This is a genomic window from Brevundimonas sp. C43, assembly GCF_030732185.1.
Classification (GTDB): Bacteria; Pseudomonadota; Alphaproteobacteria; order Caulobacterales; family Caulobacteraceae; genus Brevundimonas; species Brevundimonas diminuta_C.
In genome coordinates, this window is the sequence record NZ_CP132231.1 from 3175332 (window position 1) to 3227608 (window position 52277).

General features: G+C 67.2%; 60 protein-coding genes and 1 other annotated feature (1 of these 61 only partly in view). Of the genes, 24 read left to right on the forward strand and 36 right to left on the reverse strand.

Features of this window, described 5'->3' with window-relative positions; all coding sequences use genetic code 11:
- Positions 1 to 88: 88 nt before the first annotated feature.
- Positions 89 to 301, reverse strand: coding sequence for a cold-shock protein (locus Q9R14_RS15935; protein ID WP_017505731.1), 213 nt, complete (start codon positions 299 to 301; stop codon positions 89 to 91).
- A 238-nt stretch (positions 302 to 539) separates the two neighbouring features.
- Here Q9R14_RS15935 and Q9R14_RS15940 point away from each other — a divergent pair, with 238 nt between their 5' ends.
- The gene (locus Q9R14_RS15940) at positions 540 to 731 is read left to right on the forward strand and encodes a hypothetical protein (protein WP_017505732.1); all 192 of its coding nucleotides are present in this window, start codon (positions 540 to 542) and stop codon (positions 729 to 731) included.
- A 3-nt stretch (positions 732 to 734) separates the two neighbouring features.
- Here Q9R14_RS15940 and Q9R14_RS15945 read toward each other — a convergent pair whose 3' ends face one another.
- The 4 genes from Q9R14_RS15945 to Q9R14_RS15960 form a co-directional block, all read right to left on the reverse strand.
- Complete coding sequence (locus Q9R14_RS15945; RefSeq protein WP_371929798.1) at positions 735 to 2213, reverse strand: SulP family inorganic anion transporter; 1479 nt, start codon at positions 2211 to 2213, stop codon at positions 735 to 737.
- A 58-nt stretch (positions 2214 to 2271) separates the two neighbouring features.
- Positions 2272 to 2335: a sequence feature (sul1 is cis-regulatory element that is thought to sense ions involved in sulfur or methionine metabolism; They are found in Alphaproteobacteria), on the reverse strand.
- A 49-nt stretch (positions 2336 to 2384) separates the two neighbouring features.
- Positions 2385 to 3566 (reverse strand): DUF1501 domain-containing protein, encoded by a 1182-nt coding sequence (locus tag Q9R14_RS15950; protein ID WP_306003019.1) that lies wholly within the window; start codon positions 3564 to 3566, stop codon positions 2385 to 2387.
- Positions 3563 to 5059 (reverse strand): DUF1800 domain-containing protein, encoded by a 1497-nt coding sequence (locus Q9R14_RS15955; RefSeq protein ID WP_306003020.1) that lies wholly within the window; start codon positions 5057 to 5059, stop codon positions 3563 to 3565. The genes Q9R14_RS15950 and Q9R14_RS15955 overlap by 4 nt, the downstream gene beginning before the upstream one ends.
- A 76-nt stretch (positions 5060 to 5135) precedes the next feature.
- On the reverse strand, positions 5136 to 5972 hold the full coding sequence (locus Q9R14_RS15960) for a metal-dependent hydrolase (RefSeq protein WP_306003021.1): 837 nt from the start codon (positions 5970 to 5972) through the stop codon (positions 5136 to 5138).
- A gap of 47 nt (positions 5973 to 6019) precedes the next feature.
- Between Q9R14_RS15960 and Q9R14_RS15965 the strand changes: the two genes are divergently transcribed.
- The 3 genes from Q9R14_RS15965 to Q9R14_RS15975 are packed head-to-tail and all read left to right on the forward strand — an operon-like array spanning position 6020 to position 8940.
- Positions 6020 to 6625 (forward strand): helix-turn-helix domain-containing protein, encoded by a 606-nt coding sequence (locus tag Q9R14_RS15965; RefSeq protein WP_306003022.1) that lies wholly within the window; start codon positions 6020 to 6022, stop codon positions 6623 to 6625.
- A gap of 37 nt (positions 6626 to 6662) precedes the next feature.
- Positions 6663 to 7241 (forward strand): GNAT family N-acetyltransferase, encoded by a 579-nt coding sequence (locus Q9R14_RS15970; RefSeq protein WP_039244861.1) that lies wholly within the window; start codon positions 6663 to 6665, stop codon positions 7239 to 7241.
- A 31-nt stretch (positions 7242 to 7272) separates the two neighbouring features.
- Positions 7273 to 8940, forward strand: coding sequence for a bifunctional diguanylate cyclase/phosphodiesterase (locus Q9R14_RS15975; RefSeq protein WP_045809768.1), 1668 nt, complete (start codon positions 7273 to 7275; stop codon positions 8938 to 8940).
- A 3-nt stretch (positions 8941 to 8943) separates the two neighbouring features.
- On the opposite strand, the gene Q9R14_RS15980 is transcribed toward Q9R14_RS15975, so the two are convergent.
- Positions 8944 to 9810 (reverse strand): MBL fold metallo-hydrolase, encoded by an 867-nt coding sequence (locus Q9R14_RS15980; RefSeq protein WP_306003023.1) that lies wholly within the window; start codon positions 9808 to 9810, stop codon positions 8944 to 8946.
- A 71-nt stretch (positions 9811 to 9881) separates the two neighbouring features.
- Between Q9R14_RS15980 and Q9R14_RS15985 the strand changes: the two genes are divergently transcribed.
- The 5 genes from Q9R14_RS15985 to Q9R14_RS16005 all read left to right on the forward strand — a co-directional run bounded on the left by Q9R14_RS15985 (position 9882) and on the right by Q9R14_RS16005 (position 14274).
- The gene (locus Q9R14_RS15985) at positions 9882 to 10214 is read left to right on the forward strand and encodes a helix-turn-helix transcriptional regulator (RefSeq protein ID WP_017505741.1); all 333 of its coding nucleotides are present in this window, start codon (positions 9882 to 9884) and stop codon (positions 10212 to 10214) included.
- A 5-nt stretch (positions 10215 to 10219) separates the two neighbouring features.
- Positions 10220 to 10768, forward strand: a complete 549-nt coding sequence (locus Q9R14_RS15990; RefSeq protein ID WP_306003024.1) for a rhodanese family protein — start codon at positions 10220 to 10222, stop codon at positions 10766 to 10768.
- Positions 10769 to 10772: 4 nt separating this feature from the next.
- Positions 10773 to 11555: a sulfite exporter TauE/SafE family protein gene (locus Q9R14_RS15995; RefSeq protein WP_306003025.1), complete on the forward strand. Its 783-nt coding sequence runs from the start codon at positions 10773 to 10775 to the stop codon at positions 11553 to 11555.
- Between the two features lie 42 nt (positions 11556 to 11597).
- Positions 11598 to 13298 carry a bifunctional protein-serine/threonine kinase/phosphatase gene (locus tag Q9R14_RS16000; protein ID WP_306003026.1) on the forward strand — a complete coding sequence of 567 codons (1701 nt, stop codon included), beginning with the start codon at positions 11598 to 11600 and terminating at the stop codon, positions 13296 to 13298.
- Between the two features lie 142 nt (positions 13299 to 13440).
- Positions 13441 to 14274, forward strand: a complete 834-nt coding sequence (locus Q9R14_RS16005; protein ID WP_306003027.1) for an outer membrane protein — start codon at positions 13441 to 13443, stop codon at positions 14272 to 14274.
- 22 nt (positions 14275 to 14296) lie between these two features.
- Here Q9R14_RS16005 and Q9R14_RS16010 read toward each other — a convergent pair whose 3' ends face one another.
- Positions 14297 to 14866, reverse strand: a complete 570-nt coding sequence (locus tag Q9R14_RS16010) for a YqgE/AlgH family protein (RefSeq protein ID WP_161639543.1) — start codon at positions 14864 to 14866, stop codon at positions 14297 to 14299.
- A gap of 129 nt (positions 14867 to 14995) precedes the next feature.
- On the opposite strand from Q9R14_RS16010, the gene Q9R14_RS16015 reads away from it, so the two are divergent.
- Positions 14996 to 15481, forward strand: a complete 486-nt coding sequence (locus Q9R14_RS16015) for a peroxiredoxin (protein WP_039244844.1) — start codon at positions 14996 to 14998, stop codon at positions 15479 to 15481.
- 48 nt (positions 15482 to 15529) lie between these two features.
- A complete protein-coding gene (locus tag Q9R14_RS16020) occupies positions 15530 to 15961 on the forward strand; it encodes a very short patch repair endonuclease (protein ID WP_306004166.1) in 432 nt (143 codons plus the stop codon).
- Here Q9R14_RS16020 and Q9R14_RS16025 read toward each other — a convergent pair.
- The 5 genes from Q9R14_RS16025 to Q9R14_RS16045 form a co-directional block, all read right to left on the reverse strand.
- Entirely contained in the window at positions 15937 to 17823 is a 1887-nt protein-coding gene (locus tag Q9R14_RS16025) for an ATP-binding protein (protein ID WP_306003028.1), read from the reverse strand. The genes Q9R14_RS16020 and Q9R14_RS16025 overlap by 25 nt on opposite strands.
- 70 nt (positions 17824 to 17893) lie before the next feature.
- Positions 17894 to 18940 (reverse strand): quinone-dependent dihydroorotate dehydrogenase, encoded by a 1047-nt coding sequence (locus Q9R14_RS16030; RefSeq protein ID WP_306003029.1) that lies wholly within the window; start codon positions 18938 to 18940, stop codon positions 17894 to 17896.
- The gene (locus Q9R14_RS16035; protein WP_306003030.1) at positions 18937 to 19281 is read right to left on the reverse strand and encodes a DUF952 domain-containing protein; all 345 of its coding nucleotides are present in this window, start codon (positions 19279 to 19281) and stop codon (positions 18937 to 18939) included. The genes Q9R14_RS16030 and Q9R14_RS16035 overlap by 4 nt, the downstream gene beginning before the upstream one ends.
- Entirely contained in the window at positions 19278 to 19787 is a 510-nt protein-coding gene (locus Q9R14_RS16040) for a histidine phosphatase family protein (protein ID WP_306003031.1), read from the reverse strand. Before Q9R14_RS16040 ends, Q9R14_RS16035 begins: the two co-directional genes overlap by 4 nt.
- Positions 19788 to 19847: 60 nt before the next feature.
- On the reverse strand, positions 19848 to 20591 hold the full coding sequence (locus tag Q9R14_RS16045) for a methyltransferase domain-containing protein (RefSeq protein WP_306003032.1): 744 nt from the start codon (positions 20589 to 20591) through the stop codon (positions 19848 to 19850).
- 46 nt (positions 20592 to 20637) lie between these two features.
- Here Q9R14_RS16045 and gloB point away from each other — a divergent pair, with 46 nt between their 5' ends.
- Positions 20638 to 21360: a hydroxyacylglutathione hydrolase gene (gene gloB, locus Q9R14_RS16050; protein WP_306003033.1), complete on the forward strand. Its 723-nt coding sequence runs from the start codon at positions 20638 to 20640 to the stop codon at positions 21358 to 21360.
- Positions 21361 to 21363: 3 nt separating this feature from the next.
- Here the strand turns inward: gloB and Q9R14_RS16055 are convergent, their stop codons facing one another.
- The 7 genes from Q9R14_RS16055 to Q9R14_RS16085 all read right to left on the reverse strand — a co-directional run bounded on the left by Q9R14_RS16055 (position 21364) and on the right by Q9R14_RS16085 (position 27127).
- On the reverse strand, positions 21364 to 22080 hold the full coding sequence (locus tag Q9R14_RS16055; RefSeq protein ID WP_306004167.1) for a DUF4908 domain-containing protein: 717 nt from the start codon (positions 22078 to 22080) through the stop codon (positions 21364 to 21366).
- A gap of 100 nt (positions 22081 to 22180) precedes the next feature.
- Positions 22181 to 22906 (reverse strand): acetoacetyl-CoA reductase, encoded by a 726-nt coding sequence (phbB, locus tag Q9R14_RS16060; RefSeq protein ID WP_306003034.1) that lies wholly within the window; start codon positions 22904 to 22906, stop codon positions 22181 to 22183.
- Positions 22907 to 23051: 145 nt separating this feature from the next.
- Entirely contained in the window at positions 23052 to 24113 is a 1062-nt protein-coding gene (locus tag Q9R14_RS16065; protein WP_066549790.1) for an NAD(P)-dependent alcohol dehydrogenase, read from the reverse strand.
- Between the two features lie 76 nt (positions 24114 to 24189).
- A complete protein-coding gene (locus Q9R14_RS16070; protein WP_306003035.1) occupies positions 24190 to 24939 on the reverse strand; it encodes a DUF72 domain-containing protein in 750 nt (249 codons plus the stop codon).
- Positions 24936 to 25256, reverse strand: a complete 321-nt coding sequence (locus tag Q9R14_RS16075; RefSeq protein ID WP_371929736.1) for a type II toxin-antitoxin system RelE/ParE family toxin — start codon at positions 25254 to 25256, stop codon at positions 24936 to 24938. The genes Q9R14_RS16070 and Q9R14_RS16075 overlap by 4 nt, the downstream gene beginning before the upstream one ends.
- Complete coding sequence (locus tag Q9R14_RS16080) at positions 25256 to 25501, reverse strand: type II toxin-antitoxin system ParD family antitoxin (protein WP_306003037.1); 246 nt, start codon at positions 25499 to 25501, stop codon at positions 25256 to 25258. Before Q9R14_RS16080 ends, Q9R14_RS16075 begins: the two co-directional genes overlap by 1 nt.
- Positions 25502 to 25555: 54 nt before the next feature.
- Complete coding sequence (locus Q9R14_RS16085; protein ID WP_306003038.1) at positions 25556 to 27127, reverse strand: ATP-binding protein; 1572 nt, start codon at positions 27125 to 27127, stop codon at positions 25556 to 25558.
- A gap of 112 nt (positions 27128 to 27239) precedes the next feature.
- On the opposite strand from Q9R14_RS16085, the gene Q9R14_RS16090 reads away from it, so the two are divergent.
- Complete coding sequence (locus Q9R14_RS16090) at positions 27240 to 27977, forward strand: hypothetical protein (RefSeq protein ID WP_306003039.1); 738 nt, start codon at positions 27240 to 27242, stop codon at positions 27975 to 27977.
- Here Q9R14_RS16090 and Q9R14_RS16095 read toward each other — a convergent pair.
- The 10 genes from Q9R14_RS16095 to Q9R14_RS16140 form a co-directional block, all read right to left on the reverse strand.
- On the reverse strand, positions 27974 to 29335 hold the full coding sequence (locus Q9R14_RS16095; RefSeq protein WP_306003040.1) for a glutamate--cysteine ligase: 1362 nt from the start codon (positions 29333 to 29335) through the stop codon (positions 27974 to 27976). The genes Q9R14_RS16090 and Q9R14_RS16095 overlap by 4 nt on opposite strands.
- A gap of 69 nt (positions 29336 to 29404) precedes the next feature.
- Entirely contained in the window at positions 29405 to 30124 is a 720-nt protein-coding gene (locus Q9R14_RS16100) for a 16S rRNA (uracil(1498)-N(3))-methyltransferase (RefSeq protein WP_306003041.1), read from the reverse strand.
- 86 nt (positions 30125 to 30210) lie between these two features.
- The gene (locus Q9R14_RS16105) at positions 30211 to 31374 is read right to left on the reverse strand and encodes an acyl-CoA dehydrogenase family protein (protein WP_055806174.1); all 1164 of its coding nucleotides are present in this window, start codon (positions 31372 to 31374) and stop codon (positions 30211 to 30213) included.
- Between the two features lie 95 nt (positions 31375 to 31469).
- A complete protein-coding gene (locus Q9R14_RS16110) occupies positions 31470 to 33254 on the reverse strand; it encodes an acyl-CoA dehydrogenase C-terminal domain-containing protein (protein ID WP_306003042.1) in 1785 nt (594 codons plus the stop codon).
- 3 nt (positions 33255 to 33257) lie between these two features.
- Positions 33258 to 33740 (reverse strand): MerR family DNA-binding transcriptional regulator, encoded by a 483-nt coding sequence (locus tag Q9R14_RS16115; RefSeq protein WP_039244783.1) that lies wholly within the window; start codon positions 33738 to 33740, stop codon positions 33258 to 33260.
- A 174-nt stretch (positions 33741 to 33914) separates the two neighbouring features.
- Positions 33915 to 34331 (reverse strand): DoxX family protein, encoded by a 417-nt coding sequence (locus Q9R14_RS16120; RefSeq protein ID WP_306003043.1) that lies wholly within the window; start codon positions 34329 to 34331, stop codon positions 33915 to 33917.
- 211 nt (positions 34332 to 34542) lie between these two features.
- Positions 34543 to 34761, reverse strand: a complete 219-nt coding sequence (locus tag Q9R14_RS16125; protein WP_184279353.1) for a helix-turn-helix transcriptional regulator — start codon at positions 34759 to 34761, stop codon at positions 34543 to 34545.
- A 12-nt stretch (positions 34762 to 34773) separates the two neighbouring features.
- Entirely contained in the window at positions 34774 to 35301 is a 528-nt protein-coding gene (locus Q9R14_RS16130) for a DUF2975 domain-containing protein (protein ID WP_306003044.1), read from the reverse strand.
- Between the two features lie 123 nt (positions 35302 to 35424).
- Entirely contained in the window at positions 35425 to 36870 is a 1446-nt protein-coding gene (locus Q9R14_RS16135; RefSeq protein WP_306003045.1) for a protein adenylyltransferase SelO family protein, read from the reverse strand.
- A gap of 315 nt (positions 36871 to 37185) precedes the next feature.
- Positions 37186 to 38022, reverse strand: a complete 837-nt coding sequence (locus Q9R14_RS16140) for a hypothetical protein (RefSeq protein WP_306003046.1) — start codon at positions 38020 to 38022, stop codon at positions 37186 to 37188.
- 376 nt (positions 38023 to 38398) lie between these two features.
- Between Q9R14_RS16140 and Q9R14_RS16145 the strand changes: the two genes are divergently transcribed.
- Positions 38399 to 38950 (forward strand): OmpA family protein, encoded by a 552-nt coding sequence (locus tag Q9R14_RS16145; protein ID WP_039244254.1) that lies wholly within the window; start codon positions 38399 to 38401, stop codon positions 38948 to 38950.
- A 61-nt stretch (positions 38951 to 39011) separates the two neighbouring features.
- Here the strand turns inward: Q9R14_RS16145 and Q9R14_RS16150 are convergent, their stop codons facing one another.
- Both Q9R14_RS16150 and Q9R14_RS16155 read right to left on the reverse strand, forming a co-directional pair.
- On the reverse strand, positions 39012 to 39713 hold the full coding sequence (locus tag Q9R14_RS16150) for an NAD-dependent deacylase (RefSeq protein ID WP_306003047.1): 702 nt from the start codon (positions 39711 to 39713) through the stop codon (positions 39012 to 39014).
- A complete protein-coding gene (locus Q9R14_RS16155; RefSeq protein WP_242077208.1) occupies positions 39710 to 40594 on the reverse strand; it encodes a LysR family transcriptional regulator in 885 nt (294 codons plus the stop codon). Before Q9R14_RS16155 ends, Q9R14_RS16150 begins: the two co-directional genes overlap by 4 nt.
- Positions 40595 to 40750: 156 nt before the next feature.
- On the opposite strand from Q9R14_RS16155, the gene Q9R14_RS16160 reads away from it, so the two are divergent.
- Together Q9R14_RS16160 and Q9R14_RS16165 are read left to right on the forward strand one after the other, a co-directional pair.
- Positions 40751 to 41857, forward strand: a complete 1107-nt coding sequence (locus Q9R14_RS16160; protein ID WP_306003048.1) for an S-(hydroxymethyl)glutathione dehydrogenase/class III alcohol dehydrogenase — start codon at positions 40751 to 40753, stop codon at positions 41855 to 41857.
- Between the two features lie 61 nt (positions 41858 to 41918).
- Complete coding sequence (locus tag Q9R14_RS16165) at positions 41919 to 42302, forward strand: VOC family protein (protein ID WP_306003049.1); 384 nt, start codon at positions 41919 to 41921, stop codon at positions 42300 to 42302.
- 6 nt (positions 42303 to 42308) lie between these two features.
- Here the strand turns inward: Q9R14_RS16165 and Q9R14_RS16170 are convergent, their stop codons facing one another.
- Positions 42309 to 42995, reverse strand: coding sequence for a glutathione S-transferase family protein (locus Q9R14_RS16170; protein ID WP_306003050.1), 687 nt, complete (start codon positions 42993 to 42995; stop codon positions 42309 to 42311).
- 87 nt (positions 42996 to 43082) lie between these two features.
- Between Q9R14_RS16170 and fghA the strand changes: the two genes are divergently transcribed.
- The gene (fghA, locus tag Q9R14_RS16175; protein WP_306003051.1) at positions 43083 to 43922 is read left to right on the forward strand and encodes an S-formylglutathione hydrolase; all 840 of its coding nucleotides are present in this window, start codon (positions 43083 to 43085) and stop codon (positions 43920 to 43922) included.
- Positions 43923 to 43948: 26 nt separating this feature from the next.
- A complete protein-coding gene (locus Q9R14_RS16180) occupies positions 43949 to 44176 on the forward strand; it encodes a hypothetical protein (protein WP_184279343.1) in 228 nt (75 codons plus the stop codon).
- Positions 44177 to 44186: 10 nt separating this feature from the next.
- On the opposite strand, the gene Q9R14_RS16185 is transcribed toward Q9R14_RS16180, so the two are convergent.
- Positions 44187 to 44477, reverse strand: a complete 291-nt coding sequence (locus Q9R14_RS16185) for a hypothetical protein (RefSeq protein WP_306003052.1) — start codon at positions 44475 to 44477, stop codon at positions 44187 to 44189.
- 149 nt (positions 44478 to 44626) lie between these two features.
- On the opposite strand from Q9R14_RS16185, the gene Q9R14_RS16190 reads away from it, so the two are divergent.
- Together Q9R14_RS16190 and Q9R14_RS16195 are read left to right on the forward strand one after the other, a co-directional pair.
- Positions 44627 to 45238, forward strand: coding sequence for a superoxide dismutase (locus Q9R14_RS16190; RefSeq protein WP_017504687.1), 612 nt, complete (start codon positions 44627 to 44629; stop codon positions 45236 to 45238).
- Positions 45239 to 45332: 94 nt separating this feature from the next.
- Positions 45333 to 46271, forward strand: a complete 939-nt coding sequence (locus Q9R14_RS16195; protein WP_306003053.1) for an MBL fold metallo-hydrolase — start codon at positions 45333 to 45335, stop codon at positions 46269 to 46271.
- Here Q9R14_RS16195 and Q9R14_RS16200 read toward each other — a convergent pair.
- Positions 46268 to 46489: a hypothetical protein gene (locus tag Q9R14_RS16200; RefSeq protein WP_039244262.1), complete on the reverse strand. Its 222-nt coding sequence runs from the start codon at positions 46487 to 46489 to the stop codon at positions 46268 to 46270. The two genes, Q9R14_RS16195 and Q9R14_RS16200, sit on opposite strands and share 4 nt — an antisense overlap.
- Before the next feature lie 250 nt (positions 46490 to 46739).
- Between Q9R14_RS16200 and rpsD the strand changes: the two genes are divergently transcribed.
- The 3 genes from rpsD to Q9R14_RS16215 all read left to right on the forward strand — a co-directional run bounded on the left by rpsD (position 46740) and on the right by Q9R14_RS16215 (position 50381).
- Entirely contained in the window at positions 46740 to 47357 is a 618-nt protein-coding gene (rpsD, locus tag Q9R14_RS16205) for a 30S ribosomal protein S4 (protein ID WP_017504690.1), read from the forward strand.
- A 211-nt stretch (positions 47358 to 47568) separates the two neighbouring features.
- A complete protein-coding gene (locus Q9R14_RS16210; protein ID WP_055753328.1) occupies positions 47569 to 47934 on the forward strand; it encodes a hypothetical protein in 366 nt (121 codons plus the stop codon).
- A gap of 95 nt (positions 47935 to 48029) precedes the next feature.
- On the forward strand, positions 48030 to 50381 hold the full coding sequence (locus tag Q9R14_RS16215) for a bifunctional diguanylate cyclase/phosphodiesterase (RefSeq protein ID WP_306003054.1): 2352 nt from the start codon (positions 48030 to 48032) through the stop codon (positions 50379 to 50381).
- A 7-nt stretch (positions 50382 to 50388) separates the two neighbouring features.
- Here the strand turns inward: Q9R14_RS16215 and Q9R14_RS16220 are convergent, their stop codons facing one another.
- The gene (locus Q9R14_RS16220; protein WP_306003055.1) at positions 50389 to 51495 is read right to left on the reverse strand and encodes an NADH:flavin oxidoreductase/NADH oxidase; all 1107 of its coding nucleotides are present in this window, start codon (positions 51493 to 51495) and stop codon (positions 50389 to 50391) included.
- A 283-nt stretch (positions 51496 to 51778) separates the two neighbouring features.
- Here Q9R14_RS16220 and Q9R14_RS16225 point away from each other — a divergent pair, with 283 nt between their 5' ends.
- Positions 51779 to 52159, forward strand: a complete 381-nt coding sequence (locus tag Q9R14_RS16225; protein WP_306003056.1) for a hypothetical protein — start codon at positions 51779 to 51781, stop codon at positions 52157 to 52159.
- Here Q9R14_RS16225 and Q9R14_RS16230 read toward each other — a convergent pair.
- Positions 52143 to 52277, reverse strand: partial view of a thioesterase family protein gene (locus Q9R14_RS16230; RefSeq protein ID WP_242077199.1) — the 3' portion only. 306 nt of this gene lie beyond the right edge of the window; only the last 135 of its 441 coding nucleotides appear in the window; its start codon lies off the right edge, out of view; it ends in the stop codon at positions 52143 to 52145. The two genes, Q9R14_RS16225 and Q9R14_RS16230, sit on opposite strands and share 17 nt — an antisense overlap.

The following is a 52277-nucleotide window of genomic DNA, read 5'->3' on the forward strand; positions in this document are numbered from 1 at the left end:
CAGCGTTTCCGCTATCTAACCGAGCCCGGAATTGAAAACGGCGGCTCCGTGAGGAGCCGCCGTCGCCAGTTCAGCCGTGAGGCTGAAATCAGCCGATGGTTTGCAGCTGGCCAGCCGATTCCTTGCCCGAACGCTTGTCGCGTTCCAGCTCGTAGGAAACCTTCTGGTTTTCGTCCAGGCCGCGCAGGCCGGCGGCTTCGACAGCCGAGATGTGAACGAAGACGTCCTTGCCGCCATCTTCAGGCTGGATGAAGCCGTAGCCCTTGGTGGCGTTGAACCATTTGACAGTGCCGGTAGCCATTTTGAGACCTCCGTTAGAAATTGACCGAGGGAACGTCCCTGCGGCCTGTCGGGTCTGAATGGGAGCGGCCTTGACTCGTGCGTTCGCAGAGAGAGTGGGCGTTACGCAGAGAGATCGACGAGCCCTATGTGCGCAGATATTGGCTGTGGATGCAAGCTTGGGGCGACGGGTCCGAAAATCCAATGATCGGAACGGTTTAGCTTGGGGTGCGTTACCGAACAGCACGAAAGGCCATCCCATGAACCGCACCCACGTCGTCGAGCGCGCCTATCAGCTCGCCCGCACCAACGATTGTCTGAACACCGGCGACGTCGTCAAGGCGCTGTCGGGCGAGGGCTATTCGGGCGCCGAAATCTCGCATTTCCAGGGCAGCTCGATCCGCGCCGACCTGAACCGCATCTGCAAGATGCCAAAGCCCGAAGCCGCCTGATCCCTAATGCGCGCCGGCGCCCTCCGGCAAATGCATCTTCTCGAACCGCCCCACCCGCGTGACCAGGGTGCGGGCGGCGTCGTTCATGCCCGTGACCTGCACGTCCGCGCCCTGACGGCGGTAGCGGAAGACGACCTTGTCCACGGCGGCGACCCCGGTCAGGTCCCACAGATGGGCGTCGCCGAGATCGATCTCGACGCGCGTGGGTTGGCCGTGATGCTCGAAGCTGGCGGCGAACAGATCGGCGGAGGCGAAGAACAGCTGGCCTGAGACGCGGTAGCGCAGCACGCCCGGTTCCGGCGTCGGAACCTCGGTCACGGCGATGGTCTTGCCGACCTTGCGCATGAAGAAGATCGCCGACAGCAGCACGCCCAGGATGACGCCCTTTGAAAGGTCGTGAGTGGCGACGACCGTCACGGTGGTGGCGATCATGACGATGGACGACTGAAGCGGGGTGGAGCGCAGCTTCATCACCGAGGACCAGTCGAAGGTGCCGATCGAGACCATGATCATGACGGCGACCAGGGCGGCCATCGGGATCCGGGCGACCCAGGTCTGAAGCGCCAGCATCAAAAACAGCAGGAACAGCCCGGCCCACAGGGTGGACAGACGCCCGCGCGCGCCCGAGGTGACGTTGATCATCGACTGGCCGATCATGGCGCAGCCCGCCATGCCGCCGAACAGGGGCGACAGGATGTTGGCGATCCCCTGGCCGCGCGTCTCGCGATCCTTGTCCGACGGGGTGTCGGTGATGTCGTCGATCAGGTTCGCGGTCAGCAGGCTTTCCAGCAGGCCGACGAAGGCCAGGGTCGCCGAGATGGGCGCGATGATGACCAGCATCTCCCACGTCAGCGGGACGGCGGGCAGGTGGAACATCGGCAGGCTGGTCGGCATCTGGCCCATGTCGCCGACGGTGCGCACGTCCAGCTTCAGCACGATCACAAGGGCGCTGATGGCGACGATGGCGACCAGGGGCGAAGGCACGGCCTTGGTGATGCGCGGAAAGCCGTAGATGACGACCAGGGCCGCCGCGACCAGGGCGTAGGTGATCCAGCCCCGACCGATCAGCTCGGGCATCTGGGCCAGGAAGATCAGGATGGCCAGGGAGTTGACGAAGCCGGTCATGACGCTGCGGCTGACGAACTTGATGTAGCGGCCCAGCTTCAGCAGGCCGATGACGATCTGGAACACGCCGCACAGGATCGAGGCGGCGAACAGATATTCCAGCCCGTGGTCGCGCACGAGCGTGACCATCAGCAGGGCCATGGCGCCGGTCGCGGCCGAGATCATGGCCGGCCGCCCGCCGACGAAGGCGATGGTCACGGCGATGACCACGCTGGCGTAGAGGCCGACGGCGGGATCGACGCCGGCGATGATGGAAAAGGCGATGGCTTCGGGGATCAGGGCCAGGGCCACGACGGTCCCCGCCAGAAGATCGCGGCGAGGATTGGCGAGCCATTGCTGGCGCGCGGAGGCGATGATGGACATTTCAGGATTTCATCTGGATGAGCCTGACCGACGTTTCGGTTTCCGGCGGCTCGGTTTCCCAGCGGATCGGCGGCGGGGATAGCCACCCGTCGCCTGCGAACAGGGCCGGGTCCAAGGTGATGGTGTCCTGATGCGATGTTGCGCCGCAAAAAGCAAGCGTGGCGGCTAGACCAGACCGTTCATCGCCGGCGCCTCGGCGGCGCTGCCGGGGAAGACGCGGGCGTCCAGCGCGGCGCGGTCGAGGCCCATGTGATCGCGCAGCACGCCCTTGAACACCGAACGGATGTCCAGGGTCGGGGCCAGGTCGCGGTTCTCGAACAGGCGGTTGTCGGCCAGGGTTGGCCAGTCGCCGATGGGGCCGCCGCGCTTGACCGCACCGCCCGCCAGCAGAAGCGACGAGCCGGTGCCATGGTCAGTGCCTTGCGTGCCGTTGGCGCGGGCGGTGCGGCCGAACTCGGTGGCGACGATGACCGCCGTGCGCGACCAGGTCTCGCCCAGGCCGTCCTTCAGGCCCGTGACCAGTTGATCCAGGCCCGTCAGCCGCGTCTGAAGCTGGGCGCGCTGGCCCGCATGGGTGTCCCAGCCGTCCAGCGAGACGGCGACGATGTCGGCGCCCTGCGGTCCTGTCATCAGCCTGGCGACGGCCTGGCCCAGGCCCTGGACGTCGTTGCGACGCAGGCGTTGGTCGCCGCTCTCCATGCCGACCAGCTGCTCGGTCGCGAGACCCCGCGCCAGGTTCTGGCCCAGCATCGGATCCTCGACATAGAGGTCCTGAAGCAAGGAGGCGATGCGGTCGCCGTCGCGCACCAAACCGCCGGGCGCCCAGCTGGACACCGGCGCGTCGCCGCGCAGGATCAGCGGGGTCTGGGCGCCGATCGACAGGCCCTTCAGCGACGTTCCGCCAGCCGCGACGATGGCGCGGTTCAGCCAGCCGTCGGACTGTTGGCGCAGACCTTCGCCGCCGTTCTCCAGCACGTCCTGGGCGTCGAAGTGCGAGCGGATGCGCACGGGCAGGGCGACGGCGGGGGCGAACCGCATCTGACCCTGACCATAGAGGGCGTGCAGGCCGGCCAGCGCCGGATGCAGGCCGAAGCCTTCGCTCAGGGCCAGGGCGCCGTTCGCCTCGCCGGGCGCGGCGATGGCCAGACCACCGCGCAAGGGGACGTAGTTCGGATCGGCGTAAGGCGCGGTGACGGACAGGCCGTCCATGGCGCCGCGCGCGATGACGACGACCATCTTGTTGGCCGGGCCGCCGGTCTGGGCGGCGACGCGGCCGGCGAAGGCCAGGCCGACCCCGGCGGAGGCGGCGGCCAGCAGATGGCGGCGGTTCAAGTTGGGGGCGGTCATCGGCGTTGGAACTCCGGCGACATGAACAGAAGGGTGAGGGCCTCGGGCCGGCTTTCGGCGCGGGCGACGGCGAGGCGGGTGCGTTCGCCGAGGCACGGTCCGAGGGCGGCTGCGGCGACCGCGTTTGGATCGCTCGCGTGCGCCAGATCGGCGGCGGTGCGCGACCAATTCAGCCGTTTGACCAGGGCGTCAGGACCTGCCCAGTCGGCGGCCGTATCGGGCCAGCCCTCGGGCGACGGGGGCGAGAAAGGCGGCTGACCCATGTCGAGCAGGGGCTGGCGCAGCGGCTGGATCCGCTGCGGTCGCGTGCCCAGCGCGCGGTTGGCCGAGACGATGAAATCGTAGGGCGTCTTGATCTTGGCGGACTGGGGCGTCCAGGTCTCGGGCGCCTCGACCAAGGCGCGGGCGACCTGGGCCAGGTCGCCGCCGGAGCCGGTCCAGGCCGCTTCCAGCCGTGCGACCAGAGCGGGCGGCGGATCGTCGGCGACGAAATGAGCGGCGAGACGGCGCGACAGGCGTTTGCCGGTCGCCGGATGCCGGGCCAGGTCGCGCAGGATGGCCTGGCCCTGGGCCAGGCCCGCCGCCGGATAGGTCTTGCCCATCACCGTGCGGGCGCCGGGTTCGTGGACATTGGCGCGGAATACGAAGCCGTCGGGACCGGGCTCGGCCTGGGCGGCCATGTTGCGCGCGCGGCGGGGACGGTTGGGCTGACGCTGGTCGCGAGCGGCGGGAATGGACCAGCCGGTCAAGGCCCGCGCCAGTTCGGTCACGTCGCCCTGCGTATAGCCCCCGTCGGCGCCGAGCGTGTGCAACTCCATCATCTCGCGGGCCAGGTTCTCGTTCAGCCCGGCGTTGCGGCGCGCGCCGGCCATGCTGTCGGGACCGACCGAGCGGGCCTGATCCAGATACAGAAGCATGGCGGGATGCTGTTCGGCGGCCAGGACCAGATCCTCGAACCGGCCGAAGACGTGGGGGCGGATGGCCTCGCGCTCGTATTGGCCGACGAAGGCGCCGCTGGCGAACTTGGCGGCCGAGACGGTAAGGGCGTTCGACCAGAACAGGGCCCAGCGCTCGGCAAAGCCGTCGTCGGTGGTCACGCCGAGCTGGGCGCGGGCCAGGAACTCCTGCGCCGTGTCCTGGGTGATGTCGCGGCGGGCGGCCTGACGGGCTTCGCGCCGGGCGACGGCCTGCGGATCGGCGGCGTCCGGCATACCGGAAGCGGGGGCAGGGGAGGGTGCGGCATCGGCCGTCGCCGGAGCCGCGGCGCGTCGGTCGCGGCGGACCAGGCCGGCGTCGCTCTGGTAGTCGATGTATTGGGCGACGCGTTCGGTGGTGTCGGCGAACTGGCCCGACGGCTGTGGCGCGCCCTGGGAACGAATCTGGGCCGTGGCCCAGCCGCGCGGATCGGCGGCGACGCGGTCGATCTCGCCAGGCCGGGCGCCCAGACCCAGGCGGGTCAGGGCGACGGCGGCGTCGGTCGGTGATGAAGCCATGGCCTTCTCCTCGTCCGTCCCCCGCACACTGTAACGCCTTTGGGCGAAAACTCCGTCGCGGGGTCGGATTTGAGAGTCAGGCCGGTTGGGCCAGGCCGGCCTCCGCGTTCGCGATCAGGTCGCGGTCGTCGACCTGCCACGGGTGGAAGTCGGGTTTGTAGAAAGCCAGGTAGTCGCCGATCATCCGGCGATATAGGCCCGGCTTCAGCCACAGCCAGCGGAACAGGCCCAGACGCGCGCGCCAGCCGACGATGCCGTCCTGTTTCAGCAGCATGAAGGTCGTCTCGCGCACCGTGCGGGTGAACAGCAGCGTCGTCAGGAACATGGCCCAGCGCCGGATGCGCCAGCGCTTCAGCGGACTGAGGTCCCGGGTCGCGTGCAGGAAGACGTCATAGGCCACGCCCTTGTGCTCGATCTCCTCGATGGAGTGCCAGCGCCACAGGCGGGCCAGGTCGTGGGGCGAGCCCTTCAGCAGCTCCGGATCGGCCAGCAGCCGATGGGCGAAGGCGGCGGTGAAATGCTCCAGCGCCATGGTCGCCGCCAACTGGGCCAGGGCCGGACGGGCGCGGGCGATGTCGAGACGGGCGGTGACATAGGCCTCGATCTCGGCGGTGTCGTAGCCGGCGCGTTCGGTGATGGCGTTGAAGGCCATGTGCTCGCGGGTGTGGGCGCCCTCCTGGACCGTGAAGGCGCGGATATCGGCGGCCAGGGCCGGGGGCGCGTCCTTGGCGAACCGCTTGACCGACTGGATGAAGAACCGCTCGCCGTCGGGGAAGGTCAGGCTGAGGGCGTTCATCACGGCGGTGCCGAACGGGTCGCCGTTCAGCCACCAGCGTGGCGTCGGAGCCTCGCGGTCGATATGCAGGTCGCGCGGCTTGATCTGGAGGTCGGCGGGGGTGGCGGATTTCGCCATGGTTCTGCTCCTCGATTTCGAGCGGAGGATGGAGTTAACTGACATCAATGTCAACTAATGGTCTGGTAAAGCGACGGCGCGGGGCGGTGGCGCGCGAAGAGGCGCTGGAGGCGGCGCGCGACCTGCTGCTGACCGGCGGGCCGGCGGCGGTGACGCTGAAAGCGGTGGGCGAACGGATGGGCGTGGGGCACGCCAATCTGATCCATCATTTCGGCTCGGCGGCCGGGCTTCAGGGTGCGCTGATGGATGCGATGGTGCGCGATCTGGCGCAGCGGATCGAGGCCGGCCTGAACGAGGGCTCGGGAGAGGGCCGCGACGGCGTCGAGCCGGGGCGGCTGATGAGCGTCGTGTTCGACGCCTTCGGACCGGGTGGCGCCTCGCAGATGGCGGCCTGGCTGGCGCTGGCGCGCGAGCAGGGCCGGGCGGAGAGCTTCGCCGAGGTGGTGCGCGATCTGGCCGAACGGCTGGCGGCCATGGCGCCAGATGATCCCAGGGCGGCCGAGCGGGCCAAGGCCCTGGTGGTGACGGCGGCCTATATGGCCTTCGCCGAGGGGCTGATCGGGGACATCCTGACGCCGATGCTGGGCGCGCCCGAGGGGCTGGGCCGTGACCTGGCGCTGAAGCTGACCGCGACACTTTTGGCCGAACCGTAAGGTTCAGAGCCGAATCTTGATGCTATAGTCCCCATCAATGGCGCTTCTGGACTGGATGAGCGATGTGGCCGGGCCCGTGATCCGGGGGGACGGCGTGCTGCTGCGCCCGCCGCGCGCCGCCGATTACGCCGCCTGGTCCACGCTTCGCGACGGCTCGCGCGACTATCTGCAGCCGTGGGAGCCGGCCTGGCCCGAGGACGACCTGACCAAGGCGGCCTTCCGGCGCCGGCTGTCGATCTATGCGCGCGAGATGGAGCTGGGCAACGCCTGGCCCTTCTTCGTTTTCGTGCAGGACGGCAAGACCCTGGCGGGGGCGGTGACCCTGTCGAACGTGCGGCGCGGCGTCGCCGAGACGGGGACGCTGGGCTACTGGATCGGTCAGCCGTTTTCCGGTCAGGGCGTGGCGACGGCCGGCGTTCGGGCCGTCGTCGGCTATGCGTTCGACAAGCTGAAGCTGCACCGGCTGGAGGCGGCCTGTCTGCCCACCAACCACGGGTCGCGACGGGTGCTGGAGAAGTCCGGCTTTCGCAACGAAGGTCGGGCTCGCGCTTATTTGAAAATTAACGGCGAGTGGGCAGACCATTTGTTGTTCGGCCTGGTCGAGGACGAGCGTTGACGGCCGGGGGCCGTCTGGAAGGGCGAGACGCGTGACACCACGATCCCGATCGCTGGCCTGGGACGCCACGACCGCCATCGAGGCGCTGGCCGCCGCCGAAACGGCCCTGTGGGTCTGGACGCCCGCGGCGGACGAGCTGCGGTTCACCGGCGCGACGCGATCGCTGGGCCTGGGGCCGCTTGCGCCGGAATGCACGGCCGCCGGATTCGTCGCCCTGGCCATGCCGCAGGATCGCAGTCTGGCCGAGCGGATGCTCAAACCCCAGGACGAGGGCGCCGAGATCGCCGTGCGTCTGCGGATGCGCGGGTCCGAGACCTGTCTGTGGCGCGGCGTCTGGCTGGAGGACGGCCTGCGCGCCGCCGGCGTCGTGGCGCTGGAGACCAAGTTCGCCGGATCGGACCGCGATACGCTGACGGGCCTGCTGGATCGTCGCGCCTTCCTGGCCCGCGTCAGCGAGGTGCTGACCCAGCCCGGCGAATACGAAATCGTGGTCGGCGACGTGGACCGGCTGCGGCGCCTGAACGAGGCGCTGGGGCATGAGCGGACCGACCTGGTGCTGTCGGCCCTGGGCTCGCGTCTGGCCGCCGCCTTCAACAAGGACGCCTCGGCCGCGCGGATCGGCGAGGATGAGTTCGCCATCATCGTCCCCAAGACCGCCTCGCACACCAGCTACCGCGTGCGTGACGCGCTGGAGCAGCCGCTGCGGGTCGCGGGCTTCGACATCTATCCGACCGTCTCGATCGGGGCGGTGATGGTGGAGGGTGGGCCGGATGCGCCCGACGCCGCCGAACTGTTGCGCCGGGTCGAGCTGGCGGTGGAATCGGCCAAGGGCGCCGGGCGCGGCGGATCGGCCGCCTATGGCCGGGCGCTGGAAAGCGACAGCCTGAGCCGTCTAGCGCTGGAGGCGGATCTGAGGAACGCCTTCGTGCGCGGCGAGATCGTGCCCTTCTTCCAGCCCATCGTGAACCTGAACACCGGGGCCGTCGCCGGTTTCGAGGCGCTGGCGCGCTGGCGTCACCCGCGCCGGGGTCTGGTGCCGCCGGACGAGTTCCTGGGCCTGACCGCCGACCTTGGGATGATGAACGACCTGGGCCTGCTGATGATGACCCAGTCGGCGCGGCAGCTGGCCGAATGGATCGAACGCCATCCGCTGGCCGGCAAGCTGTTCTGCAGCGTCAACCTGTCGGTGGGCGAGATCGAGCGCCCGCACCTGTGCGAGGACGTGGCGCGCATCATCAAGGAAACCGGCCTGCCCAAGGGCGCGCTGAAGCTGGAGGTCACCGAGGGCGACATCATGCGCGACACCGCGCGCGCCGCCGAGGTGCTGCAGTCGCTGAAGGATGTCGGAGCGTCGCTGGCGCTGGACGATTTCGGCACCGGATTCTCGTCCCTGTCCTATCTGGCGCGCCTGCCCTTCGATACGCTGAAGATCGACCGCTATTTCGTGCTGACGATGAACAAGGACGAGGGTTCGGCCAAGATCGTCAAGTCGGTGGTCAACCTGGGCCGCGACCTGTCGCTGGAAGTCGTCGCCGAGGGCGTGGAGAACGCCGAACTGGCCCGCCTGCTGCTGGACGCCCAATGCCACTACGGCCAGGGCTTCGGCTATGCCCCCGCCCTGCCGGCGCAGGAGGCCGAGGTCTATCTGGCCGAAAGCCTGGCCGACGGCACCGCGCCGCTGAAGCAGCGGTCGGCCTAGGGCTTAGATCGCGTTTAGGGGCAGGCGCAGGTAGCGCTGGCCGTTGGCTTCCGGGGGCGGCAGGTCGCCGGCGCGGATATTGACCTGAAGCGAGGGCAGGATCAGTTGCGGCGCGCCCAGGGTGGCGTCGCGGGCCTCGCGCATGGCGACGAAGGCGTCTTCCGATACGCCGCCGCCGATGTGGATGTTGTGCGCGCGTTGTTCGGCCACGGTGGTCTCGAACCGGTAGTCGGCGCGGCCCTGGGGCAGGTAGTCGTGGCCGACGAAGATGCGGGTGTCGTCGGGTAGGGCCAGCAGGCGCTGGATCGAGCGATACAGGGTCCGGGCGTCGCCGCCGGGGAAGTCCGTTCGCGCCGTGCCATAGTCGGGCATGAACAGGGTGTCGCCGGTGAACACCGCATCGCCGATCCGGTAGCTGACACAGGCGGGGGTGTGGCCGGGCGTGTGGATCACCTCCATTGTCAGATCGCCCAGCGCAAAGGCGTCGCCGTCTGCATAGAGATGATCGAACAGCGCGCCGTCCGGGCGCACATCGTCGGCGCCGAACAGAGGGCCGAAGGCGGACTGAACCTGGGTGATCCGCCCGCCGATGCCGATCGACACGCCCGTCGTCGCACGCAGGTGCGCCGCCGCCGTCAGGTGGTCGGCGTGGGCGTGGGTTTCGAGCACCAGAGCCAGTTTCAGCCCCTCCGACCGCAGCGCCGCCATGACGGCGTCGATCGACCGCGTCGACGTGCGGGCCGAGGGCGCGTCGAAGTCTAGGACGGGGTCGATGATCGCCGCGTGACCCGTCGCGGGGTCGCTGACCAGATAGGTGACGGTGTGGGTCGCGGGATCGAAAAAGCCGCGGACGTCGGGGGATTGGGTCATGGAGGACGCTCCTTTCGCAATCCAATATATTAGACATTGCTTATTTAGCAAGTGCGCATATATTGCGCCCCATGATCGACCTTCAGACCATCGGACTTGAGCGTTTCCAGGCCAGCGCCGGCGAGGCGGCGGCGTTGCTGCGCGCGCTGTCCAACGAGAAGCGGCTGATGATCCTGTGTCAGTTGGGCGAGGGCGAGATGTCCGTAGGCCAACTGCTGCCCCAGGTCGGCCTGTCGCAATCGGCCCTGTCCCAGCACCTGGCCAAGCTGCGCGACGAGGCGCTGGTCAGCACCCGTCGAGACGGCACGACCATCTTCTATCGCATCGCCGATCCGGCCGTCCTGAAGGTCATCGCCGTGCTGGCCGAAATCTATTGTCCCCCTGTTTCCTCCGAAAAGGCATGATCCCCATGAGCGTCCTGACCCCCCTCTCCCCCGCTGAGGTTTCGCGCCGGCTGAAGCAGAACACAGCCGTGCTGGTCGACATTCGCGAGCCGGATGAGTTCGCCAGAGAGCATGTCGTCGGCGCCGTCCATGCGCCGCTGTCGGCCTTCGACGCCTTTACGCCCGCCGGCGTCGACGGCCGCGACGTCATCTTCACCTGCCGGACCGGCAATCGGACGGGCGTCAACTGCGACCGTCTGGCGGCCAAGACGACGGGCCAAGCCTTTGTTCTGGAGGGCGGGCTTGACGCCTGGAAGGCGCAGGGCCTGGCCACCCATGCCGATCGTTCAAAGCCGATCGAACTGATGCGTCAGGTGCAGATGGTCGCGGGCGGGCTGATCCTGATCGGAGCGGCGCTGGGGCTGCTGGTGCATCCGGCCTTCTGGGGCCTTTCGGCCTTTGTCGGGGCCGGTCTGTTCGTCGCGGGCGCAACGGGCTTTTGCGGCATGGCGCGGCTGCTGGCCGTGATGCCCTGGAACAGGACCGCGACCCGGCCCGTGACAAGAGCGGCATAAAACGATGACGACGGAACTGACCCCGCTGGTCCTGACCGCCTTCAGCGGCGGCGTCGTCGCCCTGCTGCTGACCCTGTTCGGCGGCGGCGGGTCGGTTCTGGCCGTGCCGCTGCTGCTTTATGTCGTCGGCGTCGCCGATCCCCATGTCGCCATCGGCGTGTCGGCGGCGGGGGTGGCGCTGAACGCCCTGACGGCTCTGGCCGGTCATGCCAGGGCAGGGCGGGTGCGCTGGCCCTGCGCGACCCTGTTCGCCATCACCGGCGCGGCCGGGGCGTGGTTCGGTTCGTCCCTGGCCAAGATGATCGACGGCCATCAGCTGCTGCTGATCTTCGCTGTCGCCATGGCGGCCGTGGGCGTGTCGATGCTGCGTCCCAAGGCGGCGGTCGCGCGGGACGAGCCCCGGCTGAACTGGTCGATGTCGCCGCGCGTCGGCATGGCGGGCGCCGGCGTCGGCTCGGCTGCAGGCTTCTTCGGCATCGGCGGCGGCTTTCTGATCGTGCCCGGCCTGATGGCATCGACGGGCATGAGCCTGGCGACCGCCCAGGCGACGTCTTTGCTCAGCGTGGCCGCGTTCGGGGCGACGACGGCGGGCAACTATGCGCTGTCCGGCTGGGTCGATCCGGGCCTGGTCGCCGCCATGGCGGTCGGCGGGGTCGCCGGGACGGCGGCGGGTCTGCCGCTGGCGCGCCGGCTGGGATCGAACGCCCGGCTTGGTCGCATCCTGTTTGCGGGCCTGATCCTGGTGGTCGCCGCCTATGTCGCGGTGCGCGCCGTCCTGGCGCTCTGACACCTCTGTTCAGCGGGCCGTCTTTCGACGACAGTTCCGCCCATGACCGACGCCAGACTGGAGATCGCCGCCGGCTTTGCGACCTTGCAGGGGCCCAAGGCGGATAATCAGGATTTCGGCGGCGTCCACATCGGCACGGCGGCCGAGCAGCGCGAACACGGGGTGGTGGCGGTGATCGCCGACGGGGTGTCGGGATCCAAGGCCGGGCGGATGGCGGCGGAGCTGACGACGCGCAGCTTCATCGACGGCTATCTGGATCAGAACCCGCTGAACGGCATCGCCGCCAACGGCGTCAAGGCGCTGAGGGGTTTCAACCGCTGGCTCCATTCGCGCGCGCGGATCGATCCGGCCATGGAGGGGGCGGCGACGACATTTACGGCCCTGATCCTGCGCGGGCGCGAGGCGACGGCGCTTCATGTCGGCGACAGCCGGGCCTGGCATTTCCGCGATGGCGTTCTGACGCGGCTGACGGAAGACCACACGCGCGCCCAGCAGGGGCTCAGCCATGTGCTGTACCGCGCCGTCGGCATCGAGGCGGATGTGAAGCTGGATGTGCGGCAAGTGCGGCTGGAGCCGCATGACCGTCTGCTGCTGACCACCGACGGTGTGCATGGAGTGTTGGCCGATGCGGTGATCGCCGGCCTGTTGGGACGGCGCAGTTCGCCCGACGCGGACGCCAAGGCGATCCTGGCCGAGGTCGAGGCGGCCGGGCCGCGCGACAACGCCACCGTCATCGTCATCGACGTGGTCCGCACCGGCGCGCCCGACTGGGAGGCGATCACCGCCGAGGCGGAAGGGTTGGCCATCCTGCCGCCGCCCGCCGTGGGCGATAATGTCGACGGGTTCGCGCTTCAGCGGATCGTGGCGGACGGGCGCTATACGACCCTGTTTCTGGCGAAGGATACGCTGCGCGACGCGGGCATGGTGGTGCTGAAGTTTCCCAAGCCCGCCGTGGTGTCCGAGCGCGGCGCGCGCACCGCCTTTCTGCGCGAAGCCTTTATCGGGCGGCGCATCGACAGCCCCTTTGTCGGCAAGGTGCTGAGCCTTGATGCGGGTCGCCAGAGCCGGCTCTATATCGCCCAGCCCTTCCATGCCGGTCAGACCTTGCATGCACGGTTGGCGGAGGAGGGGCCGTTTGAAATCGCCGAAGGGATCGGCGTTGCGCTGCGCCTAGCGCGGGCGGTTTCGGTCCTGCACCGGGCGGGGGTGACGCACCGCGACATCAAGCCGGACAATGTGATCCTAGAGACACAGGGCGGGCTAAAACTGGTCGACCTGGGCGTCGCACGCCTGCGGCTGGCCGAGGAGTTCGCCGAGGCCGAGGCGCCCGGCACCGCCGGCTACAAGGCGCCGGAAATGTATGCGGGCGAGAGCGGCGACGCCGCGACCGATCAGTTCGCCCTGGGGGTGACGCTGTATCGCCTGTTCACCCGCACCTATCCGTGGGGCGAGGTGGATCCGGCCGATGCGCCGCGCTTCGACCGGGCGCCCGCACCGCCGACGCGACACCGGCCGGATATGACCGCCTGGCTGGAGGCGGCCATCATGCGCGCCGTCTCCGTCGATCCGAACGAGCGGTTCGAGGATGTCGAGGAACTGATCCATGTGCTGGAGACCGGCAGCGCCGTCGCCGCCCCGCCGCCGCGCCAGCTGTCCCTGATCGAGCGCGATCCGGTGCGATTCTGGCAGGGCGTCAGCCTGGTACTGCTGATCGCCTTTCTGGTGTCGATGGCGACGCGCTAGCCGCCCATACGCTCAATCTCAGCGATCGGATGTGCGACATTTGGCGGGGCAAAAGCTTGGGAACCTGTGGCCGAGTTTGGCTTTTGTGACGGCGAGCGGGGATGTCGCGCCCGCACTTCTCGGCACGAAAGCCTCCCCCCAAATGATCAAGACCCTCGCCTCCAGCGCCCTGGCCCTGGCCATGGTTTCCACCCCCGCCCTGGCCCAGTCCGTCGCCCCCGACTGGTCCGGCCCCTACATCGGCATCTTCGGCGGCTACAACCAGTCGAACGACGACGGCGACGAAAACCTCGGTTTCGACCGCAATCTGGATGGCCGCTACGGCGATCAGGTCACGACGGCCCTCGGCAACGCCTTCAGCCCCGGCTTCTGCGGCGGAACGGCGACCAGCACCGTTCCCACCACCGGCTGCCGTGACGACAACGACGGCGTCGAAGCGGGCGTTCGCGCCGGTTACGATATGCAGTTCGGCAACTTCGTCGTCGGCGCCCTGGCGGAATACAGCGTCAACAATGTCCAGGATTCGGTGACCGGCTTCTCGACCACCCCGGCCTTCTACACCTTCACGCGTGAGCTGGAGAGCACCGCAGCCGCCCGCCTGAAGCTGGGCTATGCAGCCGGTCCGGCGCTGATCTATGGCACCGGCGGCTACGCCTATGGCAAGTTCGAAAACAAGTTCCGCACCTCGAACCAGGCCAACAGCTTCACTGAAACCAGCGAAGGCGATGACGGCGACGGCTGGCAGGCCGGCGGCGGCGTGGAATACGCCCTGGGTCGCGGTCTGACGGTCAGCGGCGAATACCTCTACACTTCGCTGGACGTCGACAGCCCGGTCATCCGCGTCGGCAACACCGGCACGACGCCTCCCGGCAACCCGTTCATCTCGGCTCCGAACACCACGGGCACCGACATGATCCGCAGCAACGGCAAGTTCGGAACGCACATGTTCCGCATCGGCATGAATTACCGCTTCTAATCGTCAAGCGGGCGGTCTGGCGTCAGGCCCGGCCGCCCTGGCTCGACAGCATGGCCGCGTCCACGCCCAACTGGGCGAGGGCGCGCGTCCATTTCGACGTGTGTTCGCCGTCGAAAATCAGGTCCAGATCGGCGTCGGCGGTCAGCCAGACGTTGTCGGCCAGCTCTTCCTCCAACTGCCCCTCGCCCCAGCCGGCATAGCCCAGCAGCAGGGCCGAGCGGCGCGGACCGGCGATTTCGTCGGTCATGGCGGCCAGCGCCTCGCGCGTGCCGGTCATCGCCAGACCGTCGCCGAAGGCCAGGGTGTCGTCGCCCACCGTCCAGTCGTCGGTATGCAGCACGAAGCCGCGCTCGCGCTCGACCGGTCCGCCCATCAGGACCGCGCGACCGATGGATTGATCGGGCGCCGGCGCGTGCAGCTTGTCCAGAACCGTCTTCAGATCCACGCCCGGCGCCGGTCGATCCAGCCGCAGGCCCATGGCGTGATCCGGCCCGTGGGCGCAGATCAGGATGACGGCGTGCTCGAACCGGGCGTCGTCGATCCCGGGCATGGCGACCAGCAGTCGGCCGGTCAGGGTGGAGGCTTGGCTCATGATCCTGGCATCATCCGTCCGGAAAGCGGCGCAAGCAAGCCGAACCGGCGCTTGCGGTGTCGCCCGTGGTGTCTATGTGTCGCACACGGCCGTTGAAACGGGCCGGCCTCAAACCTCAGCGAGACAGACATGACCATCCAGATCGGCGATCGCATCCCGAACGCAACCCTCGCCCAAGCGACCGCCGAGGGCCCCAAGCCCGTCAGCACCGACGACATCTTCGCCGGCAAGACCGTGGCCCTGTTCGCCGTGCCCGGCGCCTTTACCCCCACCTGCTCGGCGCGTCACCTGCCGGGCTTCAAGGATCACCTGGCCGACATCCAGGGCAAGGGCGTCGATACGGTCGCCTGCATCTCGGTCAACGACGCCTTCGTCATGAAGGCCTGGGGCGAGAGCCAGGGCATCACCGACGACAGCATCGTCATGCTGGCCGACGGCAACGGCGAACTGACCCGCGCCCTGGGTCTGGTGCTGGACGGTTCGGGCTTCGGCCTGGGCGAACGTTCGCAGCGCTATTCCATGCTGGTCAAGGACGGCGTGGTCGAGCAGCTGAACATCGAACAGGGCGGCGAGTTCAAGGTGTCCTCGGCCGAGCATCTGCTGGCGCAGCTCTAAATTGGATCAATCCACGCTACTGCTTCGCTACTCGAGCGTGGATTGATCGTGAACTCGGATGTGTTCACTCCGGAGAAGCGCAGCGCCGTGATGCGTCGCGTGAAGGGGCGGGACACGTCGCCGGAACTGGCCGTGCGCAGGATCCTGCGTGCGGCCGGGATCGGATATCGACTGGGCGGCATGGGTCTGCCGGGCCGCCCGGATGTGGTGATGAAGGGCCGCAAGGTCGCCCTGTTCGTCCACGGCTGCTTCTGGCACGGCCATGATTGCGCCCGTGGATCACGCCAGCCCAAGACCAACGCCGATTACTGGATCGCCAAGATTGACCGCAACCGCGCGCGCGACACCGCCGCCGTGACGGTGCTGGCGGGGTCAGGCTGGCGCGTGGTCGTGGTCTGGGAATGCGAGATGAAACAGCCCGACTTCGCCGCGCGTCTGGTCGCGGGCGTCCGGGGTCAGGCGGCCTCGGTCGCGGCCTGAGCTGCGGTGTCGTTCAGGACGTGCTGCAAGGCGCCGATCAGGGCGGGCGGCGTCAGGGGCTTGGAGACGAAATAGGCCATGCCGGCCGCCTGACAGGCCGCGACGTCCTCGGGCGCGGTGTCGGCGGTGACGGCGACGACCGGGGTGGCGGCGTTCGGTCCGCCGCCGGCGCGCAGGCGACGCGTCGTCTCGCGCCCGTCCAGCTCGGGCATCCGGACATCCATGAAGATCACGTCGAACACCGCCTCCTGACAGCGTTCCAGCGCGATCATGCCGTCGGCGGCGGTGGTGATCTCGCAGCCCAACGGCTGAAGGATCAGCTGCACGGCGCGGCGGTTGATGTCGTGATCGTCCACGACCAGCAGGCGCAGCGGCTGATCTTCGGCCTCTTCGGCGACCGCAGGCGTCGCAGCGACCGGCTCGGGCTCAGCGGCGGGGGAAAGGGCGACGGACGCGGGCTGGGGCGTGGGCGCGACCGAGGGCGTCAGCGAGCGGGCGATGTCCAGGCGGCTTTCATCGACGACCTCGACGATCTGCGTCGCCTCGTCGCCACGCGGCAGGATCAGGGAGACAGTGAAGCGCGAACCCTGACCCGGCGCGCTGCGCACGGTCAGTCGGCCCCCCATCAGGTCGATCAGATTGCGGCTGATCGCCAGCCCCAGGCCCGAGCCGCCGTAGCGGGCGGAGACGCCGTCGGCGGTCTGGTCGAACGGGGTGAACAGGCGGGCCAGTTGATCGCTCGTCATGCCCGGACCCGTGTCCACGATCTCGAACAGCAGGGCGTATCCCGACGGTTCCTCGGGCCAGGCCTGGACCCGCAGGGTGATCTGGCCCTGCTCGGTGAACTTCATGGCGTTGGACATCAGGTTGTTCAGCACCTGACGGATGCGCATGACGTCGCCCTTGACGTGGCGGGGCATGGCCGAGGCGCCTTCGATGCGCAGCTTCAGCCCCTTGGCGTCGGCGACGCCGCGCCACAGCATCAGGGTCTGGGCCAGCATTTGCCGCAGGTCGAAATCCTTGGCCTCGACCGTCATCCGTCCGGCGCCGATCCGGGTGTGGTCCAGCAGGTCGTCCAGCAGGGCCTTCATCATCAGGCCGGCGTCGGTGATCAGATTGGCGCTGTTGCGCGACTGGGCGTCGGGCGCGCGCAGCTCGGCGGCGCCGGCCAGGATCGCGCCGATCGGGGTGCGCAGGTCGTGTCCGATGGCGGCCAGGAAGGTGGTGTGGTCGGCCAGACTGCGCTCGGCGTTGAGGCGTGATGCCTCGGCCGAGGCATGGGCGCGCACGACGTTGGCGCTGGCCTCGACCATGCGCTGGCCGGTGATGGCGACATAGAAGGTGAACAGCACGACTGCAGCGGCCGCCGACATGACCAGCGGGCCGGGGGCGTCGAGGGCGTAAACGAAGACCGGCGTAGCCAGCAGGAAGCCGGTCTGAGGGGCAAGGCCGGCGATCATCACGGCCTGACAGCGGTTTGCATTCAGCATCGCCGTCAACATGCAGGCGCTCAGCATCAGGGCTGCGCTGACGCCGCCAATTGCGCCGCCGATCTTCCACATCACCAGCGATAGGGCGGCGAAGACGGAGGAACTGACCGCAACGACGGTCAGGACGGCCAGCTTTCGGCCGCTGGAAAGCTCTCCGGGCGCCTTCAGGATCGGTCGATACACGACCATCTCCATGGCCTGGACCGCCAGATACAGCACGACCCAGCCGAAGGTGAACCGCACCCCGACCATCGGGGTCACAACCAGGGCGACAGCCGCCGCCGCCACGACCCGTTGCACCGCCGCGCCCGAGCGCTGGCGAACGGCGGCGGTCCAGCTGCTTTCAGCGATATCGACGGCGGTCGATTTCATTCAGGCCCTCGAATGACGAACGCAGATCGCTCGCATCGGTCACCCTAGGCCTATCGACACTAACGCTCCGTCAACGGGGCGCGCCGACCGCCTCGGCCGCTGTGCAAAAGCCGTCGGCGCGCAGGCGGGCGGCCAAGTCGCGCTTGATGCGGGCGACCAGGCCGGGGCCTTCATAGATCAGGGCGGAATAGATCTGGACCGCCGAAGCCCCCAGGCGGATGCGGGCATAGGCCTCGGCCCCGCTGTCGATGCCGCCGACGGCGATCAGGGGCAAGCGGCCGTTCGCCGCCTCGGCTGCCGCGCGCAGGGCCTTTTCCGCGAACGAACGGATGGGCGCGCCGGACAGGCCGCCGGTCTCGTGGGCGTCGGGCGAGCGCAGGGTCTCGGGACGTTCCAGCGTGGTGTTGGACACGATCAGACCGTCGATCCGGTGGGCCAGAGACGCCTCGACGATCATGCCGATCTCGTCGGCGATCAGGTCGGGCGCGATCTTCAGGAAGACGGGTACGCGGTCAGGCGCTGCGACGGGACGGGCGGCGTCGATGCGGCCCAACAGATCGTCCAACTGCTCGCGGCCCTGAAGGGCGCGCAGGCCCGGCGTATTGGGCGAGGAGATGTTGACGGTGAAATAGGAAGCGCGGCCGGCGAGGCGTTGCAGGCCGGCGACGTAGTCGGCCGCCTTATCCTCGGTGTCCTTGTTCGCCCCCAGATTTGCGCCGACGACGACGCCCGTCGGGCGCTGGTCCAGCCGCTCGGCGAAGGCGTCGAGCCCGGCGTTGTTGAACCCCATCCGGTTGATGATGGCCCGGTCCTCGCTGAGGCGGAACAGGCGGGGCTTGGGATTGCCGGGCTGGGGCCGAGGCGTGACCGAGCCGCATTCGACGAAGCCGAAGCCGAGGCGCGACAGGCCGCGCAGGGCTTCGCCGTTCTTGTCCAGACCCGCCGCCAGACCGACCGGATTGGGCAGATCCAGTCCCGCCAGTTGTGTTCTCAGGATCGGATCGTCGGCGGGCGGGATGGGCAGGGGGGCGAGAGCCAGCCCCTTGATCGCCAGCTGGTGCGCCTGCTCCGGGTCCAGCCGACGCAGCAGGACGGCGCCGAGATCGGTCAGGCTCATGCGTCTTCCTCGAACGCCATCTCGCCGTCGGCCGTGACCGAGAAGGCGCGCGAGGCCGTGACGGCGGCGACGGGCAGGGGGGCGTAGAGATGCGGGAACAAATCGCCGCCGCGCGACGGTTCCCAGATCAGGTCGTCGCCGAAACGGCCGAGATCGACGGTCAGCAACAGCAGGTCGCCGCGCCCGGCGAAATGCCGTCGCGCGGTCTCGGCCAACTGCGCCTCGGTCGACATATGGATGTAGCCGTCGGCCAGATCGACCGGCGCGCCGTCGTATCGGCCCTGGGCGACGGCGGCGCGCCATTCGGCGGCGTCGACGATCTTGTAGGCGATGTCGGTCATGCGGATGGCGCGCCCAGCGAGCGCGGCGTCAGGAAGCCTTCGTAGGTGCAGCGCCCCGCGACATCGACGCTGAACAGGGCCGCCGCGCCGGTCGGGAAGCCGGCCGACAGCTTGTCCACGACGGCCGGCGAGGCGGCGCTTTCGATCAGATATTCGGCCGCCAGCACGTGGACGCCCGGATTGTGGGCCAGGATCAGCAGGCAACCGGCCTCGTCCTCGCTGGCCTCGACGAAGCGGCGGATCACGTCGGAGGGGGCGTTGTAGAGGGCGTCGTCGTCGCGGACTTCGACATCGCCGAAGGCGTCGTGCATCTGCTCCCAGGTCTGGCGGGTGCGCACGGCGGTGGACACCAGGGCCAGGTCCGGCTTCAGGCCCCGCTCGGCCAGGGCGCGCCCCATCAGCAGGGCCTCGGCGCGGCCGGCGGCGGACAGGGGACGGGCTTCGTCGCCGCCGGAGGGGGCGGAGGCTTCGGCCTGGGCGTGCCGCATCAGGATCAGTCGGTGCATGGCCTTCGCCATAAGGCGGTTTCGCCCGGCCCGCCAGATGGGGCAACGGTCAACTCGCCGTCAGTCGCAATGTTCGCCCCGCGAAGAGACGGAGGCGGCGGGTTGGGGCGCCAGAACGGGGGCGGCGACACGCTGGGCATGGCCGCTGGGTCGGATGCGGGCATAGCTGTGGCGCGAGGCTTCCAGCAGGATCAGCCCGGCGGTTCCGGGAAAGACCCGGCGACCGACCTGTTCGAACCCTTCGGTCAGCGGCAGCATGGGTCCCCAAGGCGGGACATAAAGCGTCTGGGACCAGGCCATCGGCTCCAGCCCGACATCACGCACCAACCGCTCCAGCTGGCGCCGCGTGAAGGGGCGGCCGTGACCAAAGGGGGTGTTGTCCGCCCGCGCCCACAGGCCGCCGCGCGCCGCCGCCGCCAGGATGATCCGTCCGGTGGGCGAAAGCGCGCGCACCGCCTCAAGCAGCAGAGCCGCGGGGTCGTCGGCCTCTTCCAGGGCGTGGACCAGCAGGATGCGGTCGAACGATCCGGCGGGGAAGGGCAGGCGGCGGTCGTCAACCAGCAGGGTGCGGTTGCGCCCGACGGTCGGCCAGTGTTCGACGCCTTGCCCGCCCGGCATGGCCGCGACGACGCGCCGCGCGCCGACGAAGGCGTCCAGCCAGGGGGTGGCGTAGCCGACGCCCAGCACGTCGCAATCGGTCGCCTCGCCCCAGGCGTCGTCCAGCCGTCGCGCCACCAGCCGTCGCGCCAGCGCGCCGGTCGGCTCGCCGTAGAAGGTTCGAAGCTCGTCGATGCTGCGCCGCATGGGCCCACTATAGGCCTGTCGGCAGCCCTGCTGCTAGGATGGGCGCATGACCCTGGATGTGCATCTGTTTCCCTGCCGCAGCGACAACTACGGCTTCCTGATCCGCGATGCGGCGACCGGCGCGGTCGCGGCGGTCGATACGCCCGATGCGGCGCGCATACTGGAAGAGCTCGAAAGCCTGGGCTGGGGGCGGCTGGATCTGATCCTGAACACCCACTGGCACCCCGATCACACCGAGGGCAACGCGCGGCTGAAAGCCGAGTGGGCTTGCGAGATCGTCGGGCCGGAAGAGGTGCGCAAGGTCGCGCCCTTGGATCGCGTGGTCGCCGACGGCGATGTGGTGATGGTGGGCGAGACGCGGTTCGAGGTCACCGAAACGCCGGGTCACACCCTCGGCCATGTGGTGTTCCATGCGCCGGCGGACGGCCTGGCCTTTACCGGTGACACCCTGTTCGCCTTGGGCTGCGGCCGGTTGTTCGAGGGCACGCCCGAGCAGATGTTCGAGAGCCTGCAGAGGCTGAAGGCCTGGCCCGATCAGACGGTGATCTGGTGCGCGCATGAGTATACGGCCTCGAACGCCCGCTTCACCCTGAGCTTGGACGACCGGCCCGAGACCGCCGCCCATGCCGAGGCGATCTTCGCAGCGCGCGAGCGGGGCGAACCGACCGTGCCGACGACGCTTGGGACGGAGAAGCGGTTCAATCCGTTCCTGACCGCAGCAGATGCGGACGAGTTCGCGGCGCGCCGGGCGGCGAAGGACGCCTTTTAGCCCTTAGCGATTCAGGGCGTCTCCGCCTACGACCCGCACGATCCGGGCCGACGACGGGCGGCCGGCGATGCCGGCGTCGGCGTCGATGACGATCCGCAGCGTGCCTTGGACCAGGCTGACGCCGGGACGCCCCTGATCAGACACGACGACGCGGCGCACCCGCTCGACCTGGGCGCGCAGATTGGAGGACCGCGCCATGCGCACGATGGCGTCGCTGGCGGCCGAGACGGTGTCGGCGGCGACCTGTTCCGAGCCGGGCTGGATGTCCACGTCGATGACGATCAGGCGGCCCATCGCCTGGCTGGCGCGGTAGCTCTGACGCATGAAATAGTCGACCAGCTGCGCTCCGGTCATGGCCGCGCTGGCCAGGCCCTGCGCCTCGCCCACCCGAGAGGCGGGCGAGCCTTGGGGCGCGGTGGTCGTGTAAAGGGTGATCGCGCCGTCGGGCGTGACGCGCAGCACCTGATCGCCATTGTCGTTGCGATAGATGATGTCGCCGCGCGGCGCGGGCGTCGGCCGCAAGACCCAGACCTCGGTCGAGCGTTCCAGCCGCATCAGAGGCCGCGACCCGGAGGTGTCCAGGATGAACCCCTGACCATTGCTGCTAACGTAGCGGGCGGTCGGCGGCACGGTCCGGCGGGACTGGGCCTGGCTTTCGGTCGGGACGACCACGGGCGCGACGACGCCCACGCCGATGACCGCGATGGCGGCGACCGCCATCGCGGTCACGCGTGGCGACTTTTTCGCCCTGACCGATCCCAACAACTTCATGACAGACTTGATGAAACCCGCGCGCGGCGGATTTTGGGCGAAGCCCGCCTCAACCCACCAGGTACTGACCGCCGTTCAGCGACAGTGTGCAGCCTGTGACATATCCGGCACGCTCGCCCACCAGCCAGGACACCATGTCGGCGATCTCCTCGCCCTTGCCCAGGCGACCGACGGGGATGTGGCTGATGATGCCTTCCAGCACCTTGGGGTCCATGGCGCCGACCATTTCGGTGTCGATATAGCCGGGCGCGATGCAGTTCACGGTCACGCCCTTGCGCGCATTCTCCAGCGCCAGCGCCTTGGTGAAGCCGATCATCCCGGCCTTGGCGGCGGAATAGTTGGTCTGGCCGATCTGACCCTTCTGGCCGTTGATCGAGGAGATGTTGACGATGCGTCCGTGGCCCCGGTCGCGCATGCCGTTGATGACCTGGCGCGTCATGTTGAACACGCTGTCCATATTGACGCGGATCACGTCGGACCACTGGTCGTGGCTCATCTTGTGGAAGAAGCCGTCGCGGGTGATGCCGGCGTTGTTGACCAGGATGTCGATGGGGCCGAGCTGTTCCTCGACCTCCTTCGCCGCGCGGGCGCAGTCGTCGAAGCTGCCGACGTTGCCCTTCACCACCATGACGTCCAGCGCATCGGCGATGGCCTTCGCCGCCTGGTCGTTGCCGGAATAGCCGGCGGCGACCTTGAAGCCGTCCTCATGCAGGCGCTGAACGATCGCCTTGCCGATGCCCCGGGTCCCGCCCGTCACGAAAGCTACGCGCGCCATATCGTCTCCTGTCCCTGTGCAGACCCTTCAGAAGGCCTTGTCGCGGTTCAGGATTAACGCGCGAGCGCGAGCGCGCAAGGCGAGAATCTGACGCGACGGAAGTTTCATGCCTCCGTCGCGTTTCGTTGATCTTCGCCTCACGCGATCAGGCGGCCAGCTTTTCCATGTCGATGACGAAGCGATAGCGGACGTCGGATTTCAGCATCCGCTCATAGGCGTCGTTGATCTGATCCGGAGCGATGGTCTCGATGTCACAGGCGATGCCGTGCTCGGCGCAGAAGTCCAGCATCTCCTGCGTCTCCCTGATGCCGCCGATCAGCGAGCCGGCGATGCGGCGACGACGCCACAGCAGGGGCAGGGCGAAGACCGGCAGGCCCTCGGTCGTCAGGCCCAGCATGATCATGGTGCCATCGCGGGCCAGCAACTGGATATGGCTGGCGATCTCGTGCGTGGCCGAGACGGTGTTGATGATCAGGTCGAACTTCTCGGCGGCCGCCTTCATCGCATCCTTGTCGGAGTTGATCAGGAAATGTTTGGCGCCCATCCGCTCGGCGTCGGCCTTCTTGCGGTCCGAGGTGGACAGGACGGTGACTTCTGCCCCCATCGCCGCCGCCAGCTTGACCGCCATATGGCCCAGGCCGCCCAGGCCGATGACCGCGACTTTGGAGCCGGGTCCAACGCCCCATTCCTTGAGCGGGGAATAGGTGGTGATGCCGGCGCACAGCAGGGGGGCGGCGACGTCGAGCGCCAGACTGTCGGGAATGGACAGGACGAAATGCTGATCGACGGTGATGTGGTCGGAATAACCTCCCTGGGTGATGGCTTCCGAGGTGCCGCCCTTCTTGTCCTTGCCGCCATAGGTGCCGGTGAAGCCGGGGATGCAATATTGTTCGACGCCTTCCTGGCAGGAGGCGCATTCGCGGCAGCTGTCGACCATGCAGCCGACGCCGACGCGGTCGCCTTCCTTGAAGCGGGTGACGTTGGACCCCACCGCCTTGACCACGCCCGCGATCTCGTGACCCGGCACCAGGGGGAAGGCGGTGCCGCCCGTCTCCCCGCGCGCGGCGTGCAGGTCGGAGTGGCAGACGCCGCAGTATTTGATGTCGATCAGCACATCGTCCGGGCCCGGATCACGGCGCTCGAAGCTGTAGGGCGTCAGCGGCTTGTCGGCGGCGGTCGCGGCGAAGGCGCGTGTGGCGATCGGCATGGGAAAGTCCTTCAGGCTTTGCAGTGAGCCGGCCTCAGATGAGAGGGCGGCCGCGGGTCCGCAAGCGTACGGACCGCTATTTCAGCTTGGCGATCAGCGCCTGAGCCGCCGCAGGGTTCCGCACCTTCGCGCCCGAGATGAAATAGGCGAAGACCTCGCCGCGCTTGGCCCAGGCTTTCGCCTGATCCGCCACCGCCTCCACCTCTGCCGCCGTCATGCCGGTCGGCTCGTCCTCGCGGCTGGACATCAGCCGCGCGTAGCTGAAATCGGCGGTCGCCTCGTCGATCTGGGGCCAGGTCGGCTCCTCGTCATCGACGGCATAGACGATGGCCGCGCCGTATTTCCGCGCAAGATCGTAGAACTGTTCGGTCGCGAAGGTCGGGTTGCGAACCTCCAGCGCGTGCCGCAGCCGCACCCCGTCCTTCTCCTTGGGCAACAGCTTCAGGAAGCCCTCGAAGTCCTCGGGATCAAACTTTTTCGTACCCATGAACTGCCAGTTGATCGGCCCCAGTTTGTCGCCCAGTTCGGTAAGGCCCTGGCTCAGGAATTTGTCGAAGCTCTCGGCGCCGTCCGACAGCACCTTGCGATTGGTGCAGTAGCGGCTGGCCTTGACCGAAAAGACGAAACCGTCCGGCGTCTCGTCGCGCCACTTCTTCCAGCTGTCGGGCTTGAAGGTCGAATAATAGGTGCCGTTGATCTCGATCGAGGTCAGTTTCGACGCCGCATATTCCAACTCGCGCTTCTGAACCAGGCCCTCTGGATAAAAGACCCCGCGCCAAGGCTCGAACGTCCAGCCGCCGATGCCGACATGGATGGAATGGGTCATGGTTCGCTCCGTTCGTTGCTCGATCCGACGCCTGGCGCGTCGGACTGCCAGTCCTCAAGCGCGTGCCGAATGCGTCGAACGAACACGTCCGCATCGTCGATTCGATAGAGAATGGCGTGGCTTTTGTAGAAGATCACATGGGCGTCCGCGCTCAACTCCGGTCGAACTGCCCCAAGACGTGGAAAATCCGCGAGCAAGTCCAGCTTCGCGAACAGACCCTCGATATAGTCATCGGCCTGACGGCTCCCGAACAGCTCGAGTCCTTGCAGATAGACCTGTTGCAAGTCCACCCTCGCTGCGCCGCTTAGGCGGAGCATCAGGAGGGGCGACGCAACTGGGCGCGCAGTTCCTCGATCACTTCACGTGGCGACTGGTCTGAAACGCCAGAGGCGTCGGCCTCGGCGATCAGCCTTTGCCAATGGGCGATCTTCTCGGCCTTGACCTGCTCGCGGCGGATCAGGTCGCGCACCACGTCCGACGTGTTGGCGTAGCGCCCGGATTTCGCCTGTTCCTCGACCCAGGCCTTCATCGGATCGGGCAGGGAGATGTTCATCGTCGCCATGGTCGGCCTCCTCTCAACGAGAATGGGCGCATGGCAAACTTTGTCAACGTCGGATCAGGGCGCGGTCGCCGTCTGGATGCCGGCCAGCAGGCTTGCGGCGGTGATGGGCTTGGGGACGTGCAGGTCGGCGCCGGCGTCGCGCGCCTGGTCGCGGTGCTCGCTCATGGCGTTGGCGCTGAGCATGATGATCGGCGTGCGGCCCTGAGCGAGACGGGCGGCCTCGATCTGGCGAATGGCGCGGGTGGCGGTCAGGCCGTCCATGCCCGGCATCTGCATATCCATCAGGATCAGGTCGAAGGTCTCGGACTGGAAGGCGGCCAGGGCCTGTTCGCCATCCGCGACGGTGACGACCTGCATGGCGTGGGCCGCCAGGATCAACTGCACGACGCGCTGATTGACCGGGTGATCCTCGGCCAGCAGCACGCGCAGGGGCGCCAGGGGGCGGTCGGCCTCGGCCGCACGCGCGCGGCGTTGCGCATCGTGTTCGGTCAGGGAGGCGGCGCGCGTCAGGGGGATCTCGACGGTAAACCGGCTGCCGACGCCCGGGGTGGAGGCGGCGGAAATCCGCCCGCCCATCAACTCGACCAGCGAACGACAGATCGACAGGCCCAGGCCCGTGCCGCCGAACCGGCGCGTGATGGTGCTGTCCGCCTGGCTGAACCGATCGAACAGACGGGCCGCGTGGTCGGAGGAGAAGCCGACGCCCGTATCCTCGACCCGCAGCGTCAGCTGGGTCAGGCCGTCGGAATCCTCGTCCACCGCTAGGGCGACGCCGACCGAGCCCTGGTGGGTGAATTTGATGGCGTTGGACAACAGGTTGTCGAGCACCTGACGGATGCGGGTGCTGTCGCCGACGAACATTCCGCGCGCATCGGCGTCGCGGCGGATGTCGAAGGTCAGTCCCTTGGCCTCGGCCTTCAACCGCATGACGTCCAGCGGGGCGGCGATGGCCTCGTCCAGATCGAAGGGTCGGCTTTCCAGGTCCAGATGCCCGGCCTCGATCTTGGACACGTCCAGAATGTCGGACACCAGCCGTTCCAACGTCACGCCGGATCGTGCGATCAGGGCCACCATCTCGGCCTGCTCGGACGTCAGTTCGGTGCGCGACAGGGCGTCGACGATGCCGATCACGCCATTCAGGGGCGTGCGGATCTCATGGCTCATATTGGCCAGGAAGTCGGACTTGGCGCGGTTGGCGGCCTCGGCGGCGGCGGTGGCCTCGCGCAGGGCGCGTTCGGCGGCGACCTTTTCGGTCACGTCGCGCGCGATGCCATAGATGCGGTCACCCTGACGATGGGCGCGCCATTCGACGGTGACGTAATGACCCGCCTTATGGCGATAGCGGTTGATCTGGCCGATGACCGGATCGCCCGGCCGCCGGTTTTCGACCTCGACGATGCTCTGGCGGGTCGCGGCGTGATCGTCCGGGTGGATCAGCCGCAGCAGGCCCTGGCCTTCGATCTCGTCGGGGCGATAGCCCAGCACCGTGAACCAGGAGGCGCTGGCCTTGACCACGCGCCCATCCAGCTCGCGCACCACCAGCAGGTCCAGCGACACATCGAAGAAGGTGTCCAGATCGACATCGGCTGTGGGGAAGGCCAGGGCCGCACCGGGCGAACAGATCATGGCGCACTCTCTCGAACTCAAACCCATGTTACGGCGCATCGGTTAAGCTCGCCTTTGCAGCGGGTCGAAAAGAGCCGATGGCGTCGTACGCCGTCTGGGTTAGGGTCGGCGCATGATCTTGCTCCTCGCCGCGATCGCCATGCTGCAATCCCCGCCATCAGGGGACGGAATCGAATCCCTGACCCTGGCCGAGGATCGCGCCTGCACGGCCGACGGGGCCCTGTGCGTCGGTCTGACGCAGCAGACGCGTGACGGTGAGCCGGTCTTTACCCCAGTCATCCGTGCGCCCGACGCCCTGCCGGCCACGTCGCAAGAGGCGTCGGGCGAGGTGGACGATTACAAACCCTGGAATGGCCTGATCCGGCTGGCGGACGGCGGGTTTCTGGCCGGGATCGAGAGGGAAAGCCGCAGCATGTATTCCGGCGGCGGGGGACAGGCGACCGAGTTGCGGCTCTATCGGCTGGATGCGGAAGGCGAGGCCGGCGCCGCGCCGGTGCTGACCGTGCCGATCCAGGGTTCGCTGATGATCCGCGCCTGCTTCAGCGAGGAGGACATGACCCAGCGCGCGGGCGCCTGTCACGACGAATACAGTTTCGCGGCGACCCTGAGCGCGAGCGACGCGGCGGATGCGATGCCGGTCCTGACCTATGAGACGACGGCGACGGCCTATCCGCGCGGCGCCTCTCGATCCGAGGATTCGCGGGAGAAGCCGCCGCTGAAGCCCGCCGACCTGGTCCCCGCGCGCGATCCGAAATGCAGCGTCACCCGCCGGTTCACCTTCGACGCCAAGGCCGGCGAATACCGGCCGGACAGCCCGCTGCCCGACTGCTCGGACTACACCACGCCCTAGTAGGCGAAGTCGGCGTAGATGCGTTTCACGTCGCCCTGCCAGGCGCCGTGATACAGGTCCAACAGGCGCTCGGCCGGGGTGATCCCGCTGTCGGCGATGTCTTCCAGTTCCGACAGATAGCCGCGCTCGTCCACCATCCCGCCCGAGAATTTGGCGCGGTTCTTCAGCCCCTGTTTGGCGATGTTCACCAGGTCGACGGCGATGTCGCGCACCGACCGGCCCGCCACCTCGGCCTTCAGACCCAGCCGGGTCACGTCGCGGCGCAGGCGTTCGTGGTCGGCGATGTCCCAGTCCTTGACCAGGTCCCAGGCGGCGGCCAGCGACGGGGCGTCATACAGAACCCCGGCCCACAGGGCGGGCAGGGCGCAGATCCGGCTCCACGGTCCGCCGTCGGCGCCGCGCATTTCCAGATAGGCCTTCAGCCGCACCTCGGGGAAGAGGGTGGTCAGGTGGTCGTTCCAATCCTTCAGGGTCGGATATTGACCGGGCAGGGCGGGCAGTTTGCCGGCCTGGAAATCGCGGAACGACTGGCCCGAGGCGTCAATATAACGGCCGTCGCGCTTGGCGAAATACATCGGCGTGTCCAGCGCATAGTCGGCGTAGCGCTCGAAGCCGAACCCGTCCTCGAACACGAAGCCCAGCATGCCCGTGCGGTCGGCGTCGGTGTCGGTCCAGACGTTGGCCCGGGCCGACAGGAAGCCGTTGGGGCGGCCCTCGGTGAAGGGCGAACAGGCGAACAGGGCGGTGGCGATGGGTTGCAGCGCCAGCGAGGTGCGGAACTTCATCACCATGTCGGCTTCTGAATCGAAGTCGAGGTTGGCCTGGATGGTGCAGGTGCGCAGCATCATGTCCAGGCCCAGGGTCCCGACCTTGGGCATATAGGCGCGCATGATGTCGTAGCGGCCCTTGGGCATGACCGGCACCTGTTCGCGCGTCCACAGCGGGTCGAAACCGGCGCCCAGGAAGCCGACGCCGATCTGATCGGCCACCTGCTTGACCTCCATCAGATGCTGGCCGGTCTCGTTGCAGATGTCGTGGATAGTCAGAAGCGGCGCGCCCGACAGTTCGAACTGACCGCCCGGCTCCAGGCTGACTGAGGCGACGAAGCCTTCGCTGTTCCTGCGCTCCAGTCCGATCAGGAAGCCGTTTTCCTCGACGGGCGACCAACCGAAGCGTTGCAGCCCCTCCAGCATCGCCTTGATGCCGTTCGGCCCGTCATAGGCGGGGCGCGCCAGCGTGGTCTTGTCGAAACCGAACTTCTCGTGCTCGGCGCCGATGCGCCACTGGTCCTTGGGCTTGATCCCCTTGGACATGGCCTCGATCAGAGCGTCTCTGGAAAGCGGCGCGTTCTCGGCCATCTGTAACCCCTGCTGTCGCGGCTAGATGGCGGCTAAAGCCAAGTTCCTCAAGGGGGCGAGCAGAGTATTCTATCGCGCCCAATCACCGACGGCCGCCTGCCACAGGGTCATGGCGGCGATGGCGGCGGTATCGGCGCGCAGGATGCGCGGGCCCAGCGACACGGCGGTGGTGAAGGGCAGGGACCGCAGCCGCTCGCCCTCTTCCGGCGAGAACCCGCCCTCCGGCCCGATCAGAATGGACCAGGGGCCTTCGCCTGCGTCGCGCAGGGACGAGACGGCGGGCGCCCCGCCCGTCTCGTCGCAGAACATCAGCCGGCGTTCGATCTCCCAGCCGTCCAGCAGGGCGTCCAGCTTGATCGGATCATCGACGGCGGGCACGTCCATCCGCCCGGTCTGTTCGGCGGCTTCCTCGGCGATGGCGTCCAGCCGGTCCAGGCGGATGCGGTCGGTGTTGGTGCGTTTGGTCAGGACCAGCCGGACCCGGCGCGCGCCCAGTTCGGCGGCCTTCTCCACGATGGTCTCGACGCGAGCCTTCTTCACTACCGCAACAATCAGTTCCAGATCGGGGCCGAATGTCTGGGGTCGCACCTGTTCCTCGGCGCGCAGGATCACGCCCTTCTTCAGCACTTCCGCGACCGTGCAGCGCCACTCCCCATCGCGCCCGTTGAACACCAGCAGATCGTCTCCGGCCTTCAACCGCATGACCTGGGTCAGATAGCGCGACTGGTCCAGCGTGGGCGCGACGGGAGCGGCGGCGGCGAGGGGCGATGTAACGTGAAGGCGGATCATGCCCCTACATGACCTGACGCAAACCGCTTGTCATCCCGACCGCAGCGAAGTGAAAGCCCTGGATCACAAGGGACGGATCGATATCCTTACAGCGTCCGCGCGATCAGCAGTTTCATGATCTCGTTGGTGCCGCCGTATATGCGCTGGACGCGGGCGTCCTTGTACAGCTGGGCGATCGGATATTCGTTCATATAGCCGTAGCCGCCGTGGAGCTGCAGCATCTCGTCGATGGTCTCGCCCTGGATGTCGGTGACCCAGTATTTGGCCATGGAGGCGGTGGCGGCGTCGAGTTTGCCCTGCAAATGCAGGCCGATGCAGTGGTCGGTGAAGACCTTGGCGACGGTCAGCTTGGTCTTGACCTCGGCGAGCTTGAACTGGGTGTTCTGGAAGTCGATGACCCGTTTGCCGAAGGCCTTGCGCTCCTTGACGTAGGCCAGCGTCGCCTCAAGCCCGCGCTCGGCGGCGGCGACGCCTTGGACGGCGATGTTCAGCCGCTCCTGGGGCAGTTGCTGCATCAACTGGACGAAGCCTTGGCCCTCGGTCCCGCCGATGATGTTGTCGCCGGGGACCTTCACGTCGTTGAAGAACAGTTCGGAGGTGTCGTTGGCCTCCATGCCGATCTTGTGCAGGTTGCGACCGCGTTCGAACCCTTCCGCGCCATCGGTCTCGACCACGATCAGCGAGGTGCCCTTGGCGCCCTCGGCCGGATCGGTCTTGGCGACCACGATCAGGAAGTTGGCCAGCTGGCCGTTGGTGATGAAGGTCTTGGAGCCGTTCACGACATAGCCGTTGCCCGACTTGACCGCCGTCGTCTTGACGCCTTGCAGGTCCGAGCCGGCGCCCGGTTCGGTCATGGCGATGGCGCCGACCAGTTCGCCCGATTGCAGGCGCGGCAGCCAGCGCTGCTTCTGCTCCTCGGTGCCGTAATGCCAGATGTAGGGCATGACGATCGCATTGTGCAGCGAAATGCCGAAGTGGTCCGCGCCCTTCCAGCCCAGCTGACGCATCAAGACGACCTCGTGCCGATAGTCGCCGCCGAAGCCGCCGTCCTCTTCCGGCAGCGACAGACCCAGCAGGCCCGCCTCGCCTGCGTCGTTCCACAGCTGGCGCGGCACAGAGGAATCAGCGATCCACTGCTGGACCTTCTCGAGCGGCGCGTGCTCGTCGATCCATTTGCCGACGCTGTCGGAGAAGAGGGTGATCTCTTCTTCACGCATGAAATCGGGATCGGGGCTGCCCAGCACGTTCATCGGTTTCGTCCCTGAGGTTCGCGGGCTTTTGCCCGTCTGGTCGGTAAGAAAACGGGCCGGCGAGATCGCCGACCCGTTTCGTCATCAGTCTGAGATCAGAACGCCTCGGCCGGCATGGCCATCAGCACGTCGGCGCCGGTCTTCATCTTCTTCAGATGGGCTTCCGCGTCGGGCAGGATGCGCTCGACGAAGTAGCGGCCGGTCTGAAGCTTGGTGGCGTAGTAGGGGTCGGTCGAACCCGTCTCGACCTGCGCTTGAGCCACCTTGGCCATCTGCGCCCACATATAGGCCAGGGCCGTCAGGCCGAAGACGTTCAGATAGTCCGTCGACGCGGCGCCGGCGTTGTCCGGATTGGCCATGCCGTTCTGCATCAGCCACATGGTGCCGTCCTGCAGCTTGGCCTTGACGTCGGCCAGGCCGTCGACGAAGGGCTTGATGGCCTCATTGCCGCTGTTCTCGGCGACGAAGGCGTCGATCTCGCCGAACCAGGTCATGATCGCGCGGCCGCCGTTGGCGGGCAGTTTGCGGCCGACCAGGTCTAGCGCCTGGATGCCGTTGGTGCCCTCGTAGATCATGGTGATGCGGGCGTCGCGCAGATACTGCGAGGCGGTGAAGTGTTCGGTGTAGCCCGAACCGCCATGCACCTGCATGCCCAGCGACGCGACGTGGAAGCCCTTGTCGGTCAGATAGGCCTTCAGCACCGGCGTCAGCAGGCCCATGTAATCCTTGGCCTTCTGGGCCACGGCCGCGTCCTCGGACTTCTCAAGGTCGGCGTGAAGCGCGGTCCACAGGATAAAGGCCTGGCCGCCTTCGACGAAGGCCTTGGACTCCAGCAGCATGCGGCGCACGTCGGGGTGGACCATGATGCTGTCCGCCGGGCCGTCCGGGTTCTTCGGTCCGGTCAGCGAACGGCCTTGCAGGCGGTCCTTGGCGAACTCGACGGCGGCTTGGTAGGCGGCGGTGCCGATGGCCAGACCTTGCAGGCCGGTGCCCAGGCGGGCCTCGTTCATCACCACGAACATATTGTTCATGCCGCGGCCTTCTTCGCCGATCAGCCAGCCCTTGGCGCCGTCGTACTGCATGACGGCGGTGGCGTTGCCGTGGATGCCCATCTTGTGCTCGAGCCCGGCGCATTCCAGGCTGTTGCGCTCGCCCAGCGAACCGTCCTCATTGACCAGGAACTTGGGCACGACGAACAGCGACAGGCCCTTGATGCCCGGAACCGCGCCTTCGACGCGGGCCAGCACCGTGTGGATGATGTTGTCGGCGAAATCATGCTCGCCCGCCGAGATCCAGATCTTCTGGCCGGTGATCGAGTAGGAGCCGTCGCCGTTCGGCACGGCCTTGGTGCGCACCAGTCCTAAGTCCGTGCCGCACTGGGGCTCGGTCAGGTTCATCGTGCCCGACCATTCGCCGGTCGCCATCTTGGGCAGATATTTCTGCTTCAGCTCTTCGGACGCATTGGCGTGGATGCCGGCATAGGCGCCGGCCGTCAGGCCCGGATACATCGAAAAGGCGGCCGAGGCGCCGGCCGTCATCTGACCGAAGGCTGAGGCCACCAAGCTGGGCATGCCCTGACCGCCGTACGCCGGGTCGGCGGCCAGCGCCATCCAGCCGGCTTCGGACATGGCCTTGTAGGCTTCCTTCCAGCCCTTGGGTCCCGTCACCACGCCGCCCTCGGCCCAATGGCAGCCTTCCTTGTCGCCCGGATTGTTGATCGGGGCGATGACCTCGTCGGCGAACTTGGCGCCTTCTTCCAGGATCTGGCTGACCAGATCCGAAGAGACGTCCTGGAAGCCCGGCTGGTTGGTGTAGCGGTCGATCTCCAGCACTTCATTCAGGATGAAGGTGAAGTCGCGGACAGGCGCCTTGTAGGCCATGGATTACGCTCTTGCTTTGAAGGGGTGGTGGTGGTCGTGGTTGAGACGCGCGCGCAGCAGCTTCTCATAGTCTTCGGCGCCCGGCAGCAGGTCGGGGCGGTGTTCGGACAGTTTGGATTCCATCCAGGCGCAGGCCTGTTCGGCCGTCTCGATGGCGCCTTCGATATCTTCCAGTTGCTGTTTCAGCGCCGCGATCTGGGCGCGGTGCCGCACCAGGGCCACGGCCATCTGGTGGACGTTGTGATCCTTCTGATCATAGAGATCCATCATGTCCTGGATCTCCTGAAGGGTGAAGCCGATGCGGCGGCCCCTCAGGATCAGTTTCAGCCGGGCGCGGTCGCGCGCGTCATAGACGCGGGTCTGGCCCTTGCGCGCGGGCGTCAGCAGGCCCTTGTCCTCGTAGAATCGAAGGGCGCGCGCCGTGGCGCCGAACTCGCGGCACAGCTGGCGAATGGAATAGGTGCGGTGGTCGTCGGCGGTGGCCATACGCCTTCATAACTTGACGTGCGCGTAAAGGGAAGAGGCTTACGCGCACGTAAGGGTAAGCTTTTCTCTCTTGCTGACGATCAGGCATGAAAAAGCCCGGAGCCTGGGGGGAAGCTCCGGGCGCAAACGCCGGACTGGAGGGGGGAGAGGGGTCCGGCGTTCGATCTCTTTCAGTCAGGCCTTGCGGCGGCCCAGCAGCACCGGGACGGTGATGGCCAGCAGGGTGGCGTTGACCGCCGCCAGGCCGAAGTCCTGGCTCAGCGCGTGAATCATCATCATGGTCGCTTCCATGACGATCAGGCCGACCGCCGCCGTCAGCAGCAGGGGGCGACCCACCCGCCACGAGATCAGCGGGCTCAGGACGCCCATGGCCAGGACGATCTCGACCACGCCCAGGCCGCGCACCATGTTTTCGGGCGCGACGGCGGGCCAGCCCATCAGATTGATCAGATTGGTCATCGGCTCGGTCAGCTTGGCGTAGCCGGCGGCGATGAAGAACATCGCGACCCAGCCCTGCAGCGTCCACAGGGCGATGTTGGCGTAGGCGGTGCGGCTGCGCGCGGCGGCGGATGTCAGGGTGGAGGTGGTCATCGGGGAGGAGCCTGATTTCGTAACGGTCGCGATTCGGTCGAAAGGGCCGCTCGCTGAAGATCATATAGCGGCGCTTTCGATCTTTGTCATCATGCGATGACATCAACTGATGACATCGATTGATGACTTTCTGTTACGAACGGAAGGGCGGAGCGGATTTCGTCCGCCCCGCCTGGGTTCTCGCATCGCTTTCGCCCTCAGCCCTCAGCCCTCAGCCCTCCGGCTGCGGTCCCGGCGTCTGGACGATCAGGTCGCCGGGCTGGCAGTCCAGTTCGCGGCATAGGGCGTCCAGGGTCGAGAAGCGCACCGCGCGGGCCTTGCCGGTCTTCAGGATCGACAGATTGGCCAGGGTGACGCCGACGCGGTCGGACAGTTCGGTCAGGGACATCCGGCGTTCGAGCAGCAGCCGGTCCAGTTGGATCATGATCATGGCGCGCGCTCCTCAGACCGTGGTCAGCTGTTCGTCGCGCATGGCCGACCCCTGCCGGAACACCTCGGCCAGGATGAACACCACCAGAATGCCCAGCCAGGACCCCAGGTCGAAGTCATAGTCGGACGGCGACTGGCCGATGCTCTGCGGGGCGACGAAGACCAGCAGCAGCGCCGTCAGCTGAATGCCGATAAGGCCCAGGCCCACGCCTTGCAGTCGTTTGACGTTGGCGAACTCGAAGGCGTCGCCCTGATTGACCGACAGCAGGATGCGCCGCAGTCGGTTGATGATCCACCAGGTGAAGCCGCAGGCCATCGCCGCACCGAGGAAGGTCAGGCGTCCGGTCCATTGCAGGGTGTTGCTCGGATCGGCGCTCGCGCCCTTCAGCCCGTCGATCAGGCCTGCGCCTAAGCTTGGCACGATCAGGGTGAACAGGAAGACGAGGATGGTGGCGATGGCGCCGATCATCACGAACACATTGACGAAGCCCAGCAGCCAGCGAAGTGCGCTGGCGACGGAATATTTGCCGATCAGTTTCATCTCGAAAGCCCTTCCCTTCGGGTCGCCCTCCGCGACCGCCTTGGTGACTATCGATATGGATTTATCGATAAACGGGCAAGGACATTATCGATAAACGAGATGAAGCTTTCGTAAGGTTCGGCGTCAGGCCGTAAAGCCCCAGGCCAGACGCGCCGCCTCCAGCCGCTCGAGCTTGGCCTGGAAGTGCACCCAGTCGTCGGCGTCGGCGATGGCGGCCCAGATCGCCTCGACCTCGCCGATCAGCATCTCTTCCGGTTCGCGCGCGGCGAACATCGGATGTTCCAGCCGTTCGATCCGGTCCGGTTCGTGTTCCATCAACGCAAAGCGGAAGGCGTCGAAGGCCTCGCCCTGATACGATTTCGCGCGCGGTCCCGACAGGGCGCGGGCCGAGGAGGCGAAGCCGCCGAACCAGTCGAAGAACAGCGGCTCCCACCTCAGGGCGGCTCCCCCGTCCCGCAACAGGGCCAGGGTCGTATCGACCAGCCGCTGATCCGCCGCCTCGCCCAGGCTGTGGACGCCCAGCCGCATCAAAAAGGCGGCCCGCAGTTCACGGATATAGGCGGGACCGAATCCGTTCAGCGCATCCGTCAACGGCTCGACCTCGGCGACCAGTTTCAGGCACCCGGCTAGCTGCGTCAGGTTCCAGAACACCGCCTCCGGCTGGCGTGCGAAGGCGTAAAGGCCCGTCTGGTCAAAATAGGCGGCGGTGAAGGCCGGGTCGTATTCGGGCAGGAACCGCCAGGGGCCGTAGTCGAAGCTCTCGCCCGTGACGTTCAGATTGTCGGTGTTCAGAACCCCGTGCACGAAGCCGGCGGCGATCCACCGCGCCGTCAGTTTCGCCGAGGCCTCGACGATGGCGGTCAGCAGACCGGGCGCATCACCGGCCGCCACGTTTGGGTGATACAGACTGCGCACGTGTTCGATCAGCGCCTCGATCTGGTCCTTGCGCCCCAGATAGGCCGCGCGCTGGAATGTCCCGAACCGCACATGGCTGTGCGACAGCCGCACCAGGACGGCCGACCGGGTCGGCGACGGCTCGTCCCCGCGCTCCAGCGCCTCGCCAGTCTCGATCAGCGAAAAGGCGCGGCTGGTCGGGACGCCTTGCGCCTCCAGCATCGTCGCCGCCAGCACCTCGCGCACCCCGCCCTTCAGCGTCAGCCGCCCATCGCCTCCACGCGACCAGGGCGTCTGGCCAGAGCCTTTGGTTCCCAGGTCGAGCAGCCGGCCTTGAGCGCTATCACTCGCGACGCGGTCGCTCGTTGCTTGAGCGCGCATCTGCGCCGCCAGGAACCCGCGCCCGTCGCCCAGATCGGGATTGTAGTGCCGGAACTGATGCCCGTGATAGCGCATGGCGATCGGACCGGGCTGACCCGGCAGAGGCTCGAACCGGCCGAAGGCCGCGATCCATTCCGCCTCGCTCAGCCCCTCCAGCCCGACCTCGGCCGCCGCGCGGTCGTTGCGAAACCGCACGATCGTCTGCGGAAAATCCGCGGCCTGAACCGCATCGGCATAGTCCGCGCCCAAATCAAAAAAGCTCGGTTCGGGGCGATAGTCGGGAGAGACGGGCATGGCAGGCTAGGTGCGTGTCCGGCGAGGGGAGCGCAACCGCGCGCGCGTCTTTCTTTCGTGATCCTCCAGTTTCGCTCCGCTCGACGCACGATCACCAAGAGGCCGGCCATCCTATTCGCCCGAGGTCAGTCCAATATTTTCAATCCTCTATCGACCGACGGCGTGATCTTCCTGCCCACGCTTCTAAGCCGTGCGATCCTGTCTCCGTTCGTCCGCACGAAACACATCGCATAGTCGGGGAGAGAGAAATCAGACGAATTAGACGAAATAGACGGTGTTTTTCCGATGCGACCGTCTGAATGGACGTTTGGGGTATCAGCTCGCGCCCAGCAGGTCCGACCAGCGCCAGCTGCCCTTGCCCAACGCGAGCTGCGCGCCGCCGGGGCGGTCTTCCAGCTTCAGCACGGCCAGGCCCGTCATGCGCTGGCTCTTGCACTCGGCCGGGGCGAAGGCGACTTCCAGGGCGATGGCCTGGCGCACGCCCGCCAGACCCTTGCCCGCCTGGTTGCGGCTTTGCAGCCAGTCACCGTTCCAGACCAGGATGGCGCGTCCGTTCGCATCCATGTCCTGGGACGCGGCGATGACGGCGCGGCGCACGGCCTGGTCGTCGCGCACCGCGTCCTGAACCCAGCGCACCATGTCGCACGATCCTCCGCCCGAGCCTGAACCGGCGCCAGTCCCGCCCGAGCCGCCCGAGCCGCCGACGCCCGTTCCGCCGCCGCCGCCCGGACCTGCGCCGACCGTCATGGCGCCGGCGATCTGGGTCGCGCCCAGCAGGGGCAGGGGCGGACCCGGCGGGGCGGGCGCGGCAGGCAGGGGTTCGACGTCGGGCGGGCGTTTGCTCACCACCAATCGCGGTCGCGCCGCCGCCACGGCCGGCGGTCGCCGCTGGGGCGCGGGCTTGGGCGGCGCAGCCGCCTGGGCGGCGGCGGCCGGCGCGTCGGGCTTTGGCGAGAGATCGGGCGCGATCACGCGCGCGGGCGGCGGCGGAGGCCGCGGGGGCGGCTCGACCAGTTCGATCATCATGGGCGGCGTCTGCGGCGCCTCGACGATCGGCTCCGCCTGGCCGTGCATCAGCAGCGCCAGCCCCAGATGCGCGGCCAGGATCGGCGTCGCCGCCAGCACCCAGCGCCGTGTGCGCGCCGCGCTCAATCGCCGATCCGTGATGGGAGTTGAACACGCCGCCGCATGGTCATCGGGACAAAACGCCTGTAAAAAACCGACAGGCCCCGTTGAAAACATTCGGTCGCGTCAGGAAAGTGGCGTCGTCGTGACTACAACCGCGCGACGGCGCAGGGCGGCGATAGATGAGCGTGTCCGCCCTCCGGCATCAGCCGTCGGCGGCGCAACGTCTTCACTGGAGCGATGGTTCCATCCTCGTGCAAGAATAACGCGAATATTCCGTCTTCTTATAGTCAAGCTGACATGATGCCGCCCAAAGCGCGTCATTACTCCGCCTTGTCTCATACGCCATTTTCATCTTGCGCATGAACTGGGTGTGGCGCTCCCGGCAAGAAGGAGACAGAACTTGAGCAGATCGAAACTCAGGACGGCGGTCGTCGGCGGCGCCCTCATCGCCCTCGGCTTTGCGGCCAGCGGCTGCGCCAGCCATCGTTTCGTGCGTGATCAGGTCGAAGTCGTCGACAACCGCGTGACCACCGTCGAAGGCACCGCAGGCCAGGCCCTGCAACGCGCCAACGACGCGCACAAACTGGCCGAGGGCAAGTTCCTCTATCAGGTCGTGCTGTCGGACGATTCCGTGAAATTCCCCACCGACGCGGCGGCCCTGTCGCCCGAGGCCGAGCAGCGCCTGGCCCAGTTCGCCCAGCGTCTGCAGGGCGAGAACAAGAACGTCTATCTGGAAATCCAGGGCTACACCGACTCGACCGGCACGCCCGAGCATAACGACCAGCTGGGCGAGCAACGCGCCGAGGCCGTGCGTCGCTTCCTGAACCGCCAGGGCGTCGCCCTGAACCGCATGGCCACCATCTCCTATGGCCAGGAACAGCCGGTGGCCTCGAACGACACGCCCGAGGGCCGTTCGCAGAACCGCCGCGTGACCATCGTCGTCCTGGCCTAAGCCGCCTCGACCTCGAACACCGCAACGGCGGCCGCCCTCGCAGCGGCCGCCGTTTTCGTCTCTACAGCGTGTCGAAGAAGGCCGGCACGGCCTGCGTCGCCGGCCCGTAAACGCCTTCGTCGAACAGGCGCGCCCCCGACGTCGGCTCCAGGTTGATCTCGACCGTCCGCGCCACGGCATACCGCGCCGCCTGCACGAACCCCGCCGCCGGATAGACCGCGCCCGACGTGCCGATGGACACGAACAGGTCGCAGGCCTCCAGCGCCCGCTCGATCCGCTCCATCTGAAGCGGCATCTCCCCGAACCAGACGATGTGCGGCCGCGTGACGCCTTCAGGATGATGCGGCGAGGCTTCGTCCGCCGCCATGTCCCCGGCCCAGTCCATCACCACGTCCGACCGGGTGCAGCGGCCCTTCAGCAGTTCGCCGTGCATATGGATCAGCTCGAACCCGGCGGCGGGCGGCGTCGCTTCATGCGCCCGGTCGTGCAGATCATCGACGTTCTGCGTCACCACCAGGAAGTCGCATTCCCAACGCGCCGCCAGGTCCGCCAGCGCCCGGTGCGCCGCATTCGGCTGGACCTCGGCCAACTGCCGCCGCCGCTGATTGTAGAAGTCCTGTACCAGCGCTGGATCGGCCGCATAGCCTTCGGGCGTCGCCACGTCCTCGACCCGATGCCCGCACCACAACCCGTCCGACGCCCGAAACGTCGGCACCCCGCTCTCGGCCGATATGCCGGCTCCGGTCAGGACGACGAGGTTCATGCTGGGCTCCTTTGGGCGAGACGGTCGTGCAGCCAGTCGATCATGGCGCGGACCTTGGGCGGGACGTGGCGAGGGTGGGGGTGGACGGCCCAGACGCCTTCGTCGGGCGGGCGTTGGTCGTCCAGCAGGGAGGCGAGGGCGCCCGAAGCCAGTGCTTCGGCGACGTAGAAGTCGGGCAGCTGGCACAGGCCCAGCCCCTGTAAGGCGGCGTCCAGCACCGCCGCGCCGGAGTTGCAGCTCCAGCGGCCGGAGGGGCGCAAAGTCACCTCTCTCCCGGCCTCGGTGAAGCGCCAGTGCTCGGCCGAGCCGATCAGGCCGTCGTGGCTGGGGATCTCGGACAGGTCGCGCGGGGCGCCGCGACGCGCCAGATAGTCGGGGCTGGCGCACAGGATCAGCCGCCGCGAGGCCAGCCGTCGGGCCATCAGCCGCGAGTCGGTCAGATGGCCGAACCGGACCGCCAGATCATAGCCGTCGCCGACCAGATCGCGCAGGCGGTTGTCGAGATCCAGCTCGATCCGCAGCTCGGGGTTCTGGCGCGCGAAGGCGTTGACGGCCGGGGCGATGAAACGCTCGCCATAGGAGACCGAACAGGTCATGCGCAGCAGGCCGCGCGGGGCCTGATCATCGGGCTGGACCGCGGCCAAAGCCTCGTCGCGTTCGTCGATCAGGCGGCGACAGCGGGCCAGGAAGTCGCGGCCCGCGTCGGTCAGCTCGACCCGGCGGGTGGTGCGGTGGAGCAGGCGGGTCTGCAGCCGGTCTTCCAGCCGGGCGATCTCGCGGCTGACGGCCGAGGTCGATAGGCCAAGGCGCCGCGCGGCGGCCGAGAAGCTGGCCTGTTCGGCGACAGCGGTGAATTCGTCGATCCCGTCCCAGCGGCTCATCGGGACGTTCGATCATGATTGTTGCAACGTGACAATAATGTTTTGCGGTTGTCGCCGTTTCGGCAAGGCGCGGCGCGGCGTACAAGGGGCGCAAATCCCCTCAAGCAGCGAGCCGCCGCGCGGCGAGCGATAGGGGCCTCCGGAGGATATAAGATCATGAGAACCCGCGCCGCCGTTGCGTTCGAAGCCAAACGTCCGCTCGAAATCGTCGAGGTCGATCTGGAGGGGCCGCGCGCCGGCGAGGTGCTGATCGAGATCAAGGCCACCGGCATCTGCCACACCGACGCCTATACGCTGGACGGCCTGGACTCCGAGGGCGTCTTCCCCTCGATCCTGGGGCACGAGGGCGCGGGCGTGGTGGTCGAGGTGGGGCCGGGCGTCACCTCGGTCGCGGTCGGCGATCACGTCATCCCGCTGTACACGCCGGAGTGCCGCCAGTGTAAGTCGTGCCTGTCGCGCAAGACCAACCTGTGCACCGCCATTCGCGGCACTCAGGGCAAGGGCGTCATGCCCGACGGCACCAGCCGCTTCAGCTACAAGGGTCAGGCCATCGCCCACTATATGGGCTGCTCGACCTTCTCGAACTACACCGTCCTGCCCGAGATCGCGGTGGCCAAGATCAGGAAGGACGCGCCCTTCGACAAGGCCTGCTACGTCGGCTGCGGCGTGACCACCGGCGTCGGCGCCGTGGTCAACACGGCCAAGGTCGAGCCGGGCGCCAACTGCGTCGTCTTCGGCCTGGGCGGCATCGGCCTGAACGTCATCCAGGGCTTGAAGATGGTCGGCGCCGACATGATCGTCGGCGTGGACATCAATGGCGACAAGGAAGAATGGGGCCGTCGCTTCGGCATGACCCATTTCGTCAATCCCAAGGATGTGCCGGACGTGGTGGCCCATCTGGTCCAGCTGACCGACGGCGGCGCGGATTACACCTTCGACTGCACCGGCAACACCGTGGTCATGCGTCAGGCGCTGGAAGCCTGCCACCGCGGCTGGGGCGAAAGCGTCGTCATCGGCGTCGCCGAATCCGGCAAGGAGATCGCCACCCGCCCGTTCCAGTTGGTCACCGGTCGCGTCTGGCGCGGTTCGGCCTTCGGCGGCGCGCGCGGCCGCACCGACACGCCCAAGATCGTCGACTGGTACATGGACGGCAAGATCGAGATCGACCCGATGATCACCCACACCTTCGCCCTGGACGACATCAACAAGGCCTTTGACCTGATGCACGAGGGCAAGAGCATCCGCTCGGTCGTGGTGTTCTGACGCCTTGCGCGTCGCCGGGTTCGTTGTTTAAGAAAACGGACTGAAAGAGGGAGGTCTGACCATGTTCACCCACGTCACCGTCGGCGCCAACGACATCGAAGCGTCGCGCCGGTTCTACGACGCCGCGCTCGGCGCCCTGGGCGTCGAGCCGGGCCAGGGGCCGGACCCCAAGGGCCGTTACTGGTGGCGCACCCGCATGGGCGCCTTTGCGATCGGCGCGCCGATCGACGGCGAGCCGGCCTGCCACGCCAACGGCGGCACCATCGGTTTTCACGCCAAGACGGCCGAGATGGTTCAGGCCTTCCACGACGCCGGCGTCGCCGCCGGCGGTCGCGCCATCGAGGACCCGCCCGGCGAACGCAAGGGCCCCTCCGGCCCAATGATCCTGGCCTATCTGCGCGACCCTTCGGGCAACAAGATCTGCGCCATGCACCGGGTGGGGTGAGGGGCGTCAGCCGGCGGCTTGGGCCTCACGGTATCGCATGTCGCGCGGGCCATGTGCGGCGATGGTCGCACACTGGTCCGCGACGGCCTTTCGATAGGCCGGGCGATCCAGGCAGCGGTCGAAATAGGCCTGCAGCGCGGGATAGGCCTTTAACATGTCCAGCGATGCGGCGATCTTCAGGACTGAACTCATCATCAGGTCGGCGACCGTGAAGGTTTCTCCGACCAGCCACAGACGGTCGCCCAGCGCGTGCTGGAGCTCGGATAATCGCTTTTCGGCGAAGGGCAGAACCTGCGGCCGCCGCGCCGCCTTGGCCGCTTCGTCGGGCAGGAAAAATTCGGCCTCGCTGACGTTGATCAGCGCGCCTTCGACGCTGTTGAAGGCGGCGAAATACCAGGTCAGAACCTGCGCTCGCATCACCGGATCGGACGGGATCAACACGCCCGCTCGTTCGGCGATGTCCCAGACGATGGCGCCGCTCTCGAACATCGGAGCGCGGCCGTCCTCCTCCAGCGTCGGCACCTGACCGAACGGCTGAAGCGCGCGGCATTCCGCCGACTTCTGGTCCACTGCATCCAGCAACCGGATTTCATAGGCCCAGCCCGCCTCGTTCAGGATCCATCGCACGCGGTGATCCCGAACTTGTCCGGCGGCGAAGGGCGGAACCCATTTGAAAGCGGTGACAGTGATCATCTTTTGATCCTCATGGTCGGTCGCGCGCCAACTCTATCACGAGCTTCGCGCGTTGCGGACATCGGCCGGTTGCACTAGCCAGAAGTCATGACCTTGCAGACCACAAAGAGCCACGCCGTCCACGGCGGAACCCTGCGCTATCTGAAGCACGACAGCACGGCGACTGGCACGCCGATGACGCTGTCGGTCTTCGTTCCGGGCGGGGAGGGGCCTTTCCCGATGCTGTTCTGGCTGTCGGGTCTGACTTGCACCGAGGATAACTTCACCACCAAGGCGGGGGCCTACCAGGCCGCCGCCGAACATGGCGTCATCATCGTGGCGCCCGACACCAGCCCGCGCGGAGAAGGCGTCGCCGACGATCCCGCCTATGACCTGGGTCAGGGCGCGGGCTTCTATCTGGATGCGACGCAGGCGCCCTGGGCGCCGCATTTCCGCATGGAGACCTATGTCACCGAGGAACTGATCGCCCTGATCGACGCCGAGTTTGCGACCACGGGCGTCCGCTCGATCAGCGGCCATTCGATGGGCGGCCACGGCGCCCTGACCCTGGCGCTGAACCACCCCGGCCTGTTCCGTTCGGTCTCCGCCTTTGCGCCGATCTGCTCGCCCACCCGGTGCGCCTGGGGTGAAAAGGCCTTCACCGCCTACCTTGGAGACGACCGCGCCGCCTGGGACCGCCACGACGCCGCCAAGCTGATCGAAGCCGGCGCGGCGAAGGGCGTCTTCGATGACATCCTGATCGACCAGGGGGACGCCGACAGCTTCCTGACCGACCAGCTGAAGCCGGAACTCCTCAAAGCCGCCGCCAACGCCGCCGGCCAGAAGGTCACGATCCGAATGCAACCCGGCTACGACCACTCCTACTTCTTTATGGCCAGCTTCATCGCCGACCACATCGCCTTCCATGCCGAACGCTTGAAGACCTGAGCCGTCAGCGATGCTACAGGGCCGACATGAGCGCTTCCGATCCCTACGAACCGATGTTTTCCGCCCTGTGCCGCGAGGTGGGCTATTGCCTGCACGCCAAGGGGCAGAAGCGGGTTATCGAGGCCTTGCCCAAGGGGCTGGACGCCGCCGTCCGCGCCGTCTTCGCGGCCGAGGGCGTGGACGAGCCCAATGCGCCGGGTGATGTGAAGCGCGCCGTTCGCGATTGCCTGAAGGCAAACTTGCCAGCCGCCTAGCCTGGTCTGGTCAGGGCGTCGGCACAAGCTCGGTCGTGGTTCCCGAGGGCGTCTTGATGGTGCGGGTGGTGACGGGCGCCTTGCCTGTCTCCTCGATGGTCGTCGTCGTCGAAGACCAAACCGTGTGATTGACGCTGCATGTCTTACCGCCATGATTGTCCGCGCCGATCGCGGGGTCTTGGGTACAGGTCGGGGCTTGACTCGCCATATCCGCCGCCGCCTTGTCCAGCGCCTCGAAGCCGGCGCAACCGCTTCCTGAAACGGCCAGCGCCAGCAGGGCGATAAATCCGATACGCGACATGACAGCCTCCGATTGACGGGCGGACAATCGCGCGCATCATGGGTCAATGCAAATGGCCAAGCTGAACAAAAAGGCGATGAAATCGCTTGGGTCAGACGCCATAGCCCCTAAATGGGGTTCAGGAACAAACCCGTCTTCAGGAGACTGACATGGCCTTCACCCTGCCCCCGCTGCCCTACGCCTATGACGCGCTGGAGCCGGCCATCGACAAGGAGACGATGACCTTCCACCACGACAAGCACCACCAGACCTATGTCGACAACCTGAACAAGGCCGTCGACGCCGACGAAAACCTGAAGGGCAAGTCGCTGGAGGAAATCTTCACCAGCATCTCCACCGCGCCCAAGGCCGTGCGCAACAACGGCGGCGGTCACTGGAACCACAGCCTGTTCTGGGAACTGCTGGCCCCGGCCGATCAGGCGGGCGAGCCCTCGGCCGAACTGAAGGCCGCCATCGACGCCGATCTGGGCGGCATGGACAAGTTCAAGGAAGACTTCAACGCCGCCGGCGCCGCCCAGTTTGGTTCCGGATGGGCCTGGCTGATCGTGCAGAACGGCAAGCTGAAGATCACCTCGACCCCGAACCAGGACAATCCGCTGATGGACGTCGTGGACGAGCGCGGCGAGGTCATTCTGGGCGCCGACGTGTGGGAGCACGCCTACTATCTGAAATATCAGAACCGCCGCGCCGACTATCTGAAGTCGTTCTGGACGGTGGTGAACTGGAACAAGGTCAACGAACTCTACGCCGCCGCCAAATAAGGCCGGCTCAGCCCAGAGATCGAGAGATGACGACGCCCGCCGGAACCTCCGGCGGGCGTTTTCGATTGCGTCATCACAAACGGAGATCGAAGCGATGCGGATGATGATGACGGGGGCTGCTTTCGCGGCTCTGATGCTGGCGGCCTGCAACCCCCAGGCGGATGCGCAGAAGCCCGGCGATCCCGCGCCGCCCAACCCCACCCAGACCGTCGCGGCCCCGGCCGAGAAGCCGGCCTATCGCTTCAAGATCGGCGCGCTGGACGCCATCGCCCTGTTCGACGGCGAGAACCCGGTCAAGAACGACAACCAGACTTTCGGCGTCGGCCTGACGCCGCAGGCGGTCGCCGCGCCCCTTACCGCCGCCGGACAGCCGGCTGATCCGATCATGCTGGAGATCCATCCGCTTCTGGTCAGGAACGGCGCCCGCACGATGCTGTTCGACACGGGCCTGGGCGAGGGCAAAGGCCAGTTGATGGACAGCCTGCAAAAGGCGGGCGTCGATCCGGCCTCGATCACCGACGTGCTGATCTCGCACGGCCACCCGGACCATGTCGGCGGCCTGATCCGCAATGGCGGCCTGGCCTTCCCCAATGCGGCGATCCGTATGTCGCAGGCGGAATGGACGTCCATCCGCGCCAATCCCGAACTGGCCGATCTGGTGCGGATCATCACGCCAAAGGTCCAGGCCTTCGCGCCGGGCGGCGAGGTCGCGCCGGGCGTCCAGTCTCAGGACACGGCCGGTCATACGCCGGGGCACGTCGCCTATCTGATCGCCGACGGCCAGAACCAGCTGCTGTACACCGGCGACCTGATGCACCACTGGATTCTGTCGGTGGAACATCCGGACTGGAAGGTCGGCTATGACGACGATCAGGCGGCGGGCCTAAAGGCGCGGCTGGACGAGGTGACGGCGCTGCGCAACTCCGGCGCCCACATCTACGCCTATCATTTCCCGTTCCCGGGCCTGGGCAAGGTCGCGACCCGCGAAGGCCGCGCCATGTTCATCTCAGAAGCGCAGTCTGCGAAGGACTAGATGCGAAGGTCCACGCCGTGCCGGGTGCGCGCGTTCATGCGCTCGGCATGGTGCTGGCGGACCATGCGGCGCTGGCGCAGCATCTCATGGATGCCGTCGGCGAGATCCAGCAGCTGGTGGTCACTCAAAGGCTCGACCAGATCGACCAACTGCGTCTTCAGCGTCTGCATGGCCTCGTCGGACAGGCCGGTCTGAAAGCTGTTGGGTTCGGGCTGCATTCCACTCCTCCTTGTCCTCATGCGTGGTTTGGTTGCGTCGAAGGAAGGGCGGGGCGACGGGATCGTTCCATTCCATCGTGCTTAACAGCCCGCCGTGCTTGACTCCGCCGCCCTCGCTGGCCATAAGCGCCGCCTTCCATGGGTCCGCTTCGGCGGGGCCGGGATGAATGACGGAAGATGCGTGGACCGCCGTTGAGATCGCATTCCCAATCCAGGGGATGCCGGGCCGTATCGTCGAAAAGAGAATAGAATGTCCAAGCGCCACAGCGCCAAGTACAAGATCGACCGGGCCATGGGTGAGAACCTGTGGGGCCGCTCCAAGTCGCCGGTCAACAAGCGTTCTTACGGTCCCGGCCAGCACGGCCAGCGTCGCAAGTCCAAGGTTTCGGACTTCGGTCTGCAACTGAAGGCCAAGCAGAAGCTGAAGGGCTATTACGGCAACATCACCGAGAAGCAGTTCGCCAAGACCTATGACGAGGCTGCACGTCGCAAGGGCAACACCTCTGAAAACCTGATCGGTCTGCTGGAATCGCGCCTAGACGCCATCGTCTACCGCGCCAAGTTCGTCCCGACCGTCTGGGCCGCCCGCCAGTTCGTCAGCCACGGCCACGTCTTGGTCAACGGCAAGAAGGTCGACATCGCCTCCTACCGCGTGAAGCCGGAAGACGTCGTCACCGTGAAGGAAAAGTCGCGCAACATGGCTCTGGTGCTTGAAGCCCAGCAGTCGTCGGAACGCGACGTGCCGGATTACCTGGAACTGTCGGACCGCTCGTTCTCGGTTCGCTACGTCCGCGTGCCGGAACTGTCGGACGTGCCGTACGCCGTGAAGATGGAACCGAACCTGGTCGTCGAATACTACGCTTCGTAAGCGAAGCCTACGAAGCTCTCTTCAAGGGGGCTATCGCCCTTCAGGCTGTTTGAGCCCCGTGGCGGTCCCTTTGAAGTGTTCAGTTTGGAGGGCCTCGGATTCGTCCGGGGCCTTTCGTTTTTTTACCCTGTTCCCTCCAGGGGCGAACAGGCGCATTCTCGGCCGGTTCAGGCTTTGAGGCAGGGGAGGTCGTCAGTTGCGCGACTCCATCATGAAACGCTTGGCTTTGATCGCCGCTGCATCGGCGGGCCTGGCCGCCTGCGCCAGCCGCGGCGAGCCCACCGTCTCCACCGCAGGAATGCCCGGCGCGCTGGAGCCGATCCATGCCGCCGCCTTCACCAAGGACCAGGCCGTGTTCTGGGTCAGTTCGAACGGCTGCACGGCCAAGGAAGACCTGATCCCGATCGTCAGCCTGCAGGGCGGCAGCGCCGTCATCACCCTGCGCCGCATCGACGAGGACAAGTGCAAGCAGGACCTGGTCCAGGGCGTCGAGCTGAAGTGGTCGTTCGAGGAGCTGGGCCTGACGCCCGGCTCGCCCGTCAGCGTCAACAACCCCTATCAGATGCCCCGCTCCTGAAAACGGCCGTAGCGTTTCGTTAAGCCTGTTCGAGCGCGTCTGATTAAGCAACGTCCGCTACGACGACAGACCGTCCCCCCAAGGTCTGTAGCTTCATGCGCTTTCTCACCTGCCTGACCGACGACCATAATCTCTGGCTCGTCGCGTTGGCCGCCGGCCTGTGCCTGATCGGTTCGATCATCACCTTCCGCCTGTATCGCCGCCTGCGCGCCGCCGAAAAGGGCACGCGTCTGGCCTGGGCCTTTATGGGTGCGGTGGCGACCGGGGCGACGATCTGGTGCACCCATTTCGTGGCGATGATCGCCTATGAGCCCGGCGTCACCATCAGCTATGGCCCGGTGCTGACCGGCTTGTCCCTGGGTGTCGCCATCGCCGGCAGCGCGCTGGCGCTGTGGGTGGCCTCGCGCCGGATGCCCGCCTCGGCCGAGATCGGCGGCGTGCTGTTCGGCCTGACCGTGGTGGCCATGCACTATACCGGCATGGCGGCCTTTGCGACCGACGCCGTCATCCACTGGTCGGCCGGCTATGTCGCGACATCGGTGGCGGGGGCGGTTGTCCTGGGCGCCCTGGCGTTCAATCGCGCTCGGCAGTCCGGCAAGGTCGTCCCTGTGGTGCTGATGGTCCTGGGCATCGTAGCCCTTCACTTCACCGGCATGGCCGCCATGACGATCGTGCCGGTCGGGGCGCTGGTCGATATGGGCGCTGTGGGATCGACCAATCTGGTTTTGGCCTTCGCCGTTTCCGCCGTCGGATTGATGATGCTGGGCACCGGCGTCGCCAGCCACGCCCTGGACGTCCAGTCCCGGCTTCAGGCCAAGGCGCGCCTGGATCATCTGATCGAGGGCAGCGTCGATGGCATGGTGGTCGAACAGGACGGCGTCATCCTAGCCGCCAACGCCGCCTTCGCCGATCTGGCGGGCGTTCCCCACCACGCCCTGATCGGCGAACCGCTGTCGCGCTGGATCGCCGGCGTCGCCGATCTGGCGGTCAATGGCCTCAGCCAGTCCAAACTGGTCGCCGAGGGCGGGGCGGACATCCCCGTCGAGATCGCCGTGCGCCGCGACTGCGGTGTGGATCACGTCATGATCTACGCCGTGCGTGATCTGCGTATGCGTCAGGCGCAGGAGCGTCGCATCGCCCATCTGGCGCGCAACGACAGCTTGACCGGCCTGCCCAACCGCTCATCCTTCCTGGAATGGCTGACGCGCCAGACCGCCGACCTGACCGTTTCGAACAAGGTGGCCCTGCTGGCCATGGACCTGGACCGGTTCAAGGAGGTCAACGACGTTCACGGCCATGCCGCCGGCGACCAGCTGCTGATCCAGATCGCCGAACGGATGCGCGCCTGCCTGCGCCACGACGAGTTCATCGCACGTCTGGGCGGGGACGAGTTCGTCGCCGTCGTGCCGATCCAGCACAAGGACGACGCCCTGGATCTGGTCGCGCGCTTGCGCGACGCCGTCACCGCCCCGGTCGTGCTGGACCATGCGGAGGTCGCCTGCGGCCTCAGCACCGGCATCGCGATCTGGCCCGACGACGCCCACGACCCGTCCGCCCTGATCAATGACGCGGACCTGGCCATGTACCGCGCCAAGGCCTCGCTGGGGACCGACGTCTGCTTCTACGAAGAAGAAATGGACGAGGCGGTGCGCAATCGCCGCCGCATGGCCCAGCAGATGCGCGAGGCCTTGGATCAGGGCCAGTTCAGCCTGAACTGGCAGCTGCAGGCCGCCGTCGATACCGGCGACATCACCGGCTATGAGGTGCTGCTGCGCTGGATCCAGCCGGACGGGACCTTCATCTCGCCGGCCGACTTCATTCCTCTGGCCGAAGAGAACGGTCTGATCCTGCCGATCGGCGAATGGGTGCTGCGCACTGCCTGCGCCGAGGCCGCCAGCTGGACTGAACCGCACAAGATCGCCGTCAACCTGTCGCCGGTCCAGCTGGGCCACGTCGATCTGCCGCGCCTGGTGCATCAGGTGCTGGTCGAAACCGGCCTGTCGCCGTCGCGGCTGGAGCTGGAGATCACCGAGACGGCCATGATCACCGACATGGAGCGCACGACCCACGTCCTGCGTCAGCTGAAGCTGCTGGGCGTCTCCATCGCCATGGACGACTTCGGCACCGGCTATTCGTCACTGTCGACCCTGCGCGCCTTCCCGTTCGACAAGATCAAGCTGGATCGCTCCTTCATGTCCGAACTGGATGGCGGACCTCAGTCGGCCGCCATCATTCGCGCCGTCCTGGCCCTGGGCGAGAGCCTGCATATCCCCGTCCTGGCTGAGGGCGTCGAGACGCTGGAGCAGTTGGCCTTCCTGCGTGACCAAGGCTGTGACGAGGTTCAGGGCTATCTGCTCGGCCGCCCGCAAAAGACGGCCGATGCCGAGGTTCAAGCCGCCGCACGCGTTCTGTGGGCCGTCGATCCGTCGATGGAAAAGGCCGCCTGATTAGGCCTCAGATGTCGGCCTTGCCGTATCCCGGCCAATGCGCCTTGCCGGCCCGCTCGTACTGCGGCGGCAGGCCTTCATCCTCACCCAGGGCGACCGCCGCATGGTGCGCCCAGTTCGGATCGTCCAGCGCCGCGCGGGCTATGGCGATGAAGTCGGCCTGACCGGACGCTACGATGTCCTCGGCCTGCTGCGGATCGAAGATCATGCCGACGGCCATCACATTGGCCTCAGGCGTCGCCGCCTTCACGGCCTGGGCGAACCGCAGCTGATAGCCCGGCTCGCCGCCCGGGATATTCGCCCGCGCGACGTTCCCGCCCGATGTCAGGTGCAGATAGTCATAGCCCATGTCGTGCAGCGCCTGACCAAAGGCCTTCACCTCATCCAGGACGATGCCGCCCTCGATCCAGTCCGAGCCGTTGAAGCGCACGCCCAACGCCTTCGTCCGGGGCCAGGCGTCGCGCAGGGCCTGGGCGACCCGCAGCGGGAAGCGCGCCCGGTTCTCATAGGATCCGCCGAACTCGTCTGTGCGGTGGTTGGATGCCGGCGACAGGAACTGCGTCAGCAGATAGCCGTGGGCGGCGTGCAGTTCGACCAGGTCGAACCCGGCCCGATCCGCTCGCCGCGCCGCGTCCTCGAAGGCCGCGACGACGCGGTCCATGTCGGCCGGGGTCATGGCGGTCGGCGTGTGCCAGTCATCCTTGAACGGTTCGGCCGAGGCGCTGAAGGTTTCCCACGCGCCGTCTTCGGCCTTCAGGGCGCCGCCGCCCTTCCACGGCGCGCTGGTCGAGGCCTTGCGTCCGGCGTGGGCCAACTGGATGCCGATCGGGGTGTCGCTGTAGGTGCGGATGTCGCGGATGATCCGGCCGAAGGCCTCTTCCTGGGCGTCGTTCCACAGGCCGGTGTCGTCCGGCGTGATCCGTCCCGCCGCCTCGATCCCCGTCGCCTCGACGACGACCAGTCCCGCGCCGGAGATCGCCAGTCGTCCCAGATGCTGCACGTGCCAGGGCTGGGGCACGCCGTCGATGGCCGAATACTGGCACATCGGCGCGATGACGACGCGGTTCTTCAGCGTCAGGGGGCCGACGGCGCGGGGCGAGAACAACTGGCTCATGAAGGACGATCCGTAGGGCAGGAGAGGGGGGGACTGTAGCTATGGCGGTTGCGGTCACGTTCAACCCCGATCCTTTCCGATTGTTCACCCAGCTTTCCGATTATTCACGTGTGCGCGCCCGGACCACGCGGCACAAAAGGGTCAAGCTTCAACTGGGGAACACACCAATGCTTCGTCTCGCTCTCGCCATCGCCATCGCCGCGCCGCTGCTGTCGGGCTGCATCATCGTTTCGACCGAAAAGCCGACCACGCGCGTCATCACCGCGCCGGCCTCGGGCCAGTGATGCGCGGCCTTGTCAAAGGTCTGATGGTCGCGGCCCTGGTCGCGCCGCTGCTGTCGGCCTGCGTCATCTATGACAGCGACGCGGGCGAGAACGTCTCGGTGAACCTGCGCCGCGACGACGCCCCGCCGGCCGAGGCCATCCGCGAAGCCCGGTTCGCCGACGGCGCCCTGGTCGCGCGCGTCGATTCCAACGGCTGCACCCAGGCGTCCGATTTCGAGGTGTCGTTGTCGGACGGCGCGCCCGTCGAGATCACGCTTCGCCGCACCAAACAGGACCTTTGCAAGGCCTTGGTCCCGGACGGCGTCGAACTGCGCTGGACCTATGCCGACCTGGGCCTGGAGCCCGGCACGGCGGCCCGCATCCTCAATCCGCTGAAGTAGGCGTCTCGAACACGACCAGCATGTCTGGCGGAATGCGCTGCGGCCTCAGGGTCGCAGCGTCCACCAGCACCCATTCGGTGACGCCCTGGGCACAGACGCGGCCCTGCGCGTCCTCGAT

Coding starts and splice junctions, on each gene's coding strand:
- Q9R14_RS15950 (WP_306003019.1), bottom strand. CDS start 3,566: ATGACCGCCCCCAACTTGAACCGCCGCCATCTGCTGGCCGCCGCCTCC.
- phbB (WP_306003034.1), bottom strand. CDS start 22,906: ATGGCGCGCGTAGCTTTCGTGACGGGCGGGACCCGGGGCATCGGCAAG.
- Q9R14_RS16015 (WP_039244844.1), top strand. CDS start 14,996: ATGACCATCCAGATCGGCGATCGCATCCCGAACGCAACCCTCGCCCAA.
- Q9R14_RS15970 (WP_039244861.1), top strand. CDS start 6,663: ATGGCGCTTCTGGACTGGATGAGCGATGTGGCCGGGCCCGTGATCCGG.
- Q9R14_RS16100 (WP_306003041.1), bottom strand. CDS start 30,124: ATGATCCGCCTTCACGTTACATCGCCCCTCGCCGCCGCCGCTCCCGTC.
- Q9R14_RS16045 (WP_306003032.1), bottom strand. CDS start 20,591: ATGCGGCGCAGCATCGACGAGCTTCGAACCTTCTACGGCGAGCCGACC.
- Q9R14_RS15995 (WP_306003025.1), top strand. CDS start 10,773: ATGACGACGGAACTGACCCCGCTGGTCCTGACCGCCTTCAGCGGCGGC.
- Q9R14_RS16165 (WP_306003049.1), top strand. CDS start 41,919: ATGTTCACCCACGTCACCGTCGGCGCCAACGACATCGAAGCGTCGCGC.
- Q9R14_RS16110 (WP_306003042.1), bottom strand. CDS start 33,254: ATGGCCTACAAGGCGCCTGTCCGCGACTTCACCTTCATCCTGAATGAA.
- Q9R14_RS15935 (WP_017505731.1), bottom strand. CDS start 301: ATGGCTACCGGCACTGTCAAATGGTTCAACGCCACCAAGGGCTACGGC.
- Q9R14_RS16195 (WP_306003053.1), top strand. CDS start 45,333: ATGCGGATGATGATGACGGGGGCTGCTTTCGCGGCTCTGATGCTGGCG.
- Q9R14_RS16075 (WP_371929736.1), bottom strand. CDS start 25,256: ATGCTCCGCCTAAGCGGCGCAGCGAGGGTGGACTTGCAACAGGTCTAT.
- Q9R14_RS16170 (WP_306003050.1), bottom strand. CDS start 42,995: ATGATCACTGTCACCGCTTTCAAATGGGTTCCGCCCTTCGCCGCCGGA.
- Q9R14_RS16120 (WP_306003043.1), bottom strand. CDS start 34,331: ATGACCACCTCCACCCTGACATCCGCCGCCGCGCGCAGCCGCACCGCC.
- Q9R14_RS16215 (WP_306003054.1), top strand. CDS start 48,030: ATGCGCTTTCTCACCTGCCTGACCGACGACCATAATCTCTGGCTCGTC.
- Q9R14_RS16150 (WP_306003047.1), bottom strand. CDS start 39,713: ATGAACCTCGTCGTCCTGACCGGAGCCGGCATATCGGCCGAGAGCGGG.
- Q9R14_RS16095 (WP_306003040.1), bottom strand. CDS start 29,335: ATGGCCGAGAACGCGCCGCTTTCCAGAGACGCTCTGATCGAGGCCATG.
- Q9R14_RS15955 (WP_306003020.1), bottom strand. CDS start 5,059: ATGGCTTCATCACCGACCGACGCCGCCGTCGCCCTGACCCGCCTGGGT.
- Q9R14_RS15990 (WP_306003024.1), top strand. CDS start 10,220: ATGAGCGTCCTGACCCCCCTCTCCCCCGCTGAGGTTTCGCGCCGGCTG.
- Q9R14_RS16005 (WP_306003027.1), top strand. CDS start 13,441: ATGATCAAGACCCTCGCCTCCAGCGCCCTGGCCCTGGCCATGGTTTCC.
- Q9R14_RS15965 (WP_306003022.1), top strand. CDS start 6,020: ATGTCAACTAATGGTCTGGTAAAGCGACGGCGCGGGGCGGTGGCGCGC.
- Q9R14_RS16035 (WP_306003030.1), bottom strand. CDS start 19,281: ATGACCGACATCGCCTACAAGATCGTCGACGCCGCCGAATGGCGCGCC.
- Q9R14_RS16080 (WP_306003037.1), bottom strand. CDS start 25,501: ATGGCGACGATGAACATCTCCCTGCCCGATCCGATGAAGGCCTGGGTC.
- Q9R14_RS16200 (WP_039244262.1), bottom strand. CDS start 46,489: ATGCAGCCCGAACCCAACAGCTTTCAGACCGGCCTGTCCGACGAGGCC.
- Q9R14_RS16025 (WP_306003028.1), bottom strand. CDS start 17,823: ATGAAATCGACCGCCGTCGATATCGCTGAAAGCAGCTGGACCGCCGCC.
- Q9R14_RS16030 (WP_306003029.1), bottom strand. CDS start 18,940: ATGAGCCTGACCGATCTCGGCGCCGTCCTGCTGCGTCGGCTGGACCCG.
- Q9R14_RS16085 (WP_306003038.1), bottom strand. CDS start 27,127: ATGATCTGTTCGCCCGGTGCGGCCCTGGCCTTCCCCACAGCCGATGTC.
- Q9R14_RS15940 (WP_017505732.1), top strand. CDS start 540: ATGAACCGCACCCACGTCGTCGAGCGCGCCTATCAGCTCGCCCGCACC.
- Q9R14_RS16160 (WP_306003048.1), top strand. CDS start 40,751: ATGAGAACCCGCGCCGCCGTTGCGTTCGAAGCCAAACGTCCGCTCGAA.
- Q9R14_RS16225 (WP_306003056.1), top strand. CDS start 51,779: ATGCGCGGCCTTGTCAAAGGTCTGATGGTCGCGGCCCTGGTCGCGCCG.
- Q9R14_RS16055 (WP_306004167.1), bottom strand. CDS start 22,080: ATGGCGGTCGCCGCCATCGCGGTCATCGGCGTGGGCGTCGTCGCGCCC.
- Q9R14_RS15980 (WP_306003023.1), bottom strand. CDS start 9,810: ATGACCCAATCCCCCGACGTCCGCGGCTTTTTCGATCCCGCGACCCAC.
- Q9R14_RS16220 (WP_306003055.1), bottom strand. CDS start 51,495: ATGAGCCAGTTGTTCTCGCCCCGCGCCGTCGGCCCCCTGACGCTGAAG.
- Q9R14_RS15985 (WP_017505741.1), top strand. CDS start 9,882: ATGATCGACCTTCAGACCATCGGACTTGAGCGTTTCCAGGCCAGCGCC.
- Q9R14_RS16210 (WP_055753328.1), top strand. CDS start 47,569: ATGAAACGCTTGGCTTTGATCGCCGCTGCATCGGCGGGCCTGGCCGCC.
- Q9R14_RS16190 (WP_017504687.1), top strand. CDS start 44,627: ATGGCCTTCACCCTGCCCCCGCTGCCCTACGCCTATGACGCGCTGGAG.
- rpsD (WP_017504690.1), top strand. CDS start 46,740: ATGTCCAAGCGCCACAGCGCCAAGTACAAGATCGACCGGGCCATGGGT.
- Q9R14_RS16065 (WP_066549790.1), bottom strand. CDS start 24,113: ATGCCGATCGCCACACGCGCCTTCGCCGCGACCGCCGCCGACAAGCCG.
- fghA (WP_306003051.1), top strand. CDS start 43,083: ATGACCTTGCAGACCACAAAGAGCCACGCCGTCCACGGCGGAACCCTG.
- Q9R14_RS16040 (WP_306003031.1), bottom strand. CDS start 19,787: ATGCACCGACTGATCCTGATGCGGCACGCCCAGGCCGAAGCCTCCGCC.
- Q9R14_RS16010 (WP_161639543.1), bottom strand. CDS start 14,866: ATGAGCCAAGCCTCCACCCTGACCGGCCGACTGCTGGTCGCCATGCCC.
- Q9R14_RS16135 (WP_306003045.1), bottom strand. CDS start 36,870: ATGCCCGTCTCTCCCGACTATCGCCCCGAACCGAGCTTTTTTGATTTG.
- Q9R14_RS16180 (WP_184279343.1), top strand. CDS start 43,949: ATGAGCGCTTCCGATCCCTACGAACCGATGTTTTCCGCCCTGTGCCGC.
- gloB (WP_306003033.1), top strand. CDS start 20,638: ATGACCCTGGATGTGCATCTGTTTCCCTGCCGCAGCGACAACTACGGC.
- Q9R14_RS16125 (WP_184279353.1), bottom strand. CDS start 34,761: ATGATCATGATCCAACTGGACCGGCTGCTGCTCGAACGCCGGATGTCC.
- Q9R14_RS16000 (WP_306003026.1), top strand. CDS start 11,598: ATGACCGACGCCAGACTGGAGATCGCCGCCGGCTTTGCGACCTTGCAG.
- Q9R14_RS16130 (WP_306003044.1), bottom strand. CDS start 35,301: ATGAAACTGATCGGCAAATATTCCGTCGCCAGCGCACTTCGCTGGCTG.
- Q9R14_RS16185 (WP_306003052.1), bottom strand. CDS start 44,477: ATGTCGCGTATCGGATTTATCGCCCTGCTGGCGCTGGCCGTTTCAGGA.
- Q9R14_RS16115 (WP_039244783.1), bottom strand. CDS start 33,740: ATGGCCACCGCCGACGACCACCGCACCTATTCCATTCGCCAGCTGTGC.
- Q9R14_RS16070 (WP_306003035.1), bottom strand. CDS start 24,939: ATGACCCATTCCATCCATGTCGGCATCGGCGGCTGGACGTTCGAGCCT.
- Q9R14_RS16105 (WP_055806174.1), bottom strand. CDS start 31,374: ATGAACGTGCTGGGCAGCCCCGATCCCGATTTCATGCGTGAAGAAGAG.
- Q9R14_RS15960 (WP_306003021.1), bottom strand. CDS start 5,972: ATGGCGAAATCCGCCACCCCCGCCGACCTCCAGATCAAGCCGCGCGAC.
- Q9R14_RS16090 (WP_306003039.1), top strand. CDS start 27,240: ATGATCTTGCTCCTCGCCGCGATCGCCATGCTGCAATCCCCGCCATCA.
- Q9R14_RS16155 (WP_242077208.1), bottom strand. CDS start 40,594: ATGAGCCGCTGGGACGGGATCGACGAATTCACCGCTGTCGCCGAACAG.